The organism is Luteibacter sp. 1214, from assembly GCF_031455395.1.
Taxonomy (GTDB): domain Bacteria; phylum Pseudomonadota; class Gammaproteobacteria; order Xanthomonadales; family Rhodanobacteraceae; genus Luteibacter; species Luteibacter mycovicinus.
The window spans coordinates 1-57671 of record NZ_JAVDSQ010000003.1 but is presented as its reverse complement, the minus strand read 5'-3'; the positions used below and the strand labels follow the sequence as shown (position 1 = coordinate 57671).

Below are 57671 nucleotides of genomic sequence, written 5' to 3'. Positions count from 1 at the left end.
GGCCAGCGCCCGCCAGCACCCGGATGACGAGACGCGGCCGATCGGCCGTCTGCAGCTCGACGCGTCGTTCGCGCCGGTCCTGCGCGTCGCTTACGAAGTGGACGCCGCTCGTGTCGAGCAGCGCACCAACCTCGATAAGCTCGTGCTCGATATCGAAACGAACGGCACGATCGGTGCTGAAGACGCTGTCCGCAAGGCGGCTGAAATCATCAACGATCAGCTGTCGGTTTTCGGCGACTTCTCGCGCCGCGAGAGCGATTCGACCAAGGCGGAGAAGGGCGGTTTCGACCCGCTTCTGCTGCGTCCGATCGACGACCTCGAACTGACGGTCCGTTCCGCGAACTGCCTCAAGGCCGAAAGCATCTACTACATCGGCGACCTGGTCCAGAAGACCGAAGTCGAGCTGTTGAAGACGCCGAACCTTGGCAAGAAGTCGCTGACGGAAATCAAGGATGTCCTGGGCGGGCGTGGTCTCGCTCTGGGCATGAAGCTCGAAAACTGGCCGCCGCCGGGCTTGTCGCACGGTATGCAGCTGGGCTGATTCAAACGGGGCGATCGCATTTCGATCGCCCCGATTCTTTGCTCCATCCGGTGGATGCCGTCGCGCACTTCCTCCGGATCTTCAAAGCGGTCCAAAGAGGCCGTGCTCTTACAGCGAGGCGTTATGACAGCCTCGCATCAGCGGGTAACCGCGGGAAGTCGGCTCATCCTGGCCGGCTTTTCATAACAACAGACATAGAGAGTTATCGCCATGCGTCACCAGAAATCCGGTCGCAAGCTCAACCGCACGAGCAGCCACCGCGAAGCCATGTTCAAGAACATGGCCGCGTCGCTGATCAAGCACGAGCTTATCCGCACCACGCTTCCCAAGGCCAAGGAACTCCGTCGTATTGCTGAGCCGCTCATCACGCTCTCCAAGACCGATGGCGTTGCCAACCGTCGTCTCGCGTTTGCGCGTCTGCGCGACAAAGAGGCCGTCGGTAAGCTGTTCGTCGAGCTCGGTCCCCGCTACCTGCAGCGTCCCGGTGGCTACCTGCGCATCCTCAAGTGCGGCTTCCGCCCGGGCGACAACGCTCCGATGGCGTACGTCGAGCTGGTGGATCGCCCGGCCGCCGCTTCGGCTGCCGACGCCGAGTAAGCCTCGCGGCTGAAAGTGAAGAAGCCCCGGCCGGGTAACCTGCCGGGGCTTTTTTTATGCCCGGTGGGCTGTCAGCTACGCAAGTGCTTGATCTATGGTTACAAAAGAAACTTCACGCGCCTACTGACAAGGGCATGCACATCGGGTTAACGTGGGTGTCCCGCAACGCACCAACCCCCCATGGCCCTCTCTACCTTGTCGCTCCGTTCGCGTTTCCTGCTGGGTTTCGTCGTGTGTGCCGGCCTCATGGCCTTCGCGCTCTACGCACAGTACGTCATGCATCTCGATCCGTGCCCGCTGTGCATCTTTCAGCGCATCGCCGTCTGCACGATGGGTCTGTTCTTCCTCATCGGTGGCCTTCACTCGCCGAAGAGCCGGTCGGGGCGTGTCGTCTATGCGACGCTGATCACGCTGGGTGGACTCTGGGGCATCGCTACGGCGGGACGCCATCTCTGGCTGCAATCCCTGCCGGCCGATCAGATCCCCGCGTGCGGTCCCGGCCTGGGTTATCTGTTCGACGCATTTCCGTTCACGAAGATGCTCAAGCTCGCGTTCACCGGCTCGGGTGAGTGCGCCAGGATCGAACCCATCCTCGGCATCCCCATGCCGGGCTGGACACTGCTCTGGTTCGTGGTTCTGATCGTCTGGGCTCTCCTGGCCATCCGCCGCACCGTTCGCTGATTTTCTCGCGCCGCCAAGGCGCCATTACGAAGGCACCGCCGTCATGCAGCACTCCCTCAAAGCCGTAGTTCCCCCGTCCGCCGAATGGACGCCGGGGTCGTGGCGGTCGAGGACCGCCCTCCAGCAGCCCACCTATGAAGATCAGGCGGAGCTCAATCGTGCCCTGGGTCAGCTGGGTGAACTGCCGCCGCTGGTCACGTCGTGGGAAATCCTCACGCTGAAGCAGCGCATTGCCGAGGCGCAGGACGGCGAGCGATTCCTGCTTCAGGGTGGCGACTGCGCCGAGAGCTTCGCCGACTGCAACAGCCCGATCATCTCCAACCGCCTGAAGGTGCTGCTGCAGATGAGCCTCGTGCTCGTGCACGGCATGAAGAAGCCGGTGCTCCGGGTGGGGCGTTTTGCGGGTCAGTATGCCAAGCCGCGCTCGGCGGACACGGAAACCCGTGACGGCGTCACGCTGCCGGCGTTCCGTGGCGACCTGGTCAACAGCCCGGAGTTCACCCCGGAGGCGCGTCGCCCGGATCCGCAGCGCTTCATCAAGGCGCACGCGCGTTCGGCGATGACGATGAATTTCGTCCGCGCCCTGATCGACGGCGGTTTTGCCGACCTGCATCACCCGGAATACTGGGATCTCGCCTGGGTCGACCACTCGCCGCTGGCTGCCGAATACAAGCGCATGGTCGCGACCATCGGCGACTCGCTGCGTTTCATGGAAACGCTGGCCGGTCAGTCGATCTCCAGTTACTCGCGTGTGGACTTCTACACCTCGCATGAAGCGCTGCTCCTGCATTACGAGGAAGCTCTGACTCGCCAGGTGCCGCGTCAGGACGGCTGGTTCAACCTGTCGACGCACTACCCGTGGATCGGTATGCGCACCGCGGCACTCGACGGCGCTCACACGGAGTACTTCCGCGGCATCCGCAACCCGATCGCCGTGAAAGTCGGCCCCACGGTTCAGCCGGACGAACTCATCCGGCTGATCGATGTGCTGAATCCGACGGAGGAGCCGGGCCGTCTGACCCTGATTCATCGAATGGGGAACGACAAGATCGGTACGCAGCTGCAGCCGTTGCTCGAGGCGGTCAAGCGCGAAGGCCGGCGCGTCCTCTGGGTCGCCGATCCGATGCATGGCAACACCGAAAGCACCAGCAACGGCTACAAGACGCGTCGTTTCACCAATATCGCGGGCGAGCTCGACCAGGCGTTCGACATCCATGCGGCCGCCGGCACGCGTCTTGGCGGTGTCCATCTCGAACTCACCGGCGAAAACGTCACGGAGTGTCTCGGTGGCGCGCGCGGTCTGGTCGAGACGGACCTCGATCGCGCTTACAAGTCGATGGTCGATCCACGGCTGAATTACGAACAGTCGCTCGAGCTGGCGATGTTGATCGTGAGGAAGTCGGGCGGCATGGCCTGACTTCAGTGAAAAAGGCTCCGGGAACGGAGCCTTTTTTCGTTACCGCGCCGGTGAATGACGTTTGCGCGCCCAGGCAACATGCTCGCGGACGATCGCCGAGGTATCGTCGGCACGCGCCTCGAGTGCCTCGACGACCTCCCGGGACGTAGGCGCATTGCCCAGGCCGACGGCCAGATTACGCAGCCAGCCTTCATAACCCGTGCGGCGGATGGCCATGCCTTCGGTGCGCGATAGAAACTCGGATTCGCTCCAGGCGAACAGGTCGACCAGCCTGGGGCCGTCGAGGCTGTGCCTTGGCGCGAAATCAGGCTCCGTCGCCTCCTGTGCAAACTTGTTCCACGGGCAGATCAACTGACAGTCATCGCAGCCGAACACACGATTGCCGATCGGTGCGCGCAGCTCCTCGGGAATGCTGCCCTTGAGCTCGATCGTCAGGTATGAAATGCACTTACGAGCGTCGAGTCGATACGGCGCCACGATCGCCTGGGTCGGGCAGATATCGATGCACCGGCGACAGCTGCCGCAATGCGCGCTCGCGGGTTCGTCGACGGGCAGGGGCAGATCGGTGTACAGCTCACCGAGGAAAAAATACGAGCCCGCGCGCTTGTTGATCAGGACCGTGTGCTTGCCGATCCAGCCGAGCCCCGCATTACGGGCCAGCGCTTTCTCGAGTACCGGTGCCGAATCCACATAGGCCCGGTAGCCGAAGTCGCCGATGTGTTCGCCAATCTTTGCCGCCAGTTTCTGCAGGCGGTTGCGCATGACCTTGTGATAGTCGCGCCCCAGCGCGTAGCGGGCGATGTAGGCCTTTTCGCCATCGTTGACCACGTCCCAGGCGTTCGACGTGCCGGGCGGTATGTAGTCCATGCGCACGGACACCACGCGTAAGGTGCCGGGCTCGAGTTCAGCCGGGCGGCTGCGGCGTGTGCCGTGGCGCGCCATGTAGTCCATCTCCCCGTGATGGCCATCGGCCAGCCAGCGTTCGAGATATGCCTCGTCGTGACCGAGGTCCGTGCCCGCGATGCCGACATCCGCGAAGCCGAGCTCGCGCGCCCAACGTTTGATGTCGGTGGCGAGTGCGGCGTAGTCGGTGTCGGTGGTGGCGGGCATACGTGCATTCTACTTGGCCCTCCTATAATCCTCCGATGACCGCACCCAACCTCGATATCGCCCTCTTCACGTCCGGGCAGGCCCGTGCCATCGACCGGCGCGCGATCGACGAGCTCGGCATCCCCGGCTTCGAGCTGATGTCGCGGGCCGCGGCGGCCGCTTATCGCATGCTCCGCCTGCGCTGGCCGGAGGTTCGCCGCCTTCGGATCGTGTGTGGCCTGGGCAACAACGGAGGCGACGGATACCTGGTCGCGCGCGACGCGTTGAATGACGGTCTGGCCGTCGATCTCGTGGCGCTCGGGGCGCCCGGTGGTGCCGATGCCTGTCGGGCGCGCGAGGCCTTCGAGGCGGCGGGTGGCCGCATGGAAGCGTTCGATGCGTGGTCGGCGCTGCCGGCCGCCGAGCTGATCGTGGACGCGATCTACGGCACGGGTCTCAATCGCGCGCCTGAAGGCGAAGCGTGCAAAGCGATCGAGGCGATCAACGCCGCGAAGGTGGCCGTTTTTGCCCTGGATGTGCCCTCGGGGCTGAATGCCGACACCGGCGACTGTCCGGGCGTGGCCGTGCACGCCGACGCCACGGCGACTTTCATCGTGCGCAAGCGCGGCATGCATACGCATCGGGCCGAGGTGGCGGGCGATATCGAGCTCCATTCACTCGACCTGCCGGACAGCGCGCTGGAGTCGCCGGACGCGTGCCTGCTCATCGAAGCCTCGTTGCCCCGTCGTCCGAGGGATTCGCACAAGGGCAGCAACGGCCATATCCTCGCGATCGGCGGCGACCACGGTACCGGCGGTGCCGTACGCATGGCTGCCGAGGCTGCGCTCCGGACGGGCGCGGGACTCGTCAGCGTGGCGACCCGCGAGGAGAACGTACTGGCGATGAATGGCGCGCGCCCGGAGTTGATGGCACATGGCGTCAACGGCCCGCAGGCGTTGCAGCCCATGCTCGACAAGGCATCCGTGGTGGCCCTCGGTCCCGGACTCGGCCAGGCGGCCTGGGGGCACGCTCTCTGGACCACCGCGCTGGACGCCGGCTTGCCCACGGTGCTGGATGCCGATGGGCTCAATCTGCTTCACGCCGAGCCGCGCGCACTTCCGGAACACATTGTCCTGACCCCGCACCCCGGGGAAGCGGCACGCCTGCTGGGCGTCGAAACCGCGGCGATTCAGGCCGATCGATTCGCGGCGGCCCGCGAGCTGGCCCGGCGCTACCGCGCCGTCGTCGTCCTGAAGGGCAATGGCAGCCTGATCGCTTCGCCCGAGGGCGAGGTCGCCGTGTGCCCGTGGGGGAACCCGGGCATGGCGAGCGGCGGCATGGGGGATACCCTGACCGGTATCGTCGCTGGCTTGCTGGGGCAGGGATGTAGACCTTATGAAGCCGCTTGCCTCGGCGTGGCGCTGCATGCGCGCGCCGCGGATGTGGCGGCGCGAGCCGGCGAGCGTGGCCTGCTTGCCGGCGACCTGCTCGAGCCGCTTCGCCGGCTCGTCAACGGGCTACCCTCATGAGCGGCGCCGAGCGGATTCTCCCTGACGAGGAAGCAACCCTCACCCTCGGCCGCAGTGTGGCCGGGGCGTTTCCCGGCGGTCTGGTCGCCTTCCTGCATGGCGATCTCGGCGCGGGGAAAACGACGTTCGCCAGAGCGTTTCTTCGCGCGCTCGGTGTCGGCGAGCGCGTAAAGAGCCCGACGTACAGCCTCGTCGAGGGTTACGACATCGGCGATCGTCGTGCCTTTCATCTCGATCTGTATCGCATCGCGGATCCCGGCGAACTCGAATGGCTGGGCCTCGACAGCCTGGCCGAGCCCGGCGCCATCGTCCTCGTGGAATGGCCTGAGCGCGGCGCTGGGGCATTACCGCCTGTCGATCTGGAGCTGTACTTCCGACATGCCGACGGCGGCCGCGCCGTTCGGCTCGAGGCGCGGACTCCCACGGGTCGGCGACTTCTGGAAGCCCTCGGCGACTGACCTTCCTGTCGCTGTTTGGAGCGCATTCCTGTACGCGCGTTGACGAAGGTTTCGCAGGTTATGGATTATCAAGGGAAAAGATATTGCATTCGTCGGGCGCATGGAGTTCAATCCGGGCCATATGAGGGGAATCACTAACAAATTAGGCCTGCTTGCGTGCGTGACCGCCGTCGCGACGTTTGCTCCTGCCGCCTCGAATGCGGCCGACGTGAAGGCAGCCCGCGTCTGGGCGGGCCCGGAATACACCCGGGTCGTTTTCGATCTCTCCGGTCCGGCGACCTACAAGATGTCCCAGGGAGACACCCCGGGCAGCGTGGTGCTGGATATCGCCGGCAGCTCGGTGACGGGGGATTTCTCCGCGCCAGGCGCGCAGGGCCTGTTCAAGTCGATGACGACGGGCAGGCAGGGCGGCGGCGCCCGCCTGGTCGCCAGCGTCGATGCAAGGGCGAAGCCGAAGAGTTTCCTTCTGAAGCCGGCCGGGGACTACGGGTACCGGCTGGTGCTCGACCTCTATCCGGGCGGGCAGAGCGACCCCGGCGATAACAGTCCAACGGACAACGACATGCCCGCGATTGCGAAGGCTGCCGCGCAGGCCGATGCGGAAGCCGCCGCGGATACGCCGACGGTTGCGCCCTCCGGTGGAAAACGCGGCAGGGCTGGAAAGACGGCAAAGACGATTTCAGCCGGCTCGCCGCCGATGCTGACCGGTGAGCGCAAGGTCGTCGTCGCGATCGATGCGGGCCACGGCGGCGAAGATCCCGGTGCCAGGGGCGCTACAGGTCTGCGCGAGAAGGACGTCACGCTGCAGGTGGCGCGCGAGCTCGCGGACCAGATCAACCGCCAGCCCGGCATGCAGGCCGTCCTGACCCGAAACGGCGATTACTTCATTCCGCTGAAGCGCCGCTACCAGATCGCTCGCGAGCACAACGCGGACATGTTCGTGTCGATTCACGCGGATGCGTTCAAGAACGGCGACGCCAAGGGTTCGTCGGTCTGGGTGCTTTCCCCTCGCGGGAAGACGTCGGAGGCCTCGCGCTGGCTGGCCGACCGTGAAAACCGCGCCGACCTGGTCGGCGGCGTCTCGCTGGACGACAAGGACGATTCCCTCGCCGCCGTGCTGCTGGATCTCCAGCAGGGCTACGCGATGCAGGCCAGCGAATCCATTGCCGGCAACGTGCTGAAGGCCCTAGGCCGCCTGGGCCCGACCCATCGCGGCTACGTCGAGCGCGCCAACTTCGTGGTGCTGCGTTCGCCGGACGTCCCCTCGATCCTGGTGGAGACGGCCTTCATCACGAATCCCACCGAAGAAAAGCGCCTGCGCGACGACGGTCACCGTCGTGAGCTGGCGACCGCGGTGCTCGGCGGCGTGCGCAACTATTTCGAGTCCATGCCGCCCCCGGGTACGTGGTTTGCCGCGCAGGCCGCGCGGCGCAACGGCACGTCGCTGGCTTCGACGGCGGCGAGTGCGCCCGCCGCGCCGGCCGTGGCCTCGGACGCCGGGGCCGTGGCATCCGACGCGGTCAAGGCGGCGACGACCCGGGTGGTCGCCAGTCGTGAGCCTGTCGCGAAAGCCCCCGCCAGCCGGGCACCGACGCCCGCATCCCGACCAGAACCCGCGCCCCTCAAGGGCGGGGCCAAACGTCCGCCATCCGACGCCATCGTCGTGCAGACCGTCGACGCCCCGCCGAAGCCGGCGGCGCCCGCCGGCCGCGCCGATGACAACGTGCGCGACCTGCACCGCGTCAACCGCGGTGAGACGCTGACCGGTATCGCCCAGCAGTACGGCGTGTCGGTCGGCGCGCTCAAGAGCGCCAACAAGATGAACGACAACAACGTCCGCATCGGGTCGGTGATGGTCATTCCGTCGAGCTGACGGAGTCGCCTTGGGCTATCCTTTCGACCTGAACGCAGTCAGGTCGTAAGCCATGCCCATTCGCCCCCTGCCGCCCGAGCTGATCAACCAGATCGCGGCCGGCGAAGTCATCGAGCGGCCCGCCTCGGTGGTCAAAGAGCTCGTCGAGAACAGCATCGACGCAGGCGCCCGCCGCATCGAGGTCGATATCGAGCAGGGCGGCTCCCGCCTGATCCGCGTGCGCGACGACGGCGGCGGCATTCCTCGCGACGAGCTTGCCCTGGCCGTGGCGTCGCATGCCACGAGCAAGATCGGCAGCTTCGACGACCTCGAGCGCGTCGCGAGCATGGGATTCCGCGGTGAAGCCCTGGCCTCCGTGTCATCGGTGGCGCGGTTCGCGCTGACGTCCCGTTCGACCGGTGAAGACGCCGCCTGGCGTATCGAGGTGGATGGCGGTCGCCTGCAGGAAGCGCGTCCCGCGCAGCATCCGCCGGGTACCACGATCGAGGTGCGCGACCTGTTCTACAACGTGCCGGCCCGACGCAAGTTTCTCCGTGCCGAGCGCACCGAGTTCGCTCACATCGACGACCTGCTGAAATCGCTGGCACTGGCGCGCGAAGGCGTGGATATCCGCCTGTCGCACAATGGCAAGCCGGTGCGGCTGCTGAAGCCGGCCCGCGACGAACATGCCGCGCTGGCCCGTGTCGCCGAGGTCCTCGGTCCGGAATTTCCGGGCCAGTCGCTGCGGGTCGATCACGAGGCGGCCGGTCTGCGCCTGTCCGGCTGGGTGGGGCTGCCCACGGCATCCCGTTCCCAGGCCGACCAGCAATATTTCTACGTCAACGGGCGACTCGTCCGCGATCGCATCGTCGCGCATGCCGTACGCCAGGCGTATGCCGACGTGCTGTTTCATGGTCGTCATCCGGTCTTCGTGCTGTTCCTTACGCTGGATCCGGTCGGCGTCGATGTGAACGTGCATCCGGCCAAGAGTGAAGTGCGCTTTCGCGAACAGCGACTCATCCACGATTTTCTTTTCCGGACTTTGCACGAGGCGCTCGCGCAGACACGCGCCGGTGTCGCCGCAGCGGCGGGCGAAGGCTCCGTGGCCATGGTGGGCACGGTGGGCTCGGGCTTCGTGCAGCCCGGCTTTACCGCCACCCAGTCGTCGGCTCCTCCGATGGCCGCCTGGCCGCAAGCGGGCAGTCAGTCGCGCCTGACACTCGGTGTCCGCGACGAGCCGCTCGCCGGCTATGCCACGTTGTTCGGCAGCACCGCATCGGCGCCGCGCCCCTCGACGTCGTGGACGCCGCCAGCCGGCAACGAGTCGGAGTCGGGTGGCGACGTCCCGCCGCTGGGCTACGCGATCGCGCAGCTGAAGAACATCTACGTACTCGCCGAGAACGAGCACGGGATGGTGCTGGTCGACATGCACGCGGCGCACGAGCGAATCACTTACGAGAAGCTCAAGAACGGTCGCGTCACCGCCAACCTGCGCTCGCAGATGCTACTGGTGCCGTTGTCGATCGCGGTCAGCGCGCGCGAAGCCGCCGCTGCCGAAGAACATGCGGACGCACTGGGTGAGTGGGGCCTGGAGCTGTCGCGCAGTGGCCCGTCGGGCGTCGTTGTGCGGCGTATCCCCTCGCTGCTGGAAGGTGCCGATGTGGCGCAGCTGACCCGCGACGTGCTCGGGGAACTCGCCCAGCACGGCAGCTCACGTCGTCTCGAGGAACTCGAAAACGAACTGCTTTCGACGATGGCGTGTCACGGCTCGGTCCGGGCTGGCCGACGCCTGGGCATTCCTGAAATGAACGCTTTGCTTCGCGAGATGGAAGCCACCGAGCGCTCCGGTCAGTGCAATCACGGCCGGCCGACCTGGGTGCAGTTGTCGCTGGGGGAGCTGGACAGGCTGTTTCTGCGCGGTCGCTGAATCCGTGTATGCTGGACGGATAGACGTCCAAACCGGGGTATCGCCATGATCCGTTCGTTTGCCTTCGCCTCCGTCGTGGCGGTCACGTCCGGCACTGTCATTGCCGGCGATGCCTATACCGCCGCCGTGGAAAAAGTCCGCGCGTCGCGCCTCGAAACCCTCAAGGCGCCGGCCGGATGGCTCAGCCTGATCGGCCTGGAATGGTTGCAGCCGGGAGCGAATCGCGTCGGCAGCGCCACGGACAATGACATCGTGCTCAAGGCCGGCCCGGCACACCTCGGCGTCGTCACGCTGGACGACACCGGCAACGTCACGCTGGAAGTCGCCAGGAGCAGCGGTGTCCTTGTCGACGGTCGCGAGGTGCAGCGGGCGACCCTGGTGGACGACGGCGGCAACGGTGGCAAGGCGACTGAAGTGCGCTTCGGCTCCGCCAATTTCTTCGTCATCGCCCGCGACGGCAAGAAGGCGCTGCGCGTAAAGGACGAGAATGCGGAGACCCGCACGCACTTCGTCGGCCTCGACTATTTCCCCGTCGATCCGTCGTGGCGCGTCGAAGCGGAGTGGGTACCGTTCGATCCTCCGCATGAGATCGAGATCGGCTCGGTGCTTGGCACCATCGACAAGGAAAAGGTGCCGGGTAAAGCGGTGTTCACGCGCGACGGGCATGCCTACGAGCTCTTCCCGATCCAGGAAGAACCCGACTCGCTGTTCTTCGTCTTCGCCGATCGCACCAGCGGCAAGGAGACGTACGGCGCCGCACGCTTTCTCGATACTCCGTTGGCGAAGGACGGCAAACTCGTGCTCGATTTCAACGAAGCCCGCAATCCGCCCTGTGCGTTCACGCCGTACGCCACCTGCCCACTGGCACCGCCCGAAAACCGGCTGGATGTCCGGGTGACGGCGGGCGAGAAGAAGTACGCGGGCGGCCACGGCTGACACCAGGCTCGCCCACGCGCGGGAAGGCCAGCGTCAGCGTCGCATGCGCTCAGGCGCCCTTGAAGGTCGGCTTGCGCCGCTCCAGGAACGCGCTGGTGCCTTCCTGCATGTCTTCCGTCGAGAAGGCGATGGCAAAGCCCTGGGTCTCGAAAGCCAGTCCCTGATCGATCGCGCACTCGCCACCCTCGATCACGGCTTCCAGAATTCCCTTCAGCGCGAGCGGCGCGGCGGCGGCAAGCTGTTCGGCCATGGCATCCACGGCGGCATCCAGTTCATCGGCCGCCACGACGCGGGTGACGACCCCGACGCGTTCGGCACGCGCGGCGTCGATCTGCTGGCCGAGCAGACACAGCTCCAGTGCGATGCCGCGACCGGCGAGGCGGGTGAGACGCTGCGTGCCGCCAAAGCCGGGGATCAGACCGAGGCCGATTTCCGGCTGACCGAAGCGCGCCTTGTCGCTGGCGACGCGCAAGTGGCACGCCATGGCCAGTTCCATGCCGCCTCCCAGCGCGTAGCCCTGGATCTTGGCGATCACCGGCTTGCCGAGTCGTTCGACGGTCAGCATGAGGTCCTGCCCGGCCCGTGAAGCGGCCTGCGCCTTCACCGGAGACCAGGCGGTCATCTCCGAGATGTCCGCACCGGCGACGAAGGCTTTCTCGCCAGCGCCGGCGAGGACCACCACACGGACGGCATCGTCCTGGGCGGCCTGGCGGAAGGCGAGCGTCAGCTCGCCGATGGTCTCGCGGTTGAGCGCGTTGAGCTTGTCGGGGCGGTTGACCGTGATGTGGCGCACGGCGCCGCGGTCGGCGGTGGTAAGTGTACGAAAGGCCATGGCGGTTCCTGGCGGTTGGGCGAGGAGGCGGATGGTAGCAGGGGAACCTTTACCCCCTGCGCGGCGTCTTATGGCGTACGGACGGGGCGGCGACCGATGGATTATCCTCCACGCACGCCCAGGGTTCCGGGTTCATGGAGAACGGGATGCCATCCTCGCGTTTGCTGGTCACGATCGCCGCACTGCTGTGCCTGCCCGCCCTCCCGGCGTTGGCACAGGCACCGTCGACGGCGCCTGCGTCCGGTGCTCCGGTCATCGACAAGACGAAGCTGTCGTATGCGATCGGTTATCAGATCGGCACGCAGTTCGCCAACAGCGCGCAGCCCGACGTGGACATCGCCGTGCTGGTCAAGGCACTGCAGGATGGTTATGCCAAGCGTGCGCCAGGCGTTCCGATCGACGTGATGCAGCAGCAGCTCGTCAATTTCGATGCCAAGGTCCAGCGCGACTCGGCGGTCGAATTCCGTCGTGTCGCCACCGCCAATGCGAAGCGCAGCGCGGATTTCCTCGCCCGCAATCGCACCCGCCCCGGCGTGACCACGTTGCCCTCCGGCATCCAGTACGCCGTGCTCGCCAAGGGCAACGGCGCACAGGCGCAGGTCACCAGCACGGTCGTGGTGAATTACCGCGGGGCGCTGATCGACGGTACGGAGTTCGACAGCTCATACGCGCACGGCAAGCCCGTGACCTTCACGGTCAACCGCGTCATCCCCGGTTGGCAGGACGTCATTCCGCGCATGCATGTCGGGGACAAGTGGAAAGTGGTGATTCCACCGGCGCTGGCCTATGGCGAGCGCGGCGAACTGCCGCGCATCGGGCCCAACGAGGCGTTGTTGTTCGACCTCGAGCTCATCGACGTCAAGCCCTGACCGTCGCGCTAGAATGGCCGACGGTATGGCCATCGTCTCTTCCTCCTCGCTGCCCCTGACTCCCTGCACCGGTGTGTGCCGGCTCGACGCGCGCGGTCTCTGTGAGGGCTGTCTGCGCACGGGTGACGAGATCGCCCGCTGGTCCACGATGGACGACGAGCAGAAACTCTGGTTGATGGACCGGATCCTGCCAGGCAGGCAGAACGCCTGATGGATGACCTGCTCGCCCGGCTGCACGGCGCGCTGCTTCCCCTGGAGGCGCCCCCGGGACCGCGCGGCTGGAACCATGAGGACATGGCCGAGCTCATCGGCGATGCACCAAGGCGCGCCGCGGCGGTGCTGATCGGTATTCGTGACGACCGTGAGCAGCGTGTCGTGCTTACCGTACGCACGGACACGCTGCAGCAGCATGCGGGTCAGGTCGCCTTTCCCGGCGGCCGGGTGGAGGACCACGACGAGGACGCGGTCGCCACGGCCTTGCGCGAAAGTCACGAGGAAATCGGGCTCGATGCGCGCATGGTAACGCCGTTGGGGTTCCTGGAATCCTTCGAGACGATCAGCGGTTACTCCGTCACGCCGGTGGTTGCGCGCATCGCGGCCGAGGCGACACTGACGCCCGATCCCGGCGAGGTGGCCGAGGTCTTCGAGGTCCCTTTCGCCTTCTTTCTCGAGCCGGAAAACCTCCGCCGCTATACGATGGATTTCCGTGGCCACCGCCGCGACATGGTCGAATTTCTCCATGCGGGTTACCGCATCTGGGGTGTCACGGCGGCCATTCTTCTCAACCTGCTCAAGCGAATGGGGCATCGCCCATGTTGATCTCGCGCACGCTGATAGACGCCATCACCGCTTCGCACCTGCCGGCGCAGGATGTGCTTTTCGTCGATGCGCGTTTCGACCTGGCGCAGCCGTCGAAGGGGAATGAGGACTACGCACAGGCGCACGTGCCTGGCGCGGTGCGTGCCGACCTCGATCGTGACCTCGCCGACATGGCCACGCCGGCGGACGGCCGGGGGCGACATCCGTTGCCGTCCGCGGCGTCGTTCGCGGCGTGGCTGTCGCGCGCGGGGTGGCGCCCCGATTTGCAGGTCGTCGTTTACGACGCGGCAGGCGGCGCACTGGCGGCGGCACGTCTGTGGTGGCTGGCGCGTCTGGCCGGCCTCGACAATGTCGCGGTGCTCGACGGAGGCTGGGCCGCCTGGGAGGCGGCCAGGCTTCCCGTCGATGCGAGAGTGGCTTCGCGCGATGCGACCGCGGTACACGCGGCCTTCGACGAAGCAGGCACGGTCGGTGCGGATGAACTCGCCGATGGTGTCGCCAGCGGGCGCTTCGTCCTGCTGGATGCGCGTGCGGCGCCGCGCTACCGGGGCGACGTCGAGCCGCTCGATCCCGTGGCGGGGCACGTACCGGGAGCGCGCAACCGGCCGTTTACGGACAACCTCGACGCGGAGGGCCGGTTTCGCTCACCGGAGGACCTTCGTCGCGCCTTCGAAGGGGTGATCGGACCCCATCCGGCGGAAGACGTCGTACACATGTGCGGCTCCGGCGTGACCGCATGCCATAACCTGCTGGCCATGGAGTACGCGGGGCTGTGCGGATCGCGTCTGTATGCGCCGTCGTGGAGTGGCTGGGTGAGCGACCGGTCGCGCGGTGTGGCGACCGGCGAGGGCTGACGTCCGCTCCTCGCCGGCGATGGGTCAGAGCGACACCGTCCGCCGCTCGCGTGCACTCAGCTGCGCCGCCTCGATCACCCGGATGACATCGCGGGCCTCGCGTGCGGCGACCGGCAAGGTCGCACCCTCGCGAATCGCCGCGGCCACACCTTCGTAATACGCCGTGTAACGGCCGGGCAGGGTATCGATCACCGTGGTGCTGCCATCGGCATCGGTGAACCGGCCGAACGACGCCGGCTCGTCCTCGCCCCAGTTCGCGCCGCCCGGGCGGCGGCCCTCACGAAGCGCGGCTTCCTGGCCGTCGATGCCGTACTTCACGAAGCTGCCGCCATCGCCGTGGACGAGATAGCGCGGGCCCGGGTCGCGGACCATGACCGACGCATGCAACACCGCGCGCCGATGGCCGTAATCGAGCACGAGATGGAAGTAGTCATCCACCTTTGCGGCTGCGCGCTGGCGCGCGACATCCGCGGTGATCGCCTGAGGCAGGCCGAACAACACCAGGGCCTGGTCGATCAGGTGCGCGCCAAGGTCATAGAGCAGGCCGGATCCCGCGACCTCGGTCTCGCGCCACCCCTGCTTGATCTCGGGGCGGAAGCGATCGAAGTGCGCCTCGAAGTAGACGACCTCGCCGAGGCGGCCGTCGTCGACGAGGCGACGAACGGTCAGGAAATCGTTGTCCCAGCGACGGTTCTGGAAGACGGAAAGGCGGCGGTCCACGCGGTCGGCCAGCGCGATCAGGGCATCGGCCTCGGCGGCGTTCAGCGTGAACGGCTTGTCCACCACGACATGCTTGCCTGCTTCCAGCGCGGCACGCGCCAGTGGCGCATGGCTCTCGTTGGGCGAAGCGATCACGATCAGCTCCAGCGACGGGTCCGCGATCAGGTCGTGAGGATGTTCATACGCCGTGGCCTCGGGAAAGTCGCGGGCGATCTGTTCCGCACGGCGACTGCCGATGGCGGCGAGACGAAGGCCTTCCGCCGCGGCGATCAGTGGCGCATGGAAGAAGGCACCTGCTGTGCCATAGCCGATGAGGCCGGTGGGAATCGGTTGCATAGTCGTTCCTGAGGTAGTCCTGTCAACAAGCGTAGCGCGAGCCGCCTGAGCGTTTCGTTCAGGAATTCGCGGTTTTCTGTCGCCTCTGATCGTTGCCCAGCGTGACGTTCCCTGCACGGGGCGACGCAGAGCATCGGCGGCGAACTCCCATAAGAGACATGACCCATGGTGGCAGCAAAGAAAGCCGCGCCTATACCCTCCGCCGCGACGAGTGAGTGGCCCGGCAAGGTCGTATTGGTGACCGGCGGCGCGCAGGGTGTGGGCAAGGGCATCGCGGAAGCGGTACTGGCCGCCGGTGGCTCCGTGGTCATCGGCGATCTGGATGCCGAAGCCGGCAAGGCCTGTATCGACGAATGGGACGCGGGCGAGCGCGCCGCGTTTCTCGTGCTGGATGTCGCGAAGGAAGCGAGTGTCAGGCGTTTCGTGGCCTCGTCATTGCGACGCTTCGGTCGCATCGATGGCCTGGTCAATAACGCAGGCATCGCCAACCCTGTGAACGGTCCGATCGAGAAGCTCGACTGGACCGAATGGAAGCGGCGCATCGATACGAACCTCGGTGGGACCTTTCTCTGCAGCAAGCACGCCTTGCCGGCGTTGAAAAAGAGCAACGGCGCCATCGTCAATATTTCCTCGTCGCGCGCGCACCAGTCCGAGCCTGACACGGAAGCCTATGCGGCGAGCAAGGGCGGCATCGTCGCGTTGACGCACGCGCTCGCGATCAGTGTGGGACCGGTTCGCGTCAATGCGATCAATCCGGGGTGGATCGTGGTGGATGACTGGAAGAAGCCATCGGCGCGCCATAGGCCGAAGCTGTCAGCGGCGGATCATGCGCAGCACCCGGTCGGGCGGGCGGGTATCCCGCCGGACATCGGTGCGCTGGCGGTATTTCTGCTGTCGTCGCAGGCGGGGTTTATCACCGGCGAGAACTTCACCGTCGACGGTGGGGTTGCGCGGAAGATGCATTACGTCTGAAGCCCTGCCGACGATGGGATGCCGCTGTACCGCTGAAGAGGCACGGTCGTCTTCCCGCCGGGATCGAAGCGCCCGTTGGCCTCGTTGTAATCCCATTGCTCGACCACGCATGTTGAGCGATCGGTGGTCGGGTCGTGGCGAATGACATTGAAAGAGTTGCTGATTCCCTCGCGAATGCGCGTCGACAACGCCGTGCCCGCCTGTACCGACCACAACTCACTGGACAGTGCACGCTTTTCGGTATTGAGCGGCCTGACATAAGGCAGGTGGATGTGTCCGCCGAGCACAAGGTCCGCGCCGGCGGTGGCCCAGGCGGCGATCGCGCGCTCATGGTTGATCAGAAGGTTCTCGACGTCCTTCTCCCGTATCACATGGACCGGCTGGTGCGTTACGACGACGCGCAACTGATCGACGGTGGCTTCGCGTAGCCGCTGGCTGACGCGTTCGATCTGCGCATCGGATACCTCGCCGTTCTTGTGCCGGTGCGCCCGGACGGTATTGACGCCGATGACCAGCAACGCGTCGTCCGTGTGCCCGGGTTCCAGGTTCGCCCCGAAGACGCGGCTGAAACCACCGAACGGATCGAAGGCGCGTGCGAAGACGTTCAACAACGGGACGTCGTGGTTCCCCGGAATCACAAGGGTAGGGCGCCCGTAGCCGTCGATGAAACGGCGGGCGGCATCGAACTGGCTGCGCCGCGCGCGCTGCGTCACGTCACCGGAAAGTATGACGAGATCCGGCCGCATCGAGATGATCAGTTCGCTCAGTGCCGACACCACGTCGGGACGCTCGGTGCCGAAGTGCGTATCGGAAATCTGTACCAGCGTGCTCAACCCGGATCCTCCCCTGGCTGGCGTTCACCATGGGTAAGCAGCACGAGCGGGCGCGGCGCGGCGCGGAAGACGATAGGCGGATCGAGCCAGACGATCTCGCCGTCGACGGCCACCTTGATCTTCGCCCGGTGGTGTTTCGGTTTGACGGTGATCTCGCGAAACGGAAAGCTGACGACGTCGTCCGCTTCGCCGAGTTTGCCCAGGGCGCCGCTGAGTATGAGGCGGAGCATGGTGAGCTTGCCGATGGGCTTGAGCACGAGTCCGGCCAGCGTGCCATCGTTGCGATGCACGTCCACCGCCTCGGGCAGACCGATTTTCTCCAGCTGCAGCGCATTGTTACCGACGAACAGTGTCGGCGTTCGCAGCTGACGCGACCGCGTGCCGTCGGTTACTTCGACGCGAAGCGGCCGGAAACCCTTCATCAGCGTCGACAGGCCCGACCACAAGGCGACGATGCGGTGCCGGCCGAAACGCTGTTTCCACGTCTCGCGGTCTTCGAGCACCTGCGGATAGAGACCGAGGCTCGCATTCACCAGGAACACGCGATCGTTGACCATGCCGATCTGCGCGTTAATCGGCGTAGACCGCACGAGCGCCTCGGCGGCGCCGCGGGTGTCCGTCGGAATGCCGTGCGTCCGGCCGACGAAGTTGAAGGTACCTTGCGGCAGGATGCCCATGGTCAGCTGTTCGCGCCACGCCGCGGCGGCAACGCAGTTGATGGTGCCGTCGCCGCCCGCGGCCACGATCGCGCCACCCTGCTCGCTGGCGTACGCGGCGGCGTCGCGGACGACGTCCACGATGTCGTGCTCGTCGTCGATGAGAAAAAACGCATGAGGATGTCCGGCGGCATCGAGAATCGAGGCGATCTCGTCGCGTGCCGCCGCGGCGTCCTGTCGGCCGGAGCCGGCATTCATGACAATGGCGAAAGAGACTGGACTGGACATCGCTGGATCGAAGCATTCGCCTCGTTACGGCCGCATGAAATTACGTCCTGGCCTGCCGGCCCTCGCGAAGGCGGAGGTATTCCGCGCTGCCGACACACAGCGTGACCCAGGCAAGGCCCGTGGCGTATCCCGCCATCACGTCGCTGAAGTAATGCACCTGGAGCAGGATGCGGCTGATACCGACCACCGTGATCATGGCCACGGCAGCGATCACGATGAGCCGGTGCCAGCGAGGTGGGCAAAGCACCAGCAGGACATACGCGAGCATGCCGTAGAACACCATCGACCCCGATGCATGGCCACTGGGAAAGCTGTAACTGTGTTCGACGATGAAGCCATGGTCGTGCAGCGGCCGTTCGCGCTGGAACCAGCCCTTGAGCGCACTGTTGATCGCGGCGGTGCCGACCAGCGTGGCGATCCAGGTGATGGCGAGGCGCACGTGCCGGCGAAGCAACAGCGCGAGGAAGACGACGCCCGTGGCCACGCCGACGACGACGGGATCGCCCGTATGGGTGACCCAGGCGATCGCACGCAGCACGGGCAGGGGCAGGTTGGCGCGCAGGTCGGCGGCGAGGCTGGCGTCGAAGACGGTCAGGCCTGCCTGCTCGCGAACCTCCACCGCGATCGCCGTGGCGATCACCAGCATGGCGACGATGACGACCATGGCGGTCGTGGGGCGCAGGAAGGCGCGGGCCGCCGGGTCCAGTCCTTCCCGCCGCCGCACGGCGCGGCGCCACGCCACGTCGGCGCCCAGCAGGGCGGCGACCAGAAGGAGCGCCCAGACCGATAGGGCGTGGCGACTGATCCAATCCAATGGCACTGCGATCGCTCCTCGTCTCATGGCAGGATCGGGCATGTTGCCACGCCGCGACCTCGCGGCCCGAAAAGGGGATGAACATGTCGAAGGTTTCGTTGGCTCGCGCGGTGCTCGCGCTGGCCCTTCTCGCTGGCGCCGCCTCCGCCGTTCATGCCGACGGCGCGCCGCTGGCGCATCGCATCGTGCGCGTCGGCCTGCCGGCGGCAAGCCAGGGCACTTCCGGCCGTCTGATCCTGTTCGCCATGCCCGCTTCGGCTGCGAAAGACGGCAAGGCGGAAGAAGTGGACACCAACCCATTCCAGCCGACCGCGGTGTCGGTCGCGGCCAGGGACGTCGGCTGGATCGGTGGCGGCCAGACGGTCGACCTCGACACGGACGGCGAGGCGTTCCCCGCGGGCTTTTCGAGCCTTCCGCCAGGCGATTACCTTTTCCAGGCGGTGCTCGACGTGGGGCATGACTACAACTACAGCGGACGCCATGCCGGCGATCTGATCAGCCCGGTCACGGCCGTCAGGCTGACGCCGGGCGGTAGCCTGCCCACGCTCACTCTCGATACCACCGTGCCCGCGAAGGACCCCTGGAACCTGCCGCCGGCGGCACCGCAGGCAATCCGCGACGCGCTGCCCGAGGCGCGCAAGCATGCGCATGCGGAGGTGTTCGAGAGTCCCGCTCTGACGGCTTTCGCCGGTCGCCCCCTGTCGATCCGTGCCTGGGTCGTCACGCCGCCCGGCTATGACCCCAAAGCCTCGACACGTTATCCCACGGTCTATCTGACACACGGCTTCGGGGGTGGCTTCGACCGGTTCACGGGGACCATCGCGTCGGTATGGTCGGCCATGGCCAACAATCAGATGCCACCGATGATCTGGGTCCTGCTCGATGAATCCGGTCCTACGGGTACGCACGAATTCGCCGATTCGGTGAACAACGGTCCGTGGGGCCAGGCGCTGACCACGGAATACATCCCGTGGCTGGAGGCCCGCTACAAGATGGACGCCAGGGTGAGCGGTCGCTTCCTCAATGGTCATTCGTCCGGCGGCTGGGCCACGCTGTGGCTGCAGACGCGTTATCCGAAGGTGTTCGGCGGCACCTGGTCGACCTCTCCGGATCCGAGCGATTTCCACGACTTCACCGGCATCGACCTCTACGCGCCTCACGCCAACGCCTATAAGGCGGCCGATGGCACGCCGTACCCGCTGATCCGAGACAAGGGCAAGGTGATCGCCACGTTCGAGACCTTCGCGCATCTCGAGCGCGTGCTCGGCGCCTATGGTGGCCAGCTGGCATCGTTCGAGTGGGTGTTCTCGCCGCGCGGCGCCGACGGACGGCCGCAGCCGATGTTCAATCGCGATACCGGCGCGATCGATGCGAATGTCGTCGCGTACTGGCGCGACCATTACGACATCGCCCAGCGCATGCGCACACAGTGGCCGTCGCTCAGGCCCGACCTGGACGGAAAGATCCACCTGATCGTCGGCACGGCCGACACGTTCTACCTCGATGGGTCGGCGAAGTTACTCAAGGACACGCTCGACGGCCTGCACGCGAAGAGCGATTTCCGGTTCCTGCCCGGAAAGACGCATTTCGACCTCTATACCGAAGGGGATGACCGGCAGGCGTTGCTGAAGAAGATCGCCTGGGAGATGTACGGGGTAGCGCGGCCGGGGCAGGGCAAGCCCGGAGGTTGAGGCCTGTCACGCCGCGACGCAGCAAGGCCTTCACCACGGGCTGGGCTAAAATGCCGGTCTTTGCCCCGGAGAGTTTCATGGCGCAGCTTCCCTCGGCCGGCGGCCGCTTCCGTGCCGCGCTTGCGGCGGAACAGCCCCTGCAGGTCATTGGCGCGATCAACGCCAACCACGCGTTGCTGGCGAAGCGCGCCGGGTTTCGCGCGATCTACCTTTCCGGCGGCGGTGTGGCGGCGGGTTCGCTGGGCCTTCCCGACCTCGGCATCAACACGCTGGACGACGTACTCACCGACGTGCGTCGCATCACCGATGTGTGCGACCTGCCGTTGATGGTCGATATCGACACGGGGTTCGGCCCGAGCGCGTTCAATATCGCGCGCACCGTCAAAAGCCTGATCAAGTTTGGCGCCGCCGCCTGCCACATCGAAGACCAGGTCGGCGCGAAGCGCTGCGGTCACCGGCCCGGCAAGGAAATCGTCACGACCGAGGAAATGGCCGATCGCGTCAAGGCCGCCGCCGATGCGAAGACCGATCCGGACTTCTTCCTGATCGCGCGCACCGATGCCATCGCCGTGCTCGGCGTGGATGCCGCCATCGACCGTGCCATCGCCTGCGTGGAAGCGGGCGCCGACGCGATCTTCGCCGAGGCCGCCTACGACCTGCCGACGTACAAGCGTTTCGTCGATGCGGTCAACGTGCCCGTGCTGGCCAATATCACGGAGTTCGGCCAGACGCCGCTGTTCAGCACCGAAGAGCTAGGGAGTGTCGGCGTCGGCATCGTCCTGTATCCGCTTTCCGCGTTCCGCGCCATGAACAAGGCCGCCGAGAACGTGTACACCAGCATCCGCCGCGACGGTCACCAGCGCAACGTCATCGACACGATGCAGACGCGCGAAGAACTGTACGACCGCATCGGCTACCACGAATACGAGCGTCACCTCGACGCGCTGTTCTCTAAGAAGGGTTAAGGAGAGTCACTCATGAGCGACACCGCAACCACCACCGGCCCGAAGCCGAAGAAATCCGTCGCATTGTCCGGCATCGCCGCCGGCAATACCGCGCTGTGCACGGTCGGCCGCAGCGGCAATGACCTGCACTACCGTGGTTACGACATCCACGACCTCGCCGCGAAGGGCTCGTTCGAAGAAGTGGCCTACCTTCTCGTTCATGGCGTCTTGCCGAACTGGATGGAGCTCAACGCCTACCGGGCCAAGCTGAAGCGCCTGCGCGGTTTGCCCGCGCCGGTCAAGGCCTCGCTGGAACTGCTGCCGGCGGCCACGCATCCGATGGACGTGATGCGCACCGGTGCGTCGGTGCTCGGCACCGTGCTGCCGGAGAAGGACGATCACAATGTGACGGGCGCGCGCGACATCGCCGATCGTCTCATGGCGAGCTTCGGTTCGATCCTGCTGTACTGGTACCACTTCAGCCACAACGGCAAGCGCATCGAGACGGAGACCGAAGACGACTCCATCGCCGGGCACTTCCTGCATCTGCTGCACGGTCGCAAGCCGAGCGATCTGCACTCGCACGCGCTCGACCGTTCGCTGGTGCTGTATGCCGAGCATGAGTTCAACGCCAGCACGTTTGCGGCGCGTGTCATCGCCGGTACCGGTTCGGACATGTATTCGGCCATCACCGGCGCCATCGGTGCGCTGCGCGGTCCCAAGCACGGCGGTGCCAACGAGGTCGCGATGGAAATCATCGCGCGCTACCGCGACGCCGGTGAGGCGGAAGCCGATATCCGTGCGCGCGTGGAGCGGAAGGAGATCATCATCGGATTCGGGCATCCGGTGTACACCGTGTCCGATCCGCGCAACGAGATCATCAAGGAAATCGCGCGCAAGCTCTGCACCGACGGTGGCAATCCGCGCCTGTTCGAGGTGTCGGAGAAGATCGAGAAACTGATGTGGGATCTGAAAAAGATGTTCCCCAACCTCGACTGGTACTCGGCGTCGGCGTACCACATGATGGGCGTGCCGACGGCGATGTTCACGCCGTTGTTCGTCATCGCGCGTACGTCGGGCTGGAGCGCCCATGTGATCGAGCAGCGTCAGGACGGCAAGATCATTCGTCCGAGCGCGAATTACACGGGGCCGGAAGACCAGGTGTACACGCCGATCGAGAAGCGCTGAATCGAGGCGGCGTTGCCGCGTCGGTATTGATTCGCGCGCGGGGCGCGCTCCTACCGAAGCCGCGTTCTCGCTCCTACGAGAGCCGCATTGTAGGAGCGCGCCCTGCGCGCGAAAGGCCAACAGCGCGATGACGCCGCGCCCCGGCTACTCCGCGGACAACCTCAGATCTCCGCCGCCATCCGCGTCGCCCGGTCGATCGCCCGCTTGGCATCCAGTTCGGCCGCGACATCCGCGCCACCGACGAGTCGCACGTCGATACCGCGCTCCAGCAACGCATCGTGCAGGGCACGGTTCGGCTCCTGCCCTGCGCATACGATGATGTTGTCCACCTCGAGCACCTGCGGCTGTCCGTCGATGATCACGTGCAGTCCGGCATCGTCGATGCGTTCATAGGTCACGCCGCCGATCATCTTCACGCGCTTGTTCTTCAGCGTCGCGCGGTGCACCCAGCCGGAGGTCTTGTTGAGACGGGCGCCGGGGCGTTCCGCACTGCGCTGCAGCAGCCACACGTCGCGTTCGGGCTTCTCAGGCTGCGCCGGCATCAATCCTCCCGGCGTCGCCATCGTCATGTCGACGCCCCACTCCTTCGTCCAGCGCGCGATGTCCGTGGTGGGGGAGGGGATTTCTTCGGTGAGAAATTCGGAGACATCGAAGCCGATACCGCCGGCTCCGATCACGGCCACTTTGCCGCCGACCGGCGCATTGCCGTGAAGCACGTCGAGGTAGCTGAGCACCTTGCGATGATCGGCTCCGGGAATCGACAAGGGGCGGGGCAACACGCCGGTAGCGAGAATCACGGTGTCGAATCCTCCAGCCGCCAGCGTGTCCACGCTGGCATCGGCGCCAAGCTGGCGCGTGACGCCCGTTTCCGTCAGGCGGTGATCGAAGTAGCGCAGGGTTTCCTGGAATTCTTCCTTGCCCGGAATGCGTTTGGCCATGTTGAACTGACCGCCGATCTCGTGGGCCCGATCGAACAGCGTGACGGCGTGTCCGCGCTCGGCCAGTGTCGTGGCGGCGGCGAGGCCCGCCGGACCGGCGCCTACCACGGCGACGCGTTTTTTCGCGGTGGTGGGGAGAATCTTCAGTTCGGTTTCATGGCAGGCACGCGGGTTGACCAGACACGACGCGCGGCGATTCTCGAACACGTGGTCGAGGCAGGCCTGGTTGCAGGCGATGCAGGTGTTGATGGTCTGCGGGCGTGAGGCGCGCGCCTTGTTCACCCACTCCGGGTCGGCGAGCAGGGGGCGTGCCATCGACACCATGTCCGCATCGCCGTCGGCAAGAATCCGTTCGGCGACATCGGGCATGTTGATGCGGTTGGTGGTCACCAGCGGAATGCCGACTTCGCCTTTCATGCGGCGCGTGACCCATGAAAAGGCGCCACGCGGCACACTGGTCACGATGGTGGGGATGCGCGCCTCGTGCCAGCCGATGCCCGTGTTGATGATGGTCGCCCCGGCGGCTTCGATGGCCTTGCCGAGCGTGACGATATCCGCCCACGGCTGAGCATCGTCGACGAGGTCGAGCATCGAGAGCCGGTAAATGATGATGAAGTCCTTGCCCACCGCCTCACGCATACGCCGCACGATCTCGATGGGGAAGCGCATGCGATTTTCCGCCGAGCCACCCCAGCGATCCGTGCGCTTGTTGGTCCGCGCGGTCAGGAACTGGTTGATGAGGTAGCCCTCGGAGCCCATGACCTCGACGCCGTCGTAGCCAGCGTCGCGGGCGAGCTTCGCGCTGCGGACGAAGGCGTCGATGGTGCGCTCGACGCCACGTGTGCCGAGCGCCCTCGGCGTGAACGGCGTGATCGGCGATTTGATCTTCGATGGCGCGACGGACAATGGCTGATAGGCGTAGCGACCGGCGTGGAGAATCTGCATGCAGATCTTGCCGCCCTCCGCGTGGACGGCGGCGGTGACCTTGCGGTGGCGCGCCACGTGCCAGGGCATCGACATCGTTCCCGACAACGGCTTCAGCCAGCCCTGGATGTTGGGCGCGATGCCGCCGGTGACGATCAGGCCGACGCCGCCGCGGGCACGCTCGGCGAAAAAAGCCGCCAACTTGTCGTAGTCGGCCGCCTTGTCCTCCAGGCCCGTGTGCATCGAGCCCATCAGCACGCGGTTGCGCAGGGTGGTGAAGCCGAGGTCGAGCGGGGCGAGCAGGTGGGGATAGGACACGGTCGGATCCGGTTCAAACGATCGTTCGAATGATCACCGGATCGGGGGCGCGGAGCAAGGGCGGGCGCAGCAATGACCGACGCGGACCGGGCTAACCCATGGGCGTTACGGCGTGTATCGCGGCCGTTACAAATCGCGTCGTCCGTTCAGGTGTGAAAAGTGCCCGAAGCCGCCTGGGAACACGGTCTCGCGCAAGCGACGACGCAAGGCACGCAACTTGCTCCGTCTTGTCACCCGGCGCGTTGGCAGGGCGCCCGGCGATCACGACGAAAACAGGGGTTTCGCGTCGCTCACAGGAGACTTTCCCATGCGTAAGACCTTCATTGCCACGGCGATCTGCCTCGCTCTCGGATTCGCTTTGCCCGCTGTCGCCCAGGACAGCAGCCAGACCGGAGCAGCGGGCGCCACCGCCCAACGCAACTCGACGGCGTACCAGTACTCGGACAGCTCGACCTATTCCGATAGCTCGACTCACAGCAACACGACGACGAACACCACCTGGGGTTCGTACAACACGACGAATGCCATTTCCGACACCACGCTCAACGGGAGTGTCAGCGGCGTCACCGTCAGTGGCATCGGCAACAACGCCTATAACTACGGATCCGCAGCCGGTGGACGCGGTGGATCCGGCGGCGCCGGCTACGGGGCCACGGGATATGGCGGCGACGGCGGAGCCGGCGGAAGCGGCGGCAACGCGCGTGCGCGCGGCGCGGTCGGCGGCGACGGCAGTGCGTCGTCCAGCAGTGGCGATGCGGGCTCCCTGACCGCATCGGCAGGCGGGAACGCCTCCGGCAACGGCGGCAACTCCAACGGTGACGGCGGTGCCGCGCGGTCTCGCGGCGCGGGCGGCGGTGCGCCGACGGGTGGTTCCACGGCCGGCACGGGTGGCGCGAGCGCGAGCACCGGTGGCGCGGGCACGTCGGGCGATGCCACGGCCATGGCGGCGGGTGGCGCATCGACAGGAACGGGCGGCGCGGGCGGCACGGCGACGTCCGCCGCGGGCGCCGGAGGTGCGGGCGCGGCGGCGGGTGACGGCACGGGCGGTGCGGGTTCCGGCGCGACCGGTGGCGCGGGCGGCGCGGGCGGTACGTCGATGGCGGACGCGGGCAGCTTCAGCATGGCCAATAGCATGGGCAGTGCGGGCGCGGCAGCGGCGGGGATCTCGAACTTTGCGCAGAACAGCGGCGCGGCGTCGCTGATTCAGCAGGGTGTCAACGTCCAGGCCAATCTCAGCGTGGGCTCGTCGCCCTGAGGCATCGGGCGGGTAACGGGAGTCACGGGGCGCATGTCGCCCCGTGGCGATCCGAAGGGACATCGAACGACCTTCAGGAGAGCACCCATGTGGCGGAACTACCTGTATCGAAGGTGCGCGGTGCTGGCTTGCATCGGTATCGCGTGCACCGGCGGGGCGGCAGCTGCCGCGCCAACGGAAAAAGCGCCACCGCCCGGCTTTAGCGCGGCGGTCCCTGTCGATGCGCTGGAGGCGATGAGTGGCGGCAGTAACGTCACCAACAATGTCAGTCAGCAGACCCTCAACGGGACGATGAGTGACACGGAGGCACGGGACACCGTAAGCGGCGGAAACATCGTGTCGGGGAGTGCGTTCGGAAACTCGGCGGGCTTACCCACGGTGATCCAGAACTCAGGCAACAACGTGTTGATCCAGAATTCCACGATCGTCAACGTGCGGATGAATCCATGAAGATCGTCTGCGCGCTGGCCCTGCTCGTCATGCTCCCGGCTCCCGCCGTCAGCGCGATGAAGGCCGACGTGCAGACCGGTCAGGGTACGTCGTATCCGGTCCGGCTGACGAGCCTCAAGGAAGCGCGGTTCCGCAACACCATCCGACAGAAATACGACTTCAGCTGCGGGTCGGCCGCGGTGGCGACGTTGCTGACGTATCAGTACGGTTATCCGGTCGACGAGCAATCCGCGTTCGACGTGATGTACGCGAATGGCGACCGCGCGAAGATCGGGCGCGAGGGATTCTCCCTGCTGGACATCAAACGCTTCCTCGCGTCGCGCGGCTTCGAGGCGGATGGTTTCGACGTCCCGCTCGACAAACTGGACGACGACGGCATCCCTGCCATCGTGTTGATCAACGAGCGCGGGTATCACCATTTCGTGGTGGTGAAAGGGTACAAGGCCGGGCGTGTCCTGGTCGGCGACCCGGCACGCGGAACGCGCTCGATGTCCAGGCGCCGTTTCGACGCGATGTGGACCAATCACATCGTTTTCGTCATTCACAACGAACGCGACCGCGCCATCTTCAACAGTCCGCGTGACTGGGCGGTCGCTCCCGCGGCACCGATCTCCGGGGGTATCGAGCGTAACGGGCTCGCGCCGATCGTGATGCCCAAACGCGGACCGGGGGACATATGAACACCCGACTTTTCCGGCGGCTGCCGATCGCGTACGCACTTGCCTGCGCCGGCGCGCACGCGGTGGACTTTCCGGTAAACCGCGCCGTGGCGGACGCCGAGCTGGACCGCATCCGCGGCGGTTTCGACCTCGGGGACAACCTCAAGGTGTCGTTCGCGCTCCAGCGCACGGTACTCATCAATGGCATGGAGGCGCTGCGCACCACCATCTCGGTGCCGGACGTCGCCGCGATCACCCACGATCAGGCGACGGCGCTGCAGAGCGCGCTGCAGACCATGGTCATCACCAATGGTGCCGGTGGCATCGGGAGTCAGGCGCCGGTGGTGTCGCCTGCGCCAGCCGCCGCGGCGGTCGTCACCGCGGTCCTGCCGAACTCGATAACGCCGGGTCTCGTCATCCAGAACTCGCTCGACAACCAGGCCATCACGGCCAACACGACGATCGATGCGTCCGTGAACACGGCACGCATGCTGCAGAACATGCGTGTGGCGGAGTCGGTCAACGATGCGGCGATTCAATCTCGGGGGAACTGACGCATGTATCGCAATGGCAGGGTGATGCAGGCAAAAACGTGCGTGGGCGCCCTGGCGCTTGCGGCGCTGCCGATGTGGATCGGCGCGTGTCTCGCGCAGGAATCCGCGGTGGATCCGGCGCTGCGCGAGAAGATCGAATCGCAGGGACGGAAGATCGATGCGATGCGCAGCCGCATGGCCGAGCAGCTGGCGGAGCTCGAGCAGATGAAGCGCGAGCTGGCGTCGCAGGAGGTGCAGTACAACGACCTGCGCAAGGCGATCGGCCTGAACGCCCTGGAGGACGCACGCGGCGGATCGTTGGCGGTCGCTGATCCGGATGCACAGGCACCCTTGCCGCAGGACCGGTCCGGCGGACTTCCGCCGTCGACTCCCGTGGTGGCGACATCCCCGCAGACGGTAGCGACGCAGCCGGTCGGCAAGCGACCCGAAGAGGACGAGAGGCCGCCCGAGGTCGCGCCCATCTTCGACCAGCCGGGTGTGCTCACGCCACGCGGCAAGCTCATCATCGAACCGTCGTACCAGTACGGTTATTCATCGAGCGACCGCGTGGCGTTGGTGGGCTACACCGTCATTCCCGCGATCCTCATCGGCCTGGTCGATGTGCGCCAGGTCAAGACGACCACGCAGACCGGGGCGCTGGCCTTTCGCTACGGGCTGACCAACCGCATGGAGCTGGAGATACGCGTGCCTTACGTGGACACGCACACCGACACGATCAGCCGGGAGATCTTCACCGGGACGGCACAGGACAATCTCTTTACCACCAGCGGCAAAGGTATCGGCGACGTGGAGGCCACGTTGCGCTACCAGATCAACGACGGCGGTGCGGACAAGCCGTATTACATCGGCTGGTTCCGCGCAAAGTCGCGCACCGGCCGCGATCCGTTCGACGTCACCAGCGACTGTGTGACGCGCTGCGTACAAAATGTCACGGGCACCGGGCTTCCGTTGCAGAGTCCGACGGGGTCGGGCTTCTACTCGGCGCAGCTGGGCATGACGTGGCTGTATCCGTCCGATCCGGTCGTGTTTTTCGGCAACATCAGCTATTTGCACAACTTCGAGCGGAAGAACGTCAGCCGCAACGTCCTGCTTGCCGGAAAGCAGTTTCTGGGCGACGTGAAAGCGGGCGATATCGCGGATATCAGCATCGGCATGGGTCTGTCGCTCAATGAAAAGGCGTCGATCAGTATCGGCTACGACCAGGCCTTCGTGGCTCGTACGGAGCAGGACGGGCATCCGTTGCCGGGATCGGCGCGCGCGACGCTGGGGTCGCTGCTGATCGGCGGTTCGTATCGCTATAACGCGAAAGAAACGCTCAACGTCACCCTCGGTGTCGGTGTTACCCGCGATACGCCGGATACGACGATTACGGTGCGCCTACCCATCACCTTGTGACGCCGGTCGCACTTTCACCTGAATTTCATGAAAAAAAGCCTCGCGTTTCAAACACGCGAAGGTTCCCGTGCACGCCGCGCACACACAACCGTTCGTTAAGATTTCAATCGGGGGTTACTAACAATCTTGAAACATTTGCAGGGAGTTTTGTTCATGCGCACTGGTCACAATCGTTACGGCAAGTTCACTGCGGGTCTTGCCATCGCTTCGCTCGCCGCCTTCGGTGCGGCCGCGCATGCGCAGGACAGCGAGAAGAAGTCGCAGTCGCCGGCTCTCGATAACGTGAGCGTCTGGGTCGGTGGTTACTACACCAACAATGACACCACGATCGGCGCGAAGACCGGCATCCTGAATACCAGCGGCGACGTCAATCTCGAAGACGATCTCGACTTCAAGAAGCACAAGACGGTGCCGCGCGTCCGCCTCGATTTCCTCATCGGCGCCCACCAGGGCTTCGCGTTCGACTATTACGAGGTCGATCGTTCGCACTCCAAGTCGCTGGACGAGCAGATCAATTTCCTCGGCAACCCGATCAGCGCGGCCGCGCAGGTCAAGGGCGACCTGAAGTTCACCTTCGGCAGCGCCGCCTACAAGTGGTGGTTCGGCACGGGCAACGACGTGTTCGGTCTGGGTCTGGGCGCGGCGTACTACAAGATCGACGCCAGCATCGACGCGAACGCGTCGGCATTCGGCCAGAACTTCTCCAGCAGCAACTCCACCAAGACCAACGCCTGGGCGCCCAACCTGCAGATCGGCTGGCGTCACGCGTTCAGCGATCAGCTCCGCATGTACCTCAATGCGTCGGGCGTGAAGAAGAACGGTGGCTCGCTCAACGGCCATATCTATGACGTCGCGCTCGGCCTCGAGTGGTTCCCGTGGCAGAACGTCGGCTTCGGTGCGGAATACGCCTATACCCGCATCAAGCTCAACCAGGACAAGAGCCGTTACGACCTGGACCTCGACATGAAGCTCAACGGACCGGCCGCTTACGTCCGCTTCCGCTTCTGACCAGCCGGTTGGCGGGCGGCGTGATGCCGTCCGCCTCGCCGGGGGGAATCCTGGGCCGCCTTCGGGCGGCCCGTTTTTTTTTTCAGCGCTCAGGCGTGCTTCGCCGCGTTGCGACGGGCCCGGAGCCATCCGCCGCCACAGATACCGATGACCAGCACGGCGTCAAGCAGCCACGGCGCCCAGGGGCGTGCATCGAACCAGGGGGCCACCAGACCGTCGTGGGCGATCATGCGCGCCGCCGTCCATGCGATGGCCGCGGCTCCGATGTAAATCACGACAGGGAAGCGCTCAATCAGTTTCAGGATGAGCGTCGATCCCCACACCACCAGCGGCACGCTGATGGCCAGACCGAGCACGACCAGACCCATGTGGCCCTTGGCCGCCCCGGCGATCGCCAGGACGTTGTCCAGGCCCATCAGGGCATCGGCCACGACGATCGTGCGGATGGCGGCCCAGAAGCCCGACGCGGCGCTGACCTCGGGGTCGTGGTCGTCGTGCTTGAGCAGCTTCCACGCGATCGGGATGAGCAGGGCACCGCCGACCAGCATCAGGCCGGGCAGCTTCAGCAGCCAGATGACCGCGAAGGTCAGCAGGATGCGCAGGGCGATGGCGCCGAAGGTGCCCCAGAACACGGCCTTCTTCTGCAGCTCTTTGGGCAGGTTGCGCGCCGCCAGGGCGATGACGATCGCGTTGTCTCCGGCCAGGACCAGGTCCAGCAGGATGATGGCGGCGAGGCCGGAGAAAAATTCGGGAGTCAGGAAATCCATGCTTGGTGGCCTTCGCGCGTGGTGAGATCGAATGCGGCGGCGACGGGCACGCGCGCCCGTCGTCACCACAAAAGTCTCGTTCCTGGCACGGAAGCCACCGCGACGACCGGGGTGCGTGGGGCACCCGTATTGACGACCGTCGCGCACGAAGCCCGGGGACTCCGTGGAACTACTCCCCTTCGGGCTGGTAGTGGAACGCATTGTGCGGCTTGGGATGCACTGCGGCAAGACATTCCCCCGGGGGCACCGGTTAAAATCGGCGGCTAACCCAACCCCTCGCGAGTGAAATCCATGAGCGCACACGACATCCGTTCCGCCACGCGTCCCGATCCGGACCAGCCGCTGGTGGACATCGCCAACTACGTGGCCGACTACCAGATCGACTCGCAGGAGGCCTACGACACCGCGCGCTACATGCTTCTCGACTCGCTGGCCTGCTCGGCGCTCGCGATGAAGTTCCCGGACTGCGTCAAGCACCTCGGCCCGCTGGTTCCCGGTGCCGTGATGCCGGGCGGTACCCGCGTGCCTTTCACCGCGCATGAGCTGGACCCGGTGCAGGCGGCGTTCGCCATCGGCACCCAGATCCGCTACCTCGACTTCAACGACACCTGGCTCGCGGCGGAGTGGGGCCACCCCTCGGACAACCTCGGTGCCATCCTCTCGGTTGCCGACTACCTTTCGCGCAAGGCAGTGAAGGAAGGTGGCAAGCCGCTCACCGTGCGTGACGTCCTGGGCTACGCCATCAAGGCGCACGAGATCCAGGGCTGCTACGCCCTCAGAAACAGCTTCAACCGCGTCGGCCAGGACCACGTGATCCTCGTGCGCCTGGCGTCCACGGCGGTCGCCACGGCCATGCTGGGCGGCGACAAGGAGCAGATCACCACGGCGGTCTCGCACAGCTGGATCGACAACGGCGCCCTGCGCACGTATCGCCACGCTCCGAACACCGGCCCGCGCAAGAGCTGGGCCGCCGGCGATGCCTGCCGCCGCGCCGTCACGCACGCCATCAACGCGGTTTACCGCAACGTGGTGGGGTACCCGTCGGCGCTCACGGCGAAGACCTGGGGCTTCTACGACGTGGCCTTCAAGGGCAACGCGTTCGAGTTCGAGCGTCCGTTCGGCAGCTACGTCATGGAGAACGTGCTGTTCAAGATCAGCTTCCCGGCCGAGTTCCACGCTCAGACGGCGGTCGAGTGCGCCATGGCGCTGCATGGCCAGGTCGCCGACCGCATCGATCAGATCGAGAAGGTGGTGATCGAGACCCAGGAGGCCGGCGTTCGCATCATCGACAAGACGGGCCCTCTGGCCAACTACGCCGACCGCGACCACTGCATCCAGTACATGACCGCCGTGCCGCTGATTTTCGGCCGTCTCACGGCCGACGACTACAACGACTCCGTCGCCGCCGATCCCCGTATCGACGCCCTGCGCGACAAAATGACCGTGGTCGAGAATCCGCAGTTCACGAAGGATTATTTCGACCCTGAAAAGCGCTACATCGGCAATTCGGTGCAGGTTTTCTTCAAGGATGGGTCGAAAACCGAAAAGGTTTCGATCGACTTTCCGATCGGACACCGTAAGCGTCGCGCCGAAGGCATTCCGGTCCTGCTGAAGAAATTCGAGTCAGCGCTGCGTGCCGAGTGGCCTGCGGAGCGGGTTGAGCGGGTTCTCGAGGTCACTTCGTCGGCCGAAAAGCTGGACGCGATGCCCATTCACGAGTTCATGACGCTCTTCACGGCTTGATAATGGCCGTGACTCAAGTATGAACGGCGGTTTTTAGCACGTGTTCAATTGTTTGATTTTTGCTAAACTGCCGCCGCCCGTTGAAGGGGTATCAAAGCGAGGGACGGCATGAAGTCCCCGGATTCGATATGAGATTTACGCGCGATTTCCGTCTGGGGTGGAGCGCGGACGCGAATACCAATAATGAGGAGACACCGATGAAACGTAAGGGCTTGTTTTTGCTGATCGGTTTGGCCCTGGGCGGCGTGGGTGCCGTTCATGCGCAGGAATCCGCTGACACCGCGGGTAACGGCTATGACGGCCGCTGGTACATCGCACCGACGGTTGGCGGTTACTACAACGACACCGACCGCAACACCAACAGCCGCCAGGTTTACTACGGCCTGGGCTTCGGCAAGTTCATCTCGAACAACGCGTCGATCGACATCTTTGCCGATCGCACCAAGCGCGATAACGATGGCAACGGCCACTGGTCGAACAACAGCTACGGCGTTGCCGCTCGTTTCTACGCTGGCGCGTGGGACAGCTGGCGTCCGTACCTGCTGGCTGGCGTGATGGGCTCGTACCACCACAACCCGGCTGACAACGGCTGGTCCCCGGCTGCCGAGCTCGGCGTCGGCGTGTCCAAGACCATCACCGACAGCTCCGACTTCCGCGTCGAAGCCGGCTACCGCTACGATTGGGACGACAAGACTGTCGAGTCCGAGAATGGCTACGGTGACTGGTTCCTCGGCTTCTCGATCGTCTCGCGCTTCGGCGAGCCGCCGGCAGCTCCGGCTCCGGTCGCCGCTGTCGCTCCGGCCGCTCCGGATTGCTCGACGCTCGACAGCGACGGCGACGGCGTGAACGATTGCGACGACAAGTGCCCGGCCACCCCGGCTGGCACGATCGTCGGCCCGGACGGTTGCCCGCAGAAGGTCGTCATCGACCTGCGCGGCGTCAACTTCAAGTTCGATCGCCCGAAGAAGGGTGAGACGAACATCGGTCCGACCCTGCAGGAGCCGACCAGCGAATCGCTGGGCGTCCTCGACCAGGCTGTCGACACCCTGCAGCGTTACCCGGCCGTCAAGGTCACGGTCGCTGGTTACACGGATAGCGTCGGTAAGGACGCTTACAACCAGGGCCTGTCCGAGCGTCGCGCGAAGATCGTGTTCGACTACCTGACCTCGCACGGTATCGGTGCGGATCGTCTGGAAGGCCCGATCGGCCACGGCGAGAACAACCCGATCGACACGAACGACACGGCCGAAGGCCGCGCTCGTAACCGTCGCACGGAACTGCAGGTTCAGCAGTAATCCTTGCAAGATCGGTAACTGTTCCATGAAAGAGCCCGGCGAAAGCCGGGCTCTTTTTTTGTGCCTCACTCACCAGGCGTAACGAACCCGCCCGTACCAGTAGGCACCATTGCTCCCGATCGGGGAGATCACGTCGTAAGGAAAATTGCCCGCATACGCGATGTCCGGGATCGACCGGTCAGGGTACTGATCGGTGATGTTCTGCCCGCCCAGCGCGACCGACAGCCGGTCGGTCGCATGCCACTCTGCCTCGGCATCGATCTGCCAGCGCGCGGCGTACGTCTGCTTCGGAACATAGCCATCGCCGAAATCGAACACGCGCGTCGTCGTCCCCTGGCGCGTGGCACGCGTCAGCAGCGACCAGCGCGCGCTGTCCCATTTCGCGGTAAATGACCCGCGCTGGCGAGGCGCCGCGTCGGTCAACGTGTTGCGTTCTTCCAGACCGAAGAGCACGGCGTCTGCGCCTAGTGCGGCAAGTTCTGCAGGCGTGTCGCGGACCTTCCGGATCGACGTACGGTTGTAGCTGTACGTCGCGGTGAGCGTCAGGTTGCCGCCGTAGACCGGCTGCCGATAGTTGGTCACCAGTTCCGCGCCGCGCGTGCGCGTGTCCACCGCATTGGTGAAAAAGGCGACGCTCTGTACGCCGGGGACGCCGAAGCGCGTGGCGATGTAGTCCTCGAGGCCATCGGGTGCGATGGTCTCCGACAGCGTGACGCGGTGATCCACGTCGATGCGATAGACATCGAGCGACGCGTCGAAGCGATCCCCGATGCGCGCTGTCAATCCGAGGCTGTAGTTGCGCGATTTCTCCGGCTTGAGATCCTTCGCGCCGAGGCCGCGGGCCACCGGATTGTTGACGGAAAGAATCCGTCCCTGCACCAGCGTGCCGTCCGCTCCATAGCCGGTGGACGTCGACTCGAAACCCACCTGGCTCAGTGACGGAGCACGCAGGTTGTTCGATGCGGCGCCACGAATCGCGATTACATCGGTGATCGCATATCGCCCGCTCAGCTTTCCCGTCCAGGCGGACCCGAAGTCATCGTAGTGCTCGTAGCGCGCGGCGGCGTCGGCGAAGAAACGGTCGGTAACGTCGCCGGAGAGGTCGACGTAGGCAGCGCTGACGTTGCGACGCAGGTCCGCCGTGTCCTGTGGCGTGAGGCCACCGCCGGCCTGGGCTCCCGTCGGGGCACCGACGATGGGTCCTACGGCGTATGAGGCAGGGTCGCCCGCATACGTCTGAAACCCTTCATGACGAAACTCCGCGCCCGTCGCCAGCGTGAACAGCTTCGAGCCCCATTCGACGGATCGACTGAGATCGAGATTGGCGGTCCCCTGGGTGTTGTCGTATTTGCCGATGTTGAAGCGGGTGGGGCTCTCATCGCCGAGCGATACATTGACCGTGTTGCGCAGGTCGTAGTCGAAGGTGTTGCGTCCCCAGGTCAGGCTGCCGTCGATATCCCATTCGCCCGCGCGGCCACGCGCCCCGGCGGTGAGGTTGACGTCGCGGTTGTAGCCCAGCGACTCCGGACGATACCCATCCGGGTAGATCGATGGCACGTTGGCGTCGCTGTCCGGATAGCGAAAGTAGTTGTCGCCGATCGTCCGTCGCTGGGTGTACGTGCCGAAGGCATAGCCACGCACGCTGTCGCCGAAGGGTAGTTCCGCGTTGAACCAGCCACTGTAGTTCTCGTTGCGCGGGTCGCCCGCGGCGTAGTTACGCCTGCCCTGGAGCGCCAGATTGGCGGGTGACGGGTTCTCCCACGAGGGGATCTGATCGGGGCCGGCGCGGTTGGTCGCCTGACGGTCGTTGCCCTCGAAACCTGCCCGCAGAAAGCCGCCGTCGCCGCCGAGCTTCGTCCCGGCCTTGGCGCTCACGTAGGTGCTCTGGCCGTCGGTGATGGTGCGATCGCCGGGGCGGAAGTTCGTGTGATACGCGCCGTATGTGGCGTTGACCTCGCCACCGTCCGGCGAATCGTCCAGGATGATGTTGACCACGCCGGCGATGGCGTCGGAGCCGTACTGCGCGCCGGCGCCGTCGCGCAGCACTTCAATGCGCTTGATCGCGCTGATCGGGATCGCGTTGAAGTCGACCGGTGTCATGCCGCGACCGATCTTGGTGTCGCTGTTGACCAGTGCGGAGGTATGGAAGCGCTTGCCGTTGACCAGTACGAGGACCTGATCCGGGCTCATGCCGCGAAGCTGCGCGGCGCGTACATGGTCCGATCCGCCCGAGTTCGACTGGCGCGGGAAGTTGAACGAGGGCAGCAGCGTCGCGAGCGCCTGGCCGAGTTCCCCGTTGACCGCGCCCGCGGAACGCAGGTCTTCCGGGGTGAGCACATCGATCGGCACCGGCGAATCGAGCACGGTACGATCCTTGGCATGGGTGCCGGTGACCACGACCTGGTCGAGGGTCGACGCGTTGGCGCGGTCGGCTTCCTGCGCGGCGACGGGCAGGGCGGCAAGGGCGATGAGAACGGCGGAGGTAAGGCGGGACGGGCGCATGGAGGGTCCTGGCGGGCACACGGGGTCGTTGCCGCCGAGGGGCGGACGACAAGAAGAGGGGGCTGACGGGTTGCGACGTCAGTCGTGCGCGGCGCGGCCCGGGCGACATCGCGGATCGGCCGCGGGGCGGCGGACGACGATGTCGGGACGGGTTGGGCGCGGGATCACGGCGGGTGGTTCCAGTGGTCGCAGGAACGTGCGAACCTTTCACTATTTGTTGCATTGCGGTGTACGCTGTGTCAATAGCTCGGACGCCTAGCCGTATGGACGTCCGATTCAGAATGCATGTGCAAGGGGTTCTTATGAAGCTGTTCGCCGGTCTGTTACTCGCCGTTTCGCTGTCCACGGCGGGGTGTGCCAGTCCCGCGCAGCGGGCGCCGGGCGCGGTGAACGCGAGCGCGACGCTCAGTGGTGACCTGGCCCATCCGGATGCGACCACGGGCTGGGTTCGCACCGAGTTGTACTTCGGTCTCGGGCTGGCGGACGGACGCGATGGCGTCGACGAAGCCGCATGGCGCGCCTTCCTGGACAAGGAAGTAACCCCGCGTTTCCCCAGCGGCCTCACGGTCATCGATGCCTACGGTCAGTGGCAGGGGAAGCAGCAGTCGCGCCCCGAGCGCCTGCGTTCCAAACTGCTGGTGCTGCTCTACCGGGACACGCCGGCGCAGCGTGAGGCTGTGGATGCCATTCGCAGCGCCTGGAAGGCAAAGACCGGTGACCAGTCGGTGCTCCGCGTCACCCAGCCTGCGGATGTGTCGTTCTGATGGCCACCATGATCGCACCGCGTCGTCGTTTCGGTGGCGGCGACCTCAATGGCGTTCTCGGCCTCGTCGTCGACAATCTCTCGCTCCTGGCGTTTCTCGCCACGGCACTCATCGGGATCTTCGGTATGCCGGCGGATCTGGTCTTCCGGAAGATGTTCCCGGGTACGGCCTTCGGCGTCCTGCTGGGCAACCTCGCTTACACCTGGATGGCACGGAGGCTCGCGGCCCGCACGGGTCGAAGTGACGTCACCGCGATGCCGCTCGGCATCGACGCACCGACGACCATCGGTATGGCCCTGCTGGTGCTCGGTCCCGCCTTCGCCGGCTACCGTCAGGCCGGTATGGACGTCGCCACCGCCGGTGAGGCTACCTGGCACCTGGGCATGGCGTCGCTGGTCGTCATGGGCGTGCTGAAGTTCGTGCTGTCGTTCTTCGGCGCGTGGGTTCAGCGTTCGGTCCCCCGTGCCGGCCTGCTCGGCTCGATCGCCGGTATCGCCCTGGTGCTGATGGGTCTGCTGCCGCTGGTTGAGATTCTTCGTGTGCCGGTGGTGGGCTTTGCCGGGCTTGGCATCGTTCTCTATGCGCTTATCGCGAAGCGCCGTCTGCCGTTCGGCCTGCCGGGTGTGCTCGGTGCCTTTGTCGTCGGTGTGGCGCTGTATTACGGGCTCGGCCCGGTCGGGCTGCTGGGTAGCGGATACCACGCGCCCGCCCCATGGACATGGCGCGTGGGCCTGCCGCTGCCGAGCCTCGGGTTTATCGATGCGCTGCCTGCCACGGTGCCGTACCTTCCGTTGATCCTGCCGTTCGGCCTGCTGATGGTGGTCGGCGGTATCAACGTGACCGAAAGCGCCCGGGCGGCGGGCGACGACTACGCAACGCGCGACATTCTTCTGGTGGAAGCCCTGGCTACGCTCGTAGCCGGTGTCTGCGGTGGCGTGGCGCAGACCACGCCGTATATCGGCCAGCCGGCCTACAAGGCGATGGGCGCGCGGTGGGGTTACACGCTCGCCACGGGCGTGATCATCGGCCTCGGTGGCGTGCTCGGCTACCTGTCCAACCTCGTCGAACTGCTGCCGGTCGCGGTGCTCGCACCCATCCTCGTTTTCGTTTCCATCAGCATCACCACGCAGGCCTTCGAAGCGACTCCGCTGCGGTACGCGGGCGCGGTCGTCTTCAGCTTCTTCCCGCCGATCGCGAGGCTGCTGGCGATCAAGCTGGGCGATCCGACCATCGTCGACCCGGCGCATTTCGGTGCCCTGTTCGCCGATGACGGCCATGGCATCTCGGCGATGGCGGTGATCGTGATCCTCGGCAACGGCTTCATCATCACCTCGATGGTCTGGGCGAGTTTTGTCGTGGCGATGATCGATGGGCAGGTGCGCAAGGCCGCAGGCATCGTGGCGCTGGGCGGTGTATTGACGGCGTTCGGCGTCATCCATTCCGTCGCGCCGATCGGCTCCGTCTACCTGCCGTGGCTGCTCGACGCCGCGTCGCAGGCGCTGGTATGGCAGTTCGTGGCGGCCTATGGCGCGCTGGCGGCGGTGTTGTTGGCGCTGTCGCTGGGCGGCGAGCAGGCGGCCTCACGCCCGGTCGCCCGATAGCGAGGCAAGTCCGCGCAGGCGCTTGAATTGGGCCGTGCGGGCAGCCACCCTTGGGTATTGTCCCAAGGAAAACTCCGATGTCCCTCTCCGACCTGACTTCGCTCCCCGGTGTCACTGCGACCCCGGACGCCGTCACCCATGGCTACGTGTTCAACCACACGATGATCCGCGTGCGCGACCTCGACGTGTCGCTCGACTTCTATACGCGCGTCCTGGGCTTCACCCCGGTGTACAGGCACGTCTACGAGGAAGCCGCGTTCACCATCGTCTACCTGGTGCTGGTCGGCGATCGCAGCCAGATTCCGGATAACGACGAAGAGCGCAAGCGCTGGGTGCTGGCACAGCCGGGCGTGCTCGAGCTGACGCATAACCATGGCACCGAAAAGGATCCAGAGTTCGCCTACCACAACGGCAACAGCGAACCGCGCGGCTTCGGTCACCTGTGCGTGAGCGTACCCGACGTCAACGCCGCATGCGCGCGTTTCGAAGAGCTCGGCGTCACCTTCCAGAAGCGCCTGAGCGACGGCCGCATGCGTCATATCGCATTTATCCGCGATCCGGATCAGTACTGGATCGAGATCCTTCAGCCGACGCCGCTCGCCGTCTGACGAGCACGCCCGATGCCGACGAACCTGCCACCCATCACCCGCAATCTGCTGATCGCGAACGTCCTCGTCTTCATCGTGCAGACGCTGCTCGGCGACGACAGCACCATGGCGGTGAGCCGATGGTTCGCGCTGTGGCCGATCGGTCACGACATCGCGGTGGACATGGGGGGCGGGGATATCGCCGGTCTCGGGTTTCGTGCGTGGCAGCTGGTGACCTACGGCTTCATGCATGGAAGCGTCATGCACATCGTGCTGAACATGTACGCCTTGTACATGTTCGGCGGCCTGATCGAGCGGGTGATGGGGAAGCGGCGCTTCGTCATCTATTACTTCACGTGCCTGATCGCGGCGGCCGTGGCGCAGCTGGCGGTGGTGTACTTCTTCGAGCCGGAGAAGATGTTCCCGACGGTGGGTGCCTCGGGCGCGGTGTTCGGTCTGCTTGGCGCGTTCGCGATGTTGTTCCCCCGCGAGAAGCTGATGTTGATTCCGATTCCGGTGGGCATTCCGGCGTGGCTGTTCGTCACGCTTTACGGTGCGGCCGAGCTGATTTTTGGCGTGACCGGCACGGTGTCGGGTGTGGCGCATTTCGCCCATCTGGGTGGGCTCTTTGCGGGGCTGGTCCTGCTTTGGGCGTGGGGAGTGAGGCCGCCGCCGCGGCGGGCTTTTTAGGCTATTGAGGTCGAGGCATGGGCTCCCTTGCGTCGAGGCATGGGCGCCGTTGGGTGCCATTCTCGTCGCTAAGTCCTCCTCCGGCCTTCGCCTACGTGCGGAATCGCTCCGAGAACGACACCCAACGGCACCCTCCGACTCGTGAGGTTGCGGGTTGGAAGAGCGACGATCACGAGCGATAAGCACGAGCACTAGGCGCAAAGCGGTGCATCGCGCCAATGGATGCGTGGATTGTCGATCGCCGAGCGCTGCGCGGCCTCAGGCTCTGCTCTTCCGTCAAGTACACGGTCGCGCTGGGAGGGAGTGGTTGGCTGCCGTTCCTGGAGCGCTTCCGCACGAAGGCGAAGGCCGTAGGAGGACTTAGCGACAGGAACGGCAGCCAACCGCTCCCTCGCCCCACGGCGCCAGCCCCAACGCGATGGCGAAGCCGAGCCCCCCGCAGTGAACCTGCGAAGGACCGGCACAGACGTACTCAACGCAGCGCGAGGAAGTCCGGGCTGACCACGAAGCGCACAGCATCCAGACGGAAGCGTGCTTCGGGAATCGCCGCCAGCAACGCATCGCGCTCGGCCTCGACCGCTTCCAGCTCCGCGTCGGTGATCGACGGATTCACCGCGTGCAGCGCGACCAGGCGTGCGTACTCGCCATCGAGCTCTCGTCGCGCCGCTTCCATGGCCTCGAGCTTGATCACTTCCGCACGTGCCTCGGCGAGATCCTGCGCACGCTCGAGCATCGGCGGCACCAGCTTGGAAAGGAACTTGCGATAGCGCGCGACTTCGATGTTGCGGTCGGGCGCACGCCGCATTGCGACATCGCTGGGGCGGAAGCCGGCGCGCTCGCTGAGCTTCGTATCGACCGTGAGTGCCAGCGGCGTGGTCGGCAGGAAACGGCCCGGATCCAGCGTGCGATCGGCGACGATCTCGAGCACGAACACCGTCTGCAGCAGTGCGGTACGCACGGGCAAGGCATCGTCGACGAGGAAGGCCGCGTTGCCGTTGTCGCCGGTGACCAGCAGGTCGACCGCGGCGAGCACCATCGGGTGATCCAGGCGCAGTAGCGGCAGATCTTCGCGGGCGAGAGCGACCTCACGCGAGAAGGTCACCGAGAGCGGGCCATCGCCGAAGCCGGTGAGGCCATCTGTCGAGAGATACTGCGGATCGAGCAGCACGATGTCCCTCGCGAGTTCCTCGGCGTGCACGCCGTAGGTCTCGAACAGGCGCTGGATGAACGTGTCGCGTGCCTCGTCGTCGTCCTCGGCGGCGAAACTGCCGGCAAGGTCGTCGGCGTGCGGATCGCGGCTGGCCGCAAGTTCGAGCAGGTGGTCGCGACCGGCGTGAATGAGGGCGGACAGCTCCTCGTGCGCGCCACGCGTTTCCGCGATCAGCGCGTCGAGCTCCTGGTCGCGGGCGTCGTCCTCGCGGGCATGCTCGTCGGCCAGCGTGGCCAGCAGCTTGCCGAAGCGGCGCAGCAGTTCACGGCCGTCGGCGGGGCTGGAGCGAAAGGCGTCGAGCCCCTCGTCGTACCACCGCGCGAGGATGTGCTGCGCGCTCTGCTCGACCACCGGTACGTGGATGCTGATGTCGTGCTTCTGGCCGATACGGTCCAGACGGCCGATGCGCTGTTCGAGCAGGTCCGGATCCAGCGGCAGATCCCACATCACCAGACGGTGGGCGAACTGAAAATTGCGGCCCTCCGAACCGATCTCGGAGCAGATCAGCAGGCGCGCGCCATCGGGCTGGGCGAAGAACGCGGCATTGCGGTCGCGCTGGACGATGCCGAGGCCTTCGTGGAAACGCGCCACGCCGACGCCGCTCTTCGTACGCAGCGCCTCTTCGATCGCCAGCACCTTGGCCTGGCTGCGGCAGAGGAGCAGAAACTTATCCGTGGGATGCGCATCGAGCAGGCTCAGCAGCGCGGCCAGACGCGGATCGTCGTGGTAGTCGAATTCGTGCAGGGTGGGTGGCTGCTGAAGGTCCGACCGGAATTCGGCGAGCAGGGCATCGCGACGGCCTTCGTCGAGGCTGTCCGGATCGAGCACGCGGATCTGCGGCACACGGTGCGGAAAACCGCCGATGCCGGCGCGTCGGTTGCGGAACATCGCGCGGCCGGTGCCGTGACGATCGATCAGCGCGGCAAGGAGCTCCTCATTCGCGTCGTTGCGATCGACCAGCCCGAGCAACTCACGGTCGCCCTTGAAGCGGGCCTTGAGCAGGTCGCGGTGCGCATCGCCCAGCGGCTCACCCGCGACGAGCACGTTGGCGATTTCAGACAGCGCGCCGTAGCCCTCGGCTTCGGCAAGGTAGCTGTCCAGATCGCTGTAGCGCTGCGGATCGAGCAGGCGCAGGCGGGCGAAATGCCCGGCGCGGCCCAGCTGTTCCGGTGTCGCCGTGAGCAGGATGACACCCGGCGTCGCGGCGGCCAGTTCCTCGACCAGGCGATAACGCGGGCTGGCGCCCTCCGGCGTCCACTCGAGATGGTGAGCCTCGTCGACGACGATGAGGTCCCAGCCGGCTTCCGTGAGCTGGGCGGCCCGCTTGGGTGACGACTCGAGGAAGGCGAAGTCGGCGATGACCAGTTGCTCGTCCTCGAACGGATTGCGCCCGTCGTTCGACTGCTCGATGGCCTCGCAGCGCTCCTCGTCGAAAATCGAGAACGAGAGGTTGAAGCGGCGCAGCAGCTCGACGAACCACTGGTAGACCAGGGTCTCGGGGAGCAGCACCAGCACACGGCCGGCACGACCGGCGGCCAGCTGGCGCGAAAGGATCATGCCGGCTTCGATGGTCTTGCCCAGGCCGACTTCGTCGGCGAGCAGGACGCGTGGGGGCCGACGCGCGGCGGCGATACCGGCCACGCGCAGCTGATGCGGGACCAGGCCGATACGGGCCGATTCCAGGCCCCAGGCGGGCGAGCGGCGCGCGTCGGCGCGACGACGCAGGGCCTCGAGGCGGAGGTCGAAGCGATCGTTGGTGTCAGTACGACCGCCGATCAGACGATCGTCGGCCTGGGAATGGGCTTGCTCGTCATCCAGCTGGCCTTCTTCGAGCTCGCGACCTTCGCCGCGATAGACGAAGAGACCTTCACGCTCGTCGATACGTTCGACCAGAAAAGCGATGCCCTTCCCGGAAACGCGTTGGCCGGCGCGGAATTCGGCGCGGATGAGGGGTGCGCTGTCCGATGCATAGGGGCGCAGGACGCCCGCCTTGGCGAACAGAACCTGCACACTGCGTCCCTCGACGCGGAGAATGGTGCCGAGGCCGAGCTCGGGCTCGGCGGTGGAAATCCAGCGTTGACCGGGTTGGAACATGCTAGGGGAGCCAAGGACTACAAGGGGGCGTTGATTATCCGCCCCCGGGGCCCCGATGCCTACCTTTTACGCCTCAGGTCTCGGCCCAGCGCCGCAAAAGGTTGTGATAAACGCCTGTCAGTTGGAGGATCGCGGCCTGATCCGCGCCCGCGGCGGAGAGGGTGCGGATGGCGGTGTCCATCTCGAGCAGCAAGCGGCGGCCACTGTCGTCACGCACGAGGCTCTGGATCCAGAAAAACGACGCGATGCGCGCTCCCCGTGTGACCGGGGTCACGCGATGAAGGCTGGACGACGGATACACGATGGCATCGCCGGCGGGCAGTTTGACCTCGTGCTCACCGTATGTGTCGCTGACGATCAGCTCGCCACCGCCGTATTCATCGGGATCGGCCAGGAAAAGGGTGCATGAGATGTCGCTACGGACATGCTCCTCGCCGCGCCCGGTCGACATCACCGCGCCATCGATATGAAAACCGTATTCGCCGCCGCCTTCGTAGCGATTGAAGCGCGGCGAGATCGTGCGCAACGGCAAGACCGCCGCATGATAAAGCGGGTGCCGTGTCAGCGCCGCGACCACCTGGTCGCCCAGTTCGCGCCGCAAGGGCGATGCGTCGGGCAGTTGCAGGTTGCGCTTGACCTTCGCACCCTGCGGACCGACGGTCTGGCGACCGTCGGTCCATTCGGCTTCCGCCAGTGCGGCGCGCATCCCCGCGACCTGTTCCCTGGTCAGGACTTCCGGGATGTGCAGCAACATGACGGTTTCCTCGATCGATCAGAAGCGGACGTTGGCGGTGAGCATCGCCGAGCGCGGTGTACCCGGAGTGTAGCGGTAGCCGCTCTTGTTGATCGCCGCGACGTAGTTCTTGTCGAACAGGTTGTACACGTTCAGCTGCAGATCGAAGTTGCGGTTGATCGGGTAGCTGGCCATCGCGTCGAACACCCAGTAGGCCTTGGTGTATTGCGGCGTGCCGACCGCACCGTCCGTGCCGCGCTGCAGTTCGCCGGAGTAACGCGCACCGCCGCCGATCGTCAGGTTGAAGGGCAGGTGGTAGGTGGTCCACGAGGTGAAGGCTTTCTTCGGGGTATACGCCAGATCGTCCGAACCGTTCTGGGTGACGTTGGCACCCTTCTCGACGGTGGCGTCCATGGTCGTGAAGCCGGCACTGATCGCCCAGTTCTCGGTCAGCTTGCCGAGGGCGGAGATCTCGATGCCCTGCACGCGCTTCTTGCCGATCTGGTAATACAGCAGGTCGGTCGGATCCTGCACCAGTTCGTTGGTGACGGTGGTGCGATAAAGCGCGCCGGTCAACAGCAGCTTCGAGTCGAGCAGATCCCACTTCGTGCCGATCTCGGCGGTGCGCGCCTTCTGCGGATCGAAGTTCGGGTTGTCCGCACTGTTCGCCGACGAAGACAGCGTGAGGGTGTTGCCACCCGGCGGCTCCTGGGACTGGGCGAAGTTGACGTAGATGCTGCCATTGGCGGCGGGCTTGTAGAGCACACCGACCTTGTAGTTGACCAGGTTGTCGCTCTTGCTGGTGTCGACGCCCGGCAAGACACTGCCGGTGGGCAGGGCACCGCAGACCGGGCCGCCACGACCGCCACAGACCACGAGACTGCTGAAGTCGGTCTTGTAGTGATCGAAGCGGACGCCTGCGTTGACCTGCCAGCTTTCGCCGAACTTCACGGTGTCAAAGACATACGCTGCCGCGGTGTTGGTCTTGCCGCCGGACGAGGCGCCCGTTTCGCCATAGCGAAGGCCACCGACGTTCGAATACGGCTTATACAGATTCGCCGCGGGCCATGTGCTTCCCGCGCGGGCGCCCATGCCGATCGTGCGGGCTTCCTCGTTGGTGAGCTCGATGCCCGTGCTGATGTCCTGTGTCACCGCGCCGGATTCGATCGTCGCCGTCAGGTTGGTCTGATTGGTCGCGATACGGTTGGTCTGGTGCTTGAACGTCGGTGTGCTGCGAGCCAGCGTCCAGGTCGAGGGATCGGTCGCGTTCGGCGTGAGCAGGTTAGCGGTCGAACCCATGAAGGAGGTCAGCAGATAATCCTGCGTCGTGCGGCCCCAGCGTGACGTATTGTGCAGCGCGATCTTGTCGCTGAAGTCGTGCTCGACGATGACCGTGAACATGTCCTGCGTGTCATGGTCATGGTCCTGATTGGTACCGTAGTAATTGTCCTCGTCGACCTTGCCGGCGCTGGTGAGGAAAGCGCGGGTATCGGGCGAGGTATAACCGGGCAGGCCGATGGTCGGGACGCCGCCATCGGGAACGTTGTTCTGCTTGATGTGCAGGTAATCGATGTATACGCGCGTGGGGGTGCCGAGGCCGAAGGCCAGCGACGGAGCGATACCCCAGCGGTTGTTTTCGATCCGGTCGCGACCCGCCACGTGGCTCTTCTGGTCCATGACGTTCAGGCGGAACGCGCCGGTATCGCCCATCTGCTGGTTCAGGTCGGCCGTGCCACGCCGACGCTGGCCGCTGCCCATCTGCACGGAGCCGGACACGCCGTTACCGAGTACGGGCTGCTTGGTGACCAGATTCACCGCACCGGTCGGCGCCGTACGGCCGTATTCCGTGCCGTCCGGACCCTTGGTGACTTCGACCTGTTCGATATTGAACACGTCGCGCGACACGGTGCCGAGGTCGCGCACGCCGTCGACGAAGATGCTGCCCGACGTATCGAAGCCACGCATGTAGATCGAATCGCCCGTATTGGTCGAGCCGTTCTCGCCGACGTAGAACGTGCCCACGCCCGGACTGTTGCGCAGCGCTTCGGTCAGCGTGGTGGCGCCCTGCTGCTGGATCAGCTCGCGGTTGATCACCTGCACGGTCTGCGTCGTATCCAGCAACGACTGGGTGAATTTCGGCGACGAGACCTTGTCCACGCGGTAGTCGCTGGAACGATCCGCCTCGACCTGCATGCCGGGAAGCGCCTGGGCGTCGTTGACCTTGGCCTGCTGCGGCGGGGCGACATCCACGGAAGCGTCGCTGGCGATGGCGCCATGGGCGAGCGAGAGGAGAACGGCGGCGCCGACGGTTCGTGCGGCGGGAGCGGCGTGCTTGCGGCTCTTGATGAAGGCCATGATGATCCTTGCGAGGCTTGGACAAAAAAGTCCGGACCCGTCGCGCGCACGAACTCGCCCGTCGCGAGTCATGGACTCACGTGAGATGCTGGTCGTTGCCCCTGATCGGTGGCGGTGCGCGGGACTTAACCCGGTATGCGCCGCATCGTAAACTTAATGAGAACGATTCGCAATGCTAATGCGAGCTTTAGCCAAGTCGATCGAGGCGAAGCCGCATCCTGTCGTCATGGAGTCGGGCCATCGCTCCATAGGCGGTACCCACCGCGGCAAGGCAACTGGCTCCCGTTAACAGGATCAGCAGCAGAATCTGGTATTTCACCGCATCCACCGGATCGGCACCGGCCAGCAGCTGACCGGTCATCGTCCCGGGCAGGGTGATGACGCCAGCCGCGGCCATCTGGTTGATCACCGGCACCATGGCCGCGCGGATCGATCGTCGCAGCAGCGGTGCGCTGGCGGAGCGAAACGTGGCCCCAAGCATCAGGTGCGCTTCGATCGCGTCGCGCTGATGGCGGACGTTGTCCAGTACCCCGGCCAGCGCGATGCTTGCCGCATTGAGGATGCTGCCGAGCAGGATCCCCACCAGTGGAATCGCGTAGCGCGGGTCGTACCACGGCTGCGGACGAATCGCGGTGAGCAGGGCGAAGCACGTGGTGATCAGGACCACGCCTAGCACGTGAGGCAAGGCGACCACGACGTTGCCGCCGCGGAGACGCCGTACCGGCCGTACGGCCACTTCCCGGACCGCGACGAGTGACATCGCCAGCACCAGCACCGCCGTAAGCCAGGGCGAGTGTTCCGCGAACACATAGCGCAGCAGGTAACCGACGGCTACGAGCTGGACGGCCATACGCACGGAGGCGACGATCAGCGCGCGATGAAAGCGCAGGCGCAACGCGATGGACAAGGCCGCGTCCGCGACGAGCAGGAGGGAGGCCAGGGCGATATCGCCGGCATGCAGTGAGAGAGGCGACGTCATGCGGTGAGCACTCCGCCGATCTGCATTTTCAACGCGCGATCGCCCACACGTGCCGCCTGCGCGGCGTCGTGGGTGACCCAGATCACCGTAGCCCCGCCTGACATCCGTCGCGAGATGACGGTTTCCACCGCCCGGGTGGACGCGGGGTCGAGGGATGCGGTGGGTTCGTCGAGCAGGAGCAAGCGCGGCTCGGCCACCAGTGCACGGATCAGGGCGAGGCGCTGGCGCTCGCCGGTGGATGCCTCCTCGATGGGGCGTTCGAACAGGCGCTCAGGCAGGAACAGCTCCGCGGCCAGGCGGCGGTACGTCGCGTCAGCGCCAGCGGGAAAGTGCTCGCTCACGTTGTCGGCCCACCATCCGCTGCGAGCCGGAACGAATCCCGCACGCCGCCGCCACTCCGCCGCCGGCAGCGACGCCTGCTCGACCCCCTCGAAGCTGACCGCGCCCTCGTGAGGGTCGAGGTCGGCGAGCGTGCGCAACAGCAGCGTTTTTCCCGACCCCGAGGCGCCGGTGATGGCGAGGCACTGCCCGGTCGGCACCTCGAACGAGAAGGGGCCAGCGTGCACGCTACGCAAGCCTTCGACGAATAAGCTCATGCGACAACCTTTGTGAACACCGTTGGTTTCGCGACCAAGGTCGCCTGCACCGCTTAGCTGAGCCTTAGGTGCCTCTACTCAGTGACGCCTAAGGTAGCCCTTCGGATAATGCGCCGGGGTTGCCGGAAACGTGGGTGCCTCGCCGCGCACGGATGCGATACCAGAATCTCAGTGCGCTACCGAGGACGTACAACGTGAACATCATCGTGGTCGAGGACGACGCCCGGCTCGGCGCAGCCATCAAGCGCGCGCTGGAGCATCTGGCGTATACGGTCACGTGGCTGCGCACGGGCGCCGAAGGCCTGGAGGCGCTGCGCAGCCAGTCCGTCGATCTGGTCCTGCTCGACCTCGGGCTGCCGGAAAAAGACGGCATCGAGGTGATCACCGAGGCCCGCCGGCTGAAGGTAAAGACGCCTATTCTCGTCATGACCGCGCGTGACAGCGTGGAATCGCGCGTGCGCGGGCTGGACGCGGGCGCCGACGACTACATGACCAAGCCGTTCCATCTCGACGAGCTGGCCGCACGGATCCGTTCGCTGGCGAGACGCGCGCAGGGCCTCGCGGACAATCAGCTTGACGCGGGTGCGTTGTCGCTCAACCTGAGCACGCTCGAGGTCACCTTTCAGGAGCGTCGTGTCGAACTCACCCGCCGCGAGTTCGCCCTGCTGCGCATCCTGATGGAGCGGCACGGCAAGATCGTCCGCCGGGAATCGATCGAGAGTTCGGTCTACGGGATGGAGTCGGACGTCAGCCCTAATGCGCTAGAAGTGCTTGTGCATTCACTGCGGCGGAAACTCAGCCCCGAGGCGATCCAGACCGTGCGTGGGTTTGGCTACATGGTGCCGCGAGACCTGACATGAGCCAACGCGGCATCGCATCGCGGTTGCGCTGGTCGATCGGCCTGCTCGCGGTGGCGGTGCTCATTCCGATGGGCTGGTTCGCGGCACGGCGCACGCTCGCCGATGTCGACGCGCTATGCGACGCCCGGCTGGCTCAGGCGGCGCTGGGCATGGACGCGATGATCGCGCAGACGGGTCTTGCGCATATCGAGGTGGCGCACGACAGTCAGTCGTTGCCCGATGTGCCAGTCACAGGACATCTCGGAGAGACGCCGACCCATGAGGTCGAGGTGGGCTATCAGGTACTTGGCGCCGATGGCCGTGTGCTGCTGGTTACCGAGAACATGCGCGCGCTGGGTGCGCCGCCGGAAGGCGATGGTGCTTTCGGCGACGTGCACATCGATCGCCGCCACTGGCGCCTCTACACGCATCGGGATTCCGCCCGGGGCATTACGGTCACGGCGGGTGAGCGCTACGACAGCCGGCGTGACGTGCTGCGTGCTCTGTGGATCGAGCACGCCTTGCCGTTGTTGTTGGGTATTCCGTTGCTGGCAGTGGCGGTGCGCTGGTCGGTGCGACGTGCGCTGCGGCCGCTGGATACGCTGACTTCCCTGCTGACGATCCGCACGGCATGGAGTCGCGACACGCTGTTGCTCGCCGGAGCGCCCGAAGAAATACGGCCCATCGTGGAATCTCTGAACACACAGTTCCGCCGGATCGGTCATGCCCTCGAGCGTGAGCGACGTTTCAGCGCCGACGTCGCGCACGAACTACGTACGCCGCTCGCTTCGACCATGATCAATCTCGACAGCGCGATCGCGGAAAAGCGAGGCATGAGAGCGGCCGCCTCGCTTCCGGACGCCTATGCCAGCCTGCAATCGCTCGCTCGACGCACCGATCAGCTGTTGCTGCTGGCGCGACTCGACGATGCGGACGATATGCCGCGTGGCCGGGTCGACCTTTGCGCGGCCGCGCGGGCGGTCGTCGACGAGTTGCGCGCGACGGCTCGCGTGGACGCGCGGCATCTCGACGTGTCGGTACCGACCTTGCCTGTCTGGCTTGTAGCGCATGGACCCGCACTCGATGCGTTGATGCGCAATCTTGTGGAGAACGCCCTTCGGCATGCACCGGCGGGTGGACATGTATGCCTGACCGTGAAGCAGGATGCGAAGGCGACGGTGATCGAAGTCCGCGACGACGGTCCGGGAATTCCTCCGGAACGACGTGAAGCGGTGTTCGAACGGTTTCATCGTGAGGCGGCCAGCCTGGGCGATGGCTTTGGTCTCGGCCTGTCGATCGTGCAGCGGGCGGCGCGGCTGCACGGCGCAAGCGTCGATCTGCTCGACCCACCGGATGGGCCCGGACTACTCGTCAGGGTCGGCTTGCCCCATTGAGCCTCGGCGAGCCGGGCGCGAAGGCTAAGCTGCCCTCGCAGCACGACATCGTGCATTCCCGTTCCCATGCGCCCGGGCGCACGGACGTCGAATCGTCATCCCACGGACAGCAAGGCATAAGGTTGCTGCGGCATCGTTGGCGGCAGACTTCCAGAGAGTTCGCCCATGCCTCCTGTCGCGTCGCTGTCATCGACCACATCGAACGAGCCGTCTCGCACGCCCATGCACGGCAACGCCGCGCTCTGGCGTCGCCGGGTCGCGGCCTGGCTGGCGCGGCACCTGGTCGCTCCGCCGAAAAACCTCGTTGGCGCCGGACAGCTTCCCGCCTCGGGCATCCAGCGCATTCTGGTCTGCCGTCCCAACCACCGGCTTGGTAATACGCTGCTGCTCACCCCGCTGCTGGTCGAAATCGAACGTCGTTTCCCGGGCGCTGAAGTGGATCTGCTCTCCGCCGGTCCCGCGGCGCACTCGGTGTTTCGCGGGTTCGACATCGTCGGTGACTGCATGACCCTCGATCGACGCGCGGCGCGGCGCCCCCTCGCCACGATCGGCGCGTTGCGCAAGCTGCGCTCGCGTCGCTATGACCTGGTCATCGACGCGGCGGCGGGGTCGTCATCCGGGCGTATCGCCAGTGCCATGGCGAAGGCTCGTTTTCAGTTACGTACGGACGCCATGCCGAACGAGGGTCCGGTGACGCACCTCGCGGCACGGCCGGTGCAGGCGTTGCGCTGGGCACTGGGTGCCCGTGGTGAGGGGGAGGTTCCGTTGCTCGATGTCAGGCTGACCGATGCGGAACGTCGCTGTGGGCACGACGCCCTCACGCGGGTGCTTCGCGATGCCAACGAACGCGGCCCGCCGGTGATGGCGATCTTCCCGAACGCGACTGGCTCGAAGCGCCTGCCGACCGACTGGTGGAGCGATTTTGCGAACGAACTGCTCGCACGCATCGGCGATGTCTGCATCGTCGAGCTCGTATCCGCCGATGGTCAGTCGCGCCTGGGTGGCGGCTATCCCACGTATTACACGAGCGATCCGCGCAAGCTCGCCAGCTTCATCGAAGCCGCCGGAACCTACATCAGTGCCGACTGCGGCGTGATGCATCTGGCGGCCGCTACGAACGCGACCACCGTCGGTTTATTCGGGCCTACCGACCCGGGGCGTTATGCGCCGTACGGGCGTAACAACGCCGCCATCGCCTGTGATGACGGGTGTCCGCGACACGCGGCGACGCGAACGGCGGCGCATCTGCAACGTCGCCGTTCGCCATAAAAAAAGCGCCGCACTCTTGTGCGGCGCTTTCGTTTTCAGATCGCGTAATCGAACCGACTTACCAGATCTTCACCTGCTTATCGCCGGCGCGGACCATCTTCGCGCCCGGCTTGCACTGGAACGCCGTCGCGAACGATTCCATGTTCGACGGAGCGCCCATGGCGCGCAGCGAGGCCGGTGCGTGCGGGTCGACGTTGAGGTACAGCATCGCCTGCTTCTCGCGGACGCTGCCGCGCCACACACGGGCCCAGTTGAGGAAGAAGCGCTGGTCCTGGGTGTAGCCGTCGATCTTGGACTCGGCTTCCTTCGGGTTCTTCTTCAGGGCTTCCTGCAGCGCGTCGTATGCCACGGCGGTGCCGCCCAGATCGGCGATGTTCTCACCGAGGGTCAGCTTGCCGTTGACGTGCAGGTCCGGCTTGTCCTTGATCGGCGCGTACTCATTGAACTGGTTGACCAGCTTCGCGGTGCGCTCTTCGAACTTCTTCTTGTCGGCCGCGGTCCACCAGTTGCTGTTGTTGCCTTCGCCGTCGAACTGGCTGCCTTCGTCGTCGAAGCCGTGGCTGGCTTCGTGACCGATCACGGCACCGATACCGCCGTAGTTGATCGCGTCGTCGCCATTGGCGTCGAAGAACGGCGGCTGCAGGATCGCGGCCGGGAAGTTGATCGTGTTGTCGGTCGGGTTGTAGTAAGCGTTGACCGTCTGCGGGGTCATGCCCCACTCGAGGCGGTCGGTCGGCTTGCCGATCTTGGCGATGTCGTAGTGGTAGTTGAACTTGCTGGCGGCTTCGACGTTACCGAAGTAGTTTTCGCCGGACACGTCCAGGCCCGACCAGTCGCGCCACTTGTCCGGGTAACCGATCTTCGGCAGGAAGGTATTCCACTTGGCGATGGCCTTCTGCTTGGTTTCGTCGCTCATCCAGTCGAGCTTCTCGATGCGCGCCTTGAGGGCGTTGCGCACGTTGTCGACCAGTTCGTTGGCGCGCTGCTTGGCTTCCGGCTTGAACACCTTGGCCACATAGAGCTGGCCGAGGCCTTCGCCCATCGACGAGTTGACCGTGCCGAGCACGCGCTTCCAGCGCGGCTTCTGCTGCGGCTGACCGGCGAGTGTCTTGCCGTAGAAGTCGAACTTGTTGTCCTGGAAGGCCTTGGACAGGTACGGCGAGGCGCCGTCGATGGCGTGGAAGCGCAGGTAGGCCTGCCACGTCGACACCGGCGTGGACGCCAGCATCTTGTCGAACTCCTTGAAGAACTTCGGCTGCGACAGCGAGAAGCCCTTGTCGACCGTCACACCCTGGGTGGCGAAGAACTTCTCCCAGTTGAAGTGCGGGGTGATCTTGTCCGCGTCGGCGACGGTCACGAAGTGGTACTGGTTTTCCGGGGTACGCAGTTCGACCGGCGCGAGCGAGGCGGCGGCGAGCTGGGTTTCGAACTTCATGATCGCGTCGGCCTGGGTCTTCGCGTCGGCATCGGAGACGCCGGCGAGGGTCAGCGTCTTGACGATGTAGTCGACGTAAGCCTTACGGTTATCCGCCTGCTTCGGATCGGTGTAGTAGTCCTTGGTCGGCAGACCCAGGCCATCCTGCTGCGCGAAACCGATCTGCGTCTTGGCGTTCTTGAAGTCGGCGCCCGCGCCGAAGCCGAAGACGTAGCTGTTGCCATCATTGAAGCTGGCGTCGAGGAAATCGGCGATGTCCTGCGGCGACTTCAGCGCGTCGATCTTGGCCAGCTCCGGCTTGAGCGGCTCGATGCCGGCCTTCTCGATGGCGTCCTCGTTCATGCCCGAGCGATACAGCAGGCCGATCTTCTGCTCGATCGAGCCGGCGGTGGCGCTGGCGGCGCCCTTGTCCATCGCATCGACGATTTCGTGCTGCGTGTTCAGGCTGTTCTCGGCCAGCTGGTCGAAGGCGCCCCAGCGGGTGCGGTCGTCCGGAATCGGGTTGGCGGCCACCCACTTGGCATTGACGAAGCCGTTGAAGTCGTCGCAAGCGTCGATGCTGGTATCGATGTCGGCCACGTTGAACGTGGGGCCGGCCGGTGCGGCGGCGGTCGTCGCGGCCGACGCGGGCGCGGGCGCGGCCGTGGTCGACGGGGACGGGGTGTTGCCGCCCGGGACGGCGGTATCGGCGTCGTTGTGCTTGCTGCAGGCGGTGCCGGCGAGCGCGATGGTCAGCGCCAGGGCGAGCGGCTTCAGGTACTGCTGGGTCATGGGTGTCCCTCTGTGAAAGTGGCTACAACGGTGCCCCCGGGCACCGCACTCCCCGAGGATAACGGCTGGAGGGCGGCGGCAGGGCCAACCGTGACGAAGGTCATGGTTCAGTGAACTTCGCAAGTTCTCGCGAGCCAGTGACCCCGGACTGTCACAGGCGGTTCGCAGAATCGGCAGGACCGCATGACAGGGGATGCGGCCCACCCACGCAATTCGGACGTCTACACCGAGGAGCTACGTCATGCGCAAGTTACTGGCCGCGGGCATTGCCTGCGTGCTCACCCTGTCCGGTGCGTCGATCGTCGTCGCGCAGCAGACCGACCCCGCGGAAGCGGCCTCGGCCACGGAAGCCCTCGGCTTCGGTTTCGGTCACGGTGGCCACGGGAGCGATCCGCGCACGGCCACCCCGATCAGGCACGTGGTCGTGATTTTTCAGGAGAATGTCTCCTTCGACCACTATTTCGGCACCTATCCGTTCGCCGCCAATGCGAAAGGCGAGCCCGCGTTCTACGCGCGGCCGTTCACACCGCCGGTCAACGGTCTGACGCATCGCCTGTTGACCGATAATCCCAACGCCAGCAACACAGCCAACGCGGATGCCGCCATCAATCCGTTCCGCCTGACCCGCGCGCAAGCGGCGACGGCCGATCAGGACCACGGCTACACATCGGAGCAGCGGGCCTTCCACGGCGGTCGCATGGACCTGTTCCCGCTGTACACCGGTCGCGGCGAAACACTGCCTGATGGCGACGCGGCGGAAGAGGGCAAGGGCCAGGTCATGGGTTACTACGACGGCAACACGGTCACCGCGTACTGGAATTACGCGCAGAACTTCGCGATGAGCGACAACCACTATGGCACCGGGTTTGGCCCGTCCACGCCGGGTGCGGTCAACCTCATCGCCGGCCAGACCGCCGGCGTAACCGACACGCTCAATGGTACCGGTGCCGAGACCGACGACGGTCACGGCGGTCTGACGATGATCGGCGATCCCGATCCCATCGGCGATGTCTGCTCGTCGCCCACGGCCAATCAGGTGACGATGGGCGGTCGCAACATCGGCGACCTGCTCAACGAGCGCAACATCACATGGGGCTGGTTCCAGGGCGGTTTCGACCTCACCCGGACCAACGCCGACGGCAGCACGGGCTGCACGCGTCGCCACCTGTCGAGTGTGACCCACACCACGTCCAACGATTACAGCCAGCATCACGAGCCGTTCCAGTACTACCCGTCCACCGCAAACCCGACGCATGCGCGTCCTACCTCGGTGGCGACGATCGGCAAGACCGACGCAGCCAACCATCAGTACGATATCGAAGACTTCTACGACGCGCTCGATGCGAACAACCTTCCGGCGGTAAGCTTCCTCAAGGCACCGGCGTATCAGGACGGCCATGCGGGTTATTCCGATCCGCTCGACGAACAGGCCTTTGTCGTCCACGTGATCAATACCCTGCAGCAGAGCGCCGAGTGGAAGGACACGGCGGTCATCATCGCCTATGACGATTCCGATGGCTGGTACGACCACCAGGCGCCGCCGCACATGAACGCATCGGTCGGCAGCACCGACGCGCTGGACGGCGACGGTGTGTGCAAGGGCCATGGCACGCTGCCGGGCCTCGATGGCAGGACACCGGCGCAGGGCCGTTGCGGTTTCGGTCCGCGCCTGCCCTTGCTGGTGGTGTCCCCGTGGGCGCGCGAGAACATGGTCGATCACAGCGTTACCGACCAGAGCTCGATCACGCGCTTCATCGAAGACAACTGGCTGTCGGGCAAGCGCATCGGCGGCGGATCCACCGACGCACAGGCCGGTCGCCTGGACGGCATGTTCGATTTCTTCCTGCCGCGTCTGTTCGATCGCAAGCTGATCCTCGACGAGTCGACCGGTCAGCCGAGGCAGGCGGGCGGTGGTGGCTGGCCGCACTGGCCGTTCGGGAACGGTGGGCATGGTTGATCGCCGCCGGTTCCTGACCACGGCGGGCTGGGCGGCCGCGGCGGGGTGGATCCCGTCGCGGCTGCTCGCGCATGACATGCACGGCATGCAGGCCGCGCCCGCCGCGAAGGTGGGCAACAACCTGTGCATGCACACCATGGGTGATACGACGCGGATGCCGGGTCTGGTCGATCCGGGCAAGCTCGCCGCCTTTGTCGATCCGCTGCCGTTGCCCGCGACATTGCACGCCGGGAAGGGCAAGCCGCTGCACGTCCGCATGGCCGAGACGACGCAGAAGCTGCACCGCGATCTGCCGCCGACGACGCTATGGACGTACGGCGGCAATTATCCCGGGCCGACGATCGAAGCCCGTACGGGTCAGCCGGTGGATGTGGTCTGGGAGAACGCGCTGCCGACGAAGCATTTTCTGCCGGTGGATCACGCGATCTGCGGTGCGGAGGCGGACAAGCCCGAGGTGCGTGCCATCGTCCATCTGCATGGGGCCAGGGTGCCGCGCGCGGACGATGGTTTTCCGGAGGACTGGTACGTCCCCGGCAAGTCACGCAAGCACCATTACGCCAACGTCCAGGATGCTTCGACGCTCTGGTATCACGATCACGCGATGGGCATCAACCGGCTGAACATGTATGCCGGGCTGATGGGTCTGTACCTGTTGCGCGATGACCATGAGCTGTCGCTTGGCTTGCCCTCGGGCGAGCAGGAGTTGCCACTGGTGTTTGCCGACCGATGGTTACGTACGGACGGGCGGCTGTACTACCCGGATTCCGGCGACGCGAATGCGCCGTGGGTGCCCGAGGTGTTCGGCAACCTCACACTGGTCAACGGTGCGATCCTGCCCCGGGCCGACGTGCAGCCGCGTCGTTATCGCCTGCGCGTGCTCAATGCCGCCAATGGGCGGTTCTATCATCTGCGCTTTCGCGACGGCAGACCGTTTCAGGTGATCGGATCGGACCAGGGGCTGCTTGCCGCGCCGGCGACGGTGAAGTCGCTTTTTCTCGCACCGGGCGAGCGTGCGGACCTCGTCGTCGACTTCGCTTCGTTGCGCGGCGCCAGCGTCGAGCTGATGAACGATGCGCTGCCGCTGATGCGTTTTGCCGTGGGGCAGGGCGAAGTGCGGGACGTCAGTCGGGTACCGGACGTGCTGCGCGAACTGCCGCGTGTCACTGAAACCACGGCTTCGAGGTCACGCGAGCTCACGCTGGACGAATACAGCGACTGCGTCGCGACGCCGATGTTGATGCTGTTGAACGGCAAGCGCTGGCACGACCCGGTGACCGAGACGGTGAAGCTGGGCACGACTGAGATGTGGAATCTGGTGAACCTCACCGAGGACACGCATCCGATCCATCTGCACCTCGTTCGTTTCCAGATTCTCGACCGGCGGCCTTATGACGTCGACGAGTACATGGAGAAGAAGACGATCCGCTACGTCGGGCCGGCGCAGGAGCCGCCGGCGCATGAACGTGGCTGGAAGGATGTGGTGCAGGTGTATCCGGGGATGATTACGCGGATCGTGGCGACCTTCGATGGCTATGCCGGGCGTTATGCATGGCATTGCCACCTGGCGGAGCACGAGGCGAATGAAATGATGCGACCGTTCGAGGTAGTGGTGTAGGAGCGGGGGGGGGGGGGGGGGCGGGGGGGGGGGGGGGGGCCGCCCCGAGCGCGCGCCCCCACAAACAGCTGGGGGTGGTGGGTGTGGGGGGGGGCGCACGCCCCCCGCCCACACGCACCCACCCCAAGCAA

Annotated in this window: 47 protein-coding genes and 1 pseudogene (1 of these 48 running past the window's edge); 33 read left to right on the top strand and 15 right to left on the bottom strand. The window is 65.6% G+C overall.

The genetic code is table 11. The annotated features are described in order from the left end of the window. From rpoA to J2X57_RS08555, 4 genes are all read left to right on the top strand, one after another. Positions 1-541: the 3' portion of a DNA-directed RNA polymerase subunit alpha gene (gene rpoA, locus J2X57_RS08570; RefSeq protein WP_036115434.1), read on the top strand. 458 nt of this gene lie to the left of the window's left edge; 541 of the gene's 999 nt are visible here — the last part of the coding sequence; its start codon lies off the left edge, out of view; its stop codon occupies positions 539-541. Between the two features lie 210 nt (positions 542-751). After that, positions 752-1138 carry a 50S ribosomal protein L17 gene (gene rplQ / locus J2X57_RS08565; RefSeq protein ID WP_036115431.1) on the top strand — a complete coding sequence of 129 codons (387 nt, stop codon included), beginning with the start codon at positions 752-754 and terminating at the stop codon, positions 1136-1138. Positions 1139-1318: 180 nt separating this feature from the next. After that, on the top strand, positions 1319-1819 hold the full coding sequence (locus tag J2X57_RS08560; RefSeq protein ID WP_309865814.1) for a disulfide bond formation protein B: 501 nt from the start codon (positions 1319-1321) through the stop codon (positions 1817-1819). Positions 1820-1862: 43 nt separating this feature from the next. Beyond that, the gene (locus J2X57_RS08555; RefSeq protein WP_036115425.1) at positions 1863-3236 is read left to right on the top strand and encodes a 3-deoxy-7-phosphoheptulonate synthase class II; all 1374 of its coding nucleotides are present in this window, start codon (positions 1863-1865) and stop codon (positions 3234-3236) included. Positions 3237-3275: 39 nt separating this feature from the next. On the opposite strand, the gene queG is transcribed toward J2X57_RS08555, so the two are convergent. Beyond that, the gene (gene queG / locus J2X57_RS08550; RefSeq protein WP_036115422.1) at positions 3276-4346 is read right to left on the bottom strand and encodes a tRNA epoxyqueuosine(34) reductase QueG; all 1071 of its coding nucleotides are present in this window, start codon (positions 4344-4346) and stop codon (positions 3276-3278) included. 35 nt (positions 4347-4381) lie between these two features. On the opposite strand from queG, the gene J2X57_RS08545 reads away from it, so the two are divergent. The 5 genes from J2X57_RS08545 to J2X57_RS08525 all read left to right on the top strand — a co-directional run bounded on the left by J2X57_RS08545 (position 4382) and on the right by J2X57_RS08525 (position 11027). Next, positions 4382-5854, top strand: coding sequence for an NAD(P)H-hydrate dehydratase (locus J2X57_RS08545; protein ID WP_309865808.1), 1473 nt, complete (start codon positions 4382-4384; stop codon positions 5852-5854). Then, complete coding sequence (gene tsaE, locus J2X57_RS08540; protein WP_090355996.1) at positions 5851-6312, top strand: tRNA (adenosine(37)-N6)-threonylcarbamoyltransferase complex ATPase subunit type 1 TsaE; 462 nt, start codon at positions 5851-5853, stop codon at positions 6310-6312. Before J2X57_RS08545 ends, tsaE begins: the two co-directional genes overlap by 4 nt. Before the next feature lie 121 nt (positions 6313-6433). Next, the gene (locus tag J2X57_RS08535; RefSeq protein WP_309865805.1) at positions 6434-8185 is read left to right on the top strand and encodes an N-acetylmuramoyl-L-alanine amidase; all 1752 of its coding nucleotides are present in this window, start codon (positions 6434-6436) and stop codon (positions 8183-8185) included. Between the two features lie 52 nt (positions 8186-8237). After that, a complete protein-coding gene (gene mutL, locus J2X57_RS08530; protein ID WP_309865802.1) occupies positions 8238-10091 on the top strand; it encodes a DNA mismatch repair endonuclease MutL in 1854 nt (617 codons plus the stop codon). Between the two features lie 45 nt (positions 10092-10136). Beyond that, positions 10137-11027 (top strand): DUF1684 domain-containing protein, encoded by an 891-nt coding sequence (locus J2X57_RS08525; protein WP_309865799.1) that lies wholly within the window; start codon positions 10137-10139, stop codon positions 11025-11027. A gap of 49 nt (positions 11028-11076) precedes the next feature. Here J2X57_RS08525 and J2X57_RS08520 read toward each other — a convergent pair whose 3' ends face one another. After that, positions 11077-11859, bottom strand: coding sequence for an enoyl-CoA hydratase-related protein (locus J2X57_RS08520; protein ID WP_308847295.1), 783 nt, complete (start codon positions 11857-11859; stop codon positions 11077-11079). 146 nt (positions 11860-12005) lie between these two features. Between J2X57_RS08520 and J2X57_RS08515 the strand changes: the two genes are divergently transcribed. The 3 genes and pseudogenes from J2X57_RS08515 to J2X57_RS08505 all read left to right on the top strand — a co-directional run bounded on the left by J2X57_RS08515 (position 12006) and on the right by J2X57_RS08505 (position 14401). Further along, the gene (locus J2X57_RS08515; RefSeq protein WP_239708973.1) at positions 12006-12728 is read left to right on the top strand and encodes an FKBP-type peptidyl-prolyl cis-trans isomerase; all 723 of its coding nucleotides are present in this window, start codon (positions 12006-12008) and stop codon (positions 12726-12728) included. A 13-nt stretch (positions 12729-12741) separates the two neighbouring features. After that, a pseudogene (locus J2X57_RS08510) lies at positions 12742-13547 on the top strand (CoA pyrophosphatase). Continuing rightward, on the top strand, positions 13541-14401 hold the full coding sequence (locus J2X57_RS08505) for a sulfurtransferase (protein WP_309865793.1): 861 nt from the start codon (positions 13541-13543) through the stop codon (positions 14399-14401). Before J2X57_RS08510 ends, J2X57_RS08505 begins: the two are co-directional and overlap by 7 nt. Positions 14402-14425: 24 nt before the next feature. On the opposite strand, the gene J2X57_RS08500 is transcribed toward J2X57_RS08505, so the two are convergent. Beyond that, complete coding sequence (locus tag J2X57_RS08500; RefSeq protein ID WP_090356006.1) at positions 14426-15457, bottom strand: oxidoreductase; 1032 nt, start codon at positions 15455-15457, stop codon at positions 14426-14428. Between the two features lie 165 nt (positions 15458-15622). On the opposite strand from J2X57_RS08500, the gene J2X57_RS08495 reads away from it, so the two are divergent. Continuing rightward, positions 15623-16429 (top strand): SDR family oxidoreductase, encoded by an 807-nt coding sequence (locus tag J2X57_RS08495; RefSeq protein ID WP_309865789.1) that lies wholly within the window; start codon positions 15623-15625, stop codon positions 16427-16429. Here the strand turns inward: J2X57_RS08495 and J2X57_RS08490 are convergent. The 3 genes from J2X57_RS08490 to J2X57_RS08480 are packed head-to-tail and all read right to left on the bottom strand — an operon-like array spanning position 16420 to position 19026. Next, positions 16420-17262 carry a metallophosphoesterase gene (locus J2X57_RS08490; protein ID WP_309865785.1) on the bottom strand — a complete coding sequence of 281 codons (843 nt, stop codon included), beginning with the start codon at positions 17260-17262 and terminating at the stop codon, positions 16420-16422. The genes J2X57_RS08495 and J2X57_RS08490 overlap by 10 nt on opposite strands. Next, complete coding sequence (locus J2X57_RS08485; RefSeq protein ID WP_036115397.1) at positions 17259-18206, bottom strand: diacylglycerol kinase family protein; 948 nt, start codon at positions 18204-18206, stop codon at positions 17259-17261. The genes J2X57_RS08490 and J2X57_RS08485 overlap by 4 nt, the downstream gene beginning before the upstream one ends. 40 nt (positions 18207-18246) lie before the next feature. Beyond that, positions 18247-19026: a phosphatase PAP2 family protein gene (locus J2X57_RS08480; protein WP_239708976.1), complete on the bottom strand. Its 780-nt coding sequence runs from the start codon at positions 19024-19026 to the stop codon at positions 18247-18249. A gap of 71 nt (positions 19027-19097) precedes the next feature. On the opposite strand from J2X57_RS08480, the gene J2X57_RS08475 reads away from it, so the two are divergent. From J2X57_RS08475 to prpC, 3 genes are all read left to right on the top strand, one after another. After that, entirely contained in the window at positions 19098-20711 is a 1614-nt protein-coding gene (locus tag J2X57_RS08475) for an alpha/beta hydrolase-fold protein (RefSeq protein WP_090356018.1), read from the top strand. A gap of 77 nt (positions 20712-20788) precedes the next feature. Next, complete coding sequence (prpB, locus tag J2X57_RS08470) at positions 20789-21676, top strand: methylisocitrate lyase (RefSeq protein WP_090356023.1); 888 nt, start codon at positions 20789-20791, stop codon at positions 21674-21676. Between the two features lie 12 nt (positions 21677-21688). After that, on the top strand, positions 21689-22843 hold the full coding sequence (prpC, locus tag J2X57_RS08465) for a 2-methylcitrate synthase (RefSeq protein ID WP_036115388.1): 1155 nt from the start codon (positions 21689-21691) through the stop codon (positions 22841-22843). Between the two features lie 161 nt (positions 22844-23004). On the opposite strand, the gene J2X57_RS08460 is transcribed toward prpC, so the two are convergent. Further along, on the bottom strand, positions 23005-25023 hold the full coding sequence (locus J2X57_RS08460; protein WP_309865776.1) for an NADPH-dependent 2,4-dienoyl-CoA reductase: 2019 nt from the start codon (positions 25021-25023) through the stop codon (positions 23005-23007). Positions 25024-25330: 307 nt separating this feature from the next. Here J2X57_RS08460 and J2X57_RS08455 point away from each other — a divergent pair, with 307 nt between their 5' ends. The 6 genes from J2X57_RS08455 (at position 25331) to J2X57_RS08430 (ending at position 30344) form a co-directional block, all read left to right on the top strand. Then, a complete protein-coding gene (locus tag J2X57_RS08455; RefSeq protein ID WP_036115382.1) occupies positions 25331-26278 on the top strand; it encodes a hypothetical protein in 948 nt (315 codons plus the stop codon). An 87-nt stretch (positions 26279-26365) separates the two neighbouring features. Then, the gene (locus J2X57_RS08450; RefSeq protein ID WP_309865774.1) at positions 26366-26728 is read left to right on the top strand and encodes a hypothetical protein; all 363 of its coding nucleotides are present in this window, start codon (positions 26366-26368) and stop codon (positions 26726-26728) included. After that, positions 26725-27408, top strand: coding sequence for a C39 family peptidase (locus J2X57_RS08445; RefSeq protein WP_079522688.1), 684 nt, complete (start codon positions 26725-26727; stop codon positions 27406-27408). Before J2X57_RS08450 ends, J2X57_RS08445 begins: the two co-directional genes overlap by 4 nt. Next, a complete protein-coding gene (locus J2X57_RS08440) occupies positions 27405-27941 on the top strand; it encodes a hypothetical protein (RefSeq protein ID WP_309865772.1) in 537 nt (178 codons plus the stop codon). The genes J2X57_RS08445 and J2X57_RS08440 overlap by 4 nt, the downstream gene beginning before the upstream one ends. Before the next feature lie 3 nt (positions 27942-27944). Next, positions 27945-29336 carry an acetate kinase gene (locus J2X57_RS08435; protein WP_309865769.1) on the top strand — a complete coding sequence of 464 codons (1392 nt, stop codon included), beginning with the start codon at positions 27945-27947 and terminating at the stop codon, positions 29334-29336. A gap of 153 nt (positions 29337-29489) precedes the next feature. Then, complete coding sequence (locus tag J2X57_RS08430) at positions 29490-30344, top strand: hypothetical protein (protein WP_239708983.1); 855 nt, start codon at positions 29490-29492, stop codon at positions 30342-30344. Positions 30345-30433: 89 nt separating this feature from the next. On the opposite strand, the gene J2X57_RS08425 is transcribed toward J2X57_RS08430, so the two are convergent. Further along, positions 30434-31111: a TerC family protein gene (locus J2X57_RS08425; RefSeq protein ID WP_036115371.1), complete on the bottom strand. Its 678-nt coding sequence runs from the start codon at positions 31109-31111 to the stop codon at positions 30434-30436. Positions 31112-31402: 291 nt separating this feature from the next. Between J2X57_RS08425 and J2X57_RS08420 the strand changes: the two genes are divergently transcribed. Further along, entirely contained in the window at positions 31403-32854 is a 1452-nt protein-coding gene (locus J2X57_RS08420; RefSeq protein ID WP_036115368.1) for a bifunctional 2-methylcitrate dehydratase/aconitate hydratase, read from the top strand. Between the two features lie 197 nt (positions 32855-33051). Further along, positions 33052-34149: an OmpA family protein gene (locus J2X57_RS08415; protein WP_043692654.1), complete on the top strand. Its 1098-nt coding sequence runs from the start codon at positions 33052-33054 to the stop codon at positions 34147-34149. 69 nt (positions 34150-34218) lie between these two features. Here J2X57_RS08415 and J2X57_RS08410 read toward each other — a convergent pair whose 3' ends face one another. Further along, positions 34219-36651, bottom strand: coding sequence for a TonB-dependent receptor (locus J2X57_RS08410; protein WP_309865765.1), 2433 nt, complete (start codon positions 36649-36651; stop codon positions 34219-34221). Between the two features lie 302 nt (positions 36652-36953). Here J2X57_RS08410 and J2X57_RS08405 point away from each other — a divergent pair, with 302 nt between their 5' ends. The 4 genes from J2X57_RS08405 to J2X57_RS08390 all read left to right on the top strand — a co-directional run bounded on the left by J2X57_RS08405 (position 36954) and on the right by J2X57_RS08390 (position 40293). After that, positions 36954-37415, top strand: a complete 462-nt coding sequence (locus J2X57_RS08405) for a DUF3574 domain-containing protein (RefSeq protein WP_308847304.1) — start codon at positions 36954-36956, stop codon at positions 37413-37415. Beyond that, positions 37415-39016 carry a hypothetical protein gene (locus tag J2X57_RS08400; RefSeq protein ID WP_309865762.1) on the top strand — a complete coding sequence of 534 codons (1602 nt, stop codon included), beginning with the start codon at positions 37415-37417 and terminating at the stop codon, positions 39014-39016. The genes J2X57_RS08405 and J2X57_RS08400 overlap by 1 nt, the downstream gene beginning before the upstream one ends. A gap of 77 nt (positions 39017-39093) precedes the next feature. Then, entirely contained in the window at positions 39094-39624 is a 531-nt protein-coding gene (gloA, locus tag J2X57_RS08395; RefSeq protein WP_090356062.1) for a lactoylglutathione lyase, read from the top strand. 12 nt (positions 39625-39636) lie between these two features. Beyond that, positions 39637-40293: a rhomboid family intramembrane serine protease gene (locus tag J2X57_RS08390; protein WP_079522681.1), complete on the top strand. Its 657-nt coding sequence runs from the start codon at positions 39637-39639 to the stop codon at positions 40291-40293. Between the two features lie 472 nt (positions 40294-40765). Here J2X57_RS08390 and rapA read toward each other — a convergent pair whose 3' ends face one another. From rapA to J2X57_RS08365, 5 genes are all read right to left on the bottom strand, one after another. After that, positions 40766-43597, bottom strand: coding sequence for an RNA polymerase-associated protein RapA (rapA, locus tag J2X57_RS08385; protein ID WP_309865757.1), 2832 nt, complete (start codon positions 43595-43597; stop codon positions 40766-40768). 73 nt (positions 43598-43670) lie between these two features. Beyond that, a complete protein-coding gene (locus J2X57_RS08380) occupies positions 43671-44351 on the bottom strand; it encodes a Fe2+-dependent dioxygenase (RefSeq protein ID WP_309865754.1) in 681 nt (226 codons plus the stop codon). Between the two features lie 18 nt (positions 44352-44369). After that, positions 44370-46685: a catecholate siderophore receptor Fiu gene (locus tag J2X57_RS08375; RefSeq protein ID WP_309865751.1), complete on the bottom strand. Its 2316-nt coding sequence runs from the start codon at positions 46683-46685 to the stop codon at positions 44370-44372. 187 nt (positions 46686-46872) lie between these two features. Then, positions 46873-47664, bottom strand: a complete 792-nt coding sequence (gene fetB / locus J2X57_RS08370) for an iron export ABC transporter permease subunit FetB (RefSeq protein WP_309865749.1) — start codon at positions 47662-47664, stop codon at positions 46873-46875. Then, positions 47661-48260: an ABC transporter ATP-binding protein gene (locus tag J2X57_RS08365; RefSeq protein ID WP_309865747.1), complete on the bottom strand. Its 600-nt coding sequence runs from the start codon at positions 48258-48260 to the stop codon at positions 47661-47663. Before J2X57_RS08365 ends, fetB begins: the two co-directional genes overlap by 4 nt. Before the next feature lie 194 nt (positions 48261-48454). Here J2X57_RS08365 and J2X57_RS08360 point away from each other — a divergent pair, with 194 nt between their 5' ends. The 3 genes from J2X57_RS08360 (at position 48455) to J2X57_RS08350 (ending at position 51762) form a co-directional block, all read left to right on the top strand. After that, positions 48455-49120: a response regulator gene (locus tag J2X57_RS08360; RefSeq protein WP_036118228.1), complete on the top strand. Its 666-nt coding sequence runs from the start codon at positions 48455-48457 to the stop codon at positions 49118-49120. Further along, complete coding sequence (locus J2X57_RS08355; RefSeq protein ID WP_309865743.1) at positions 49117-50493, top strand: ATP-binding protein; 1377 nt, start codon at positions 49117-49119, stop codon at positions 50491-50493. Before J2X57_RS08360 ends, J2X57_RS08355 begins: the two co-directional genes overlap by 4 nt. A gap of 165 nt (positions 50494-50658) precedes the next feature. Next, a complete protein-coding gene (locus J2X57_RS08350) occupies positions 50659-51762 on the top strand; it encodes a glycosyltransferase family 9 protein (protein ID WP_309865740.1) in 1104 nt (367 codons plus the stop codon). Between the two features lie 58 nt (positions 51763-51820). On the opposite strand, the gene J2X57_RS08345 is transcribed toward J2X57_RS08350, so the two are convergent. Continuing rightward, the gene (locus J2X57_RS08345) at positions 51821-53968 is read right to left on the bottom strand and encodes a M13 family metallopeptidase (RefSeq protein ID WP_309865738.1); all 2148 of its coding nucleotides are present in this window, start codon (positions 53966-53968) and stop codon (positions 51821-51823) included. Positions 53969-54209: 241 nt separating this feature from the next. Between J2X57_RS08345 and J2X57_RS08340 the strand changes: the two genes are divergently transcribed. Both J2X57_RS08340 and J2X57_RS08335 read left to right on the top strand, forming a co-directional pair. Next, complete coding sequence (locus J2X57_RS08340; RefSeq protein WP_309865735.1) at positions 54210-55925, top strand: alkaline phosphatase family protein; 1716 nt, start codon at positions 54210-54212, stop codon at positions 55923-55925. Then, complete coding sequence (locus J2X57_RS08335) at positions 55918-57540, top strand: multicopper oxidase domain-containing protein (RefSeq protein WP_309865732.1); 1623 nt, start codon at positions 55918-55920, stop codon at positions 57538-57540. The genes J2X57_RS08340 and J2X57_RS08335 overlap by 8 nt, the downstream gene beginning before the upstream one ends. The last annotated feature ends 131 nt before the right edge of the window (positions 57541-57671 follow it).

What these genes read in the sequence shown, in the direction of transcription:
- J2X57_RS08500 (WP_090356006.1), bottom strand. Translation starts at nt 15,457, where the DNA reads ATGCAACCGATTCCCACCGGCCTCATCGGCTATGGCACAGCAGGTGCC.
- J2X57_RS08390 (WP_079522681.1), top strand. Translation starts at nt 39,637, where the DNA reads ATGCCGACGAACCTGCCACCCATCACCCGCAATCTGCTGATCGCGAAC.
- J2X57_RS08435 (WP_309865769.1), top strand. Translation starts at nt 27,945, where the DNA reads ATGTATCGCAATGGCAGGGTGATGCAGGCAAAAACGTGCGTGGGCGCC.
- J2X57_RS08495 (WP_309865789.1), top strand. Translation starts at nt 15,623, where the DNA reads ATGGTGGCAGCAAAGAAAGCCGCGCCTATACCCTCCGCCGCGACGAGT.
- prpC (WP_036115388.1), top strand. Translation starts at nt 21,689, where the DNA reads ATGAGCGACACCGCAACCACCACCGGCCCGAAGCCGAAGAAATCCGTC.
- J2X57_RS08560 (WP_309865814.1), top strand. Translation starts at nt 1,319, where the DNA reads ATGGCCCTCTCTACCTTGTCGCTCCGTTCGCGTTTCCTGCTGGGTTTC.
- J2X57_RS08430 (WP_239708983.1), top strand. Translation starts at nt 29,490, where the DNA reads ATGCGCACTGGTCACAATCGTTACGGCAAGTTCACTGCGGGTCTTGCC.
- J2X57_RS08335 (WP_309865732.1), top strand. Translation starts at nt 55,918, where the DNA reads ATGGTTGATCGCCGCCGGTTCCTGACCACGGCGGGCTGGGCGGCCGCG.
- gloA (WP_090356062.1), top strand. Translation starts at nt 39,094, where the DNA reads ATGTCCCTCTCCGACCTGACTTCGCTCCCCGGTGTCACTGCGACCCCG.
- prpB (WP_090356023.1), top strand. Translation starts at nt 20,789, where the DNA reads ATGGCGCAGCTTCCCTCGGCCGGCGGCCGCTTCCGTGCCGCGCTTGCG.
- J2X57_RS08415 (WP_043692654.1), top strand. Translation starts at nt 33,052, where the DNA reads ATGAAACGTAAGGGCTTGTTTTTGCTGATCGGTTTGGCCCTGGGCGGC.
- J2X57_RS08420 (WP_036115368.1), top strand. Translation starts at nt 31,403, where the DNA reads ATGAGCGCACACGACATCCGTTCCGCCACGCGTCCCGATCCGGACCAG.
- J2X57_RS08405 (WP_308847304.1), top strand. Translation starts at nt 36,954, where the DNA reads ATGAAGCTGTTCGCCGGTCTGTTACTCGCCGTTTCGCTGTCCACGGCG.
- J2X57_RS08425 (WP_036115371.1), bottom strand. Translation starts at nt 31,111, where the DNA reads ATGGATTTCCTGACTCCCGAATTTTTCTCCGGCCTCGCCGCCATCATC.
- rapA (WP_309865757.1), bottom strand. Translation starts at nt 43,597, where the DNA reads ATGTTCCAACCCGGTCAACGCTGGATTTCCACCGCCGAGCCCGAGCTC.
- J2X57_RS08475 (WP_090356018.1), top strand. Translation starts at nt 19,098, where the DNA reads ATGAACATGTCGAAGGTTTCGTTGGCTCGCGCGGTGCTCGCGCTGGCC.
- J2X57_RS08350 (WP_309865740.1), top strand. Translation starts at nt 50,659, where the DNA reads ATGCCTCCTGTCGCGTCGCTGTCATCGACCACATCGAACGAGCCGTCT.
- J2X57_RS08535 (WP_309865805.1), top strand. Translation starts at nt 6,434, where the DNA reads ATGAGGGGAATCACTAACAAATTAGGCCTGCTTGCGTGCGTGACCGCC.
- J2X57_RS08520 (WP_308847295.1), bottom strand. Translation starts at nt 11,859, where the DNA reads ATGGCCTTTCGTACACTTACCACCGCCGACCGCGGCGCCGTGCGCCAC.
- J2X57_RS08450 (WP_309865774.1), top strand. Translation starts at nt 26,366, where the DNA reads ATGTGGCGGAACTACCTGTATCGAAGGTGCGCGGTGCTGGCTTGCATC.
- J2X57_RS08355 (WP_309865743.1), top strand. Translation starts at nt 49,117, where the DNA reads ATGAGCCAACGCGGCATCGCATCGCGGTTGCGCTGGTCGATCGGCCTG.
- J2X57_RS08555 (WP_036115425.1), top strand. Translation starts at nt 1,863, where the DNA reads ATGCAGCACTCCCTCAAAGCCGTAGTTCCCCCGTCCGCCGAATGGACG.
- J2X57_RS08545 (WP_309865808.1), top strand. Translation starts at nt 4,382, where the DNA reads ATGACCGCACCCAACCTCGATATCGCCCTCTTCACGTCCGGGCAGGCC.
- J2X57_RS08440 (WP_309865772.1), top strand. Translation starts at nt 27,405, where the DNA reads ATGAACACCCGACTTTTCCGGCGGCTGCCGATCGCGTACGCACTTGCC.
- J2X57_RS08380 (WP_309865754.1), bottom strand. Translation starts at nt 44,351, where the DNA reads ATGTTGCTGCACATCCCGGAAGTCCTGACCAGGGAACAGGTCGCGGGG.
- J2X57_RS08485 (WP_036115397.1), bottom strand. Translation starts at nt 18,206, where the DNA reads ATGTCCAGTCCAGTCTCTTTCGCCATTGTCATGAATGCCGGCTCCGGC.
- J2X57_RS08525 (WP_309865799.1), top strand. Translation starts at nt 10,137, where the DNA reads ATGATCCGTTCGTTTGCCTTCGCCTCCGTCGTGGCGGTCACGTCCGGC.
- J2X57_RS08455 (WP_036115382.1), top strand. Translation starts at nt 25,331, where the DNA reads ATGCGTAAGACCTTCATTGCCACGGCGATCTGCCTCGCTCTCGGATTC.
- J2X57_RS08375 (WP_309865751.1), bottom strand. Translation starts at nt 46,685, where the DNA reads ATGGCCTTCATCAAGAGCCGCAAGCACGCCGCTCCCGCCGCACGAACC.
- tsaE (WP_090355996.1), top strand. Translation starts at nt 5,851, where the DNA reads ATGAGCGGCGCCGAGCGGATTCTCCCTGACGAGGAAGCAACCCTCACC.
- J2X57_RS08515 (WP_239708973.1), top strand. Translation starts at nt 12,006, where the DNA reads ATGCCATCCTCGCGTTTGCTGGTCACGATCGCCGCACTGCTGTGCCTG.
- J2X57_RS08445 (WP_079522688.1), top strand. Translation starts at nt 26,725, where the DNA reads ATGAAGATCGTCTGCGCGCTGGCCCTGCTCGTCATGCTCCCGGCTCCC.
- J2X57_RS08365 (WP_309865747.1), bottom strand. Translation starts at nt 48,260, where the DNA reads ATGAGCTTATTCGTCGAAGGCTTGCGTAGCGTGCACGCTGGCCCCTTC.
- fetB (WP_309865749.1), bottom strand. Translation starts at nt 47,664, where the DNA reads ATGACGTCGCCTCTCTCACTGCATGCCGGCGATATCGCCCTGGCCTCC.
- J2X57_RS08505 (WP_309865793.1), top strand. Translation starts at nt 13,541, where the DNA reads ATGTTGATCTCGCGCACGCTGATAGACGCCATCACCGCTTCGCACCTG.
- J2X57_RS08410 (WP_309865765.1), bottom strand. Translation starts at nt 36,651, where the DNA reads ATGCGCCCGTCCCGCCTTACCTCCGCCGTTCTCATCGCCCTTGCCGCC.
- mutL (WP_309865802.1), top strand. Translation starts at nt 8,238, where the DNA reads ATGCCCATTCGCCCCCTGCCGCCCGAGCTGATCAACCAGATCGCGGCC.
- J2X57_RS08340 (WP_309865735.1), top strand. Translation starts at nt 54,210, where the DNA reads ATGCGCAAGTTACTGGCCGCGGGCATTGCCTGCGTGCTCACCCTGTCC.
- rplQ (WP_036115431.1), top strand. Translation starts at nt 752, where the DNA reads ATGCGTCACCAGAAATCCGGTCGCAAGCTCAACCGCACGAGCAGCCAC.
- J2X57_RS08345 (WP_309865738.1), bottom strand. Translation starts at nt 53,968, where the DNA reads ATGACCCAGCAGTACCTGAAGCCGCTCGCCCTGGCGCTGACCATCGCG.
- queG (WP_036115422.1), bottom strand. Translation starts at nt 4,346, where the DNA reads ATGCCCGCCACCACCGACACCGACTACGCCGCACTCGCCACCGACATC.
- J2X57_RS08400 (WP_309865762.1), top strand. Translation starts at nt 37,415, where the DNA reads ATGGCCACCATGATCGCACCGCGTCGTCGTTTCGGTGGCGGCGACCTC.